The organism is Mycobacterium arosiense ATCC BAA-1401 = DSM 45069, from assembly GCF_002086125.1.
Taxonomy (GTDB): domain Bacteria; phylum Actinomycetota; class Actinomycetes; order Mycobacteriales; family Mycobacteriaceae; genus Mycobacterium; species Mycobacterium arosiense.
In genome coordinates, this window is record NZ_MVHG01000003.1 from 115,344 (window position 1) to 173,014 (window position 57,671).

The 57,671-nt window shown below is 67.7% G+C and carries 45 protein-coding genes, 1 tRNA gene and 1 pseudogene (2 of these 47 cut by a window edge); 29 read left to right on the plus strand and 18 right to left on the minus strand.

The annotated features are described in order from the left end of the window. From mbtD to BST14_RS02305, 7 genes are all read left to right on the plus strand, one after another. Positions 1 to 2,571, plus strand: the 3' portion of a protein-coding gene (gene mbtD / locus BST14_RS02275) for a mycobactin polyketide synthase MbtD (protein ID WP_083063029.1). 465 nt of this gene lie to the left of the window's left edge; 2,571 of the gene's 3,036 nt are visible here — the last part of the coding sequence; its start codon lies beyond the left edge, outside the window; its stop codon occupies positions 2,569 to 2,571. A 9-nt stretch (positions 2,572 to 2,580) separates the two neighbouring features. Further along, on the plus strand, positions 2,581 to 9,165 hold the full coding sequence (locus BST14_RS02280) for a non-ribosomal peptide synthetase (protein WP_083062965.1): 6,585 nt from the start codon (positions 2,581 to 2,583) through the stop codon (positions 9,163 to 9,165). Beyond that, positions 9,162 to 13,592 carry a non-ribosomal peptide synthetase gene (locus BST14_RS02285; protein ID WP_083062966.1) on the plus strand — a complete coding sequence of 1,477 codons (4,431 nt, stop codon included), beginning with the start codon at positions 9,162 to 9,164 and terminating at the stop codon, positions 13,590 to 13,592. Before BST14_RS02280 ends, BST14_RS02285 begins: the two co-directional genes overlap by 4 nt. Continuing rightward, positions 13,589 to 14,875 (plus strand): NADPH-dependent L-lysine N(6)-monooxygenase MbtG, encoded by a 1,287-nt coding sequence (gene mbtG / locus BST14_RS02290; RefSeq protein WP_083062967.1) that lies wholly within the window; start codon positions 13,589 to 13,591, stop codon positions 14,873 to 14,875. Before BST14_RS02285 ends, mbtG begins: the two co-directional genes overlap by 4 nt. Further along, entirely contained in the window at positions 14,856 to 15,071 is a 216-nt protein-coding gene (locus tag BST14_RS02295; protein WP_083062968.1) for an MbtH family protein, read from the plus strand. The genes mbtG and BST14_RS02295 overlap by 20 nt, the downstream gene beginning before the upstream one ends. 216 nt (positions 15,072 to 15,287) lie before the next feature. Then, complete coding sequence (locus BST14_RS02300; protein WP_083062969.1) at positions 15,288 to 15,824, plus strand: MTB12 family secreted protein; 537 nt, start codon at positions 15,288 to 15,290, stop codon at positions 15,822 to 15,824. Positions 15,825 to 16,140: 316 nt separating this feature from the next. Beyond that, on the plus strand, positions 16,141 to 16,665 hold the full coding sequence (locus tag BST14_RS02305; RefSeq protein WP_083063030.1) for an MTB12 family secreted protein: 525 nt from the start codon (positions 16,141 to 16,143) through the stop codon (positions 16,663 to 16,665). On the opposite strand, the gene BST14_RS02310 is transcribed toward BST14_RS02305, so the two are convergent. The 3 genes from BST14_RS02310 to BST14_RS02320 all read right to left on the minus strand — a co-directional run bounded on the left by BST14_RS02310 (position 16,659) and on the right by BST14_RS02320 (position 18,558). Continuing rightward, positions 16,659 to 17,555: a sigma-70 family RNA polymerase sigma factor gene (locus BST14_RS02310; protein WP_083062970.1), complete on the minus strand. Its 897-nt coding sequence runs from the start codon at positions 17,553 to 17,555 to the stop codon at positions 16,659 to 16,661. The genes BST14_RS02305 and BST14_RS02310 overlap by 7 nt on opposite strands. Continuing rightward, positions 17,552 to 18,160 (minus strand): carboxymuconolactone decarboxylase family protein, encoded by a 609-nt coding sequence (locus BST14_RS02315; RefSeq protein WP_083062971.1) that lies wholly within the window; start codon positions 18,158 to 18,160, stop codon positions 17,552 to 17,554. Before BST14_RS02315 ends, BST14_RS02310 begins: the two co-directional genes overlap by 4 nt. An 83-nt stretch (positions 18,161 to 18,243) precedes the next feature. Then, complete coding sequence (locus BST14_RS02320; RefSeq protein WP_083062972.1) at positions 18,244 to 18,558, minus strand: type II toxin-antitoxin system VapB family antitoxin; 315 nt, start codon at positions 18,556 to 18,558, stop codon at positions 18,244 to 18,246. 212 nt (positions 18,559 to 18,770) lie between these two features. Here BST14_RS02320 and hrcA point away from each other — a divergent pair, with 212 nt between their 5' ends. The 9 genes from hrcA (at position 18,771) to BST14_RS02365 (ending at position 27,903) form a co-directional block, all read left to right on the plus strand. Continuing rightward, a complete protein-coding gene (gene hrcA / locus BST14_RS02325; RefSeq protein WP_083062973.1) occupies positions 18,771 to 19,802 on the plus strand; it encodes a heat-inducible transcriptional repressor HrcA in 1,032 nt (343 codons plus the stop codon). Positions 19,803 to 19,859: 57 nt separating this feature from the next. Further along, positions 19,860 to 21,008, plus strand: a complete 1,149-nt coding sequence (gene dnaJ, locus BST14_RS02330; protein ID WP_083062974.1) for a molecular chaperone DnaJ — start codon at positions 19,860 to 19,862, stop codon at positions 21,006 to 21,008. Between the two features lie 24 nt (positions 21,009 to 21,032). Then, a complete protein-coding gene (locus tag BST14_RS02335; protein WP_083062975.1) occupies positions 21,033 to 21,881 on the plus strand; it encodes a 16S rRNA (uracil(1498)-N(3))-methyltransferase in 849 nt (282 codons plus the stop codon). Between the two features lie 56 nt (positions 21,882 to 21,937). Beyond that, complete coding sequence (locus BST14_RS02340) at positions 21,938 to 22,996, plus strand: PhoH family protein (RefSeq protein ID WP_083062976.1); 1,059 nt, start codon at positions 21,938 to 21,940, stop codon at positions 22,994 to 22,996. 15 nt (positions 22,997 to 23,011) lie between these two features. Continuing rightward, a complete protein-coding gene (ybeY, locus tag BST14_RS02345) occupies positions 23,012 to 23,545 on the plus strand; it encodes an rRNA maturation RNase YbeY (protein ID WP_066869564.1) in 534 nt (177 codons plus the stop codon). Further along, positions 23,542 to 24,810 (plus strand): hypothetical protein, encoded by a 1,269-nt coding sequence (locus BST14_RS02350; RefSeq protein WP_083062977.1) that lies wholly within the window; start codon positions 23,542 to 23,544, stop codon positions 24,808 to 24,810. Before ybeY ends, BST14_RS02350 begins: the two co-directional genes overlap by 4 nt. Next, on the plus strand, positions 24,807 to 26,117 hold the full coding sequence (locus BST14_RS02355; RefSeq protein ID WP_083062978.1) for a hemolysin family protein: 1,311 nt from the start codon (positions 24,807 to 24,809) through the stop codon (positions 26,115 to 26,117). Before BST14_RS02350 ends, BST14_RS02355 begins: the two co-directional genes overlap by 4 nt. Then, the gene (gene era / locus BST14_RS02360) at positions 26,110 to 27,009 is read left to right on the plus strand and encodes a GTPase Era (RefSeq protein WP_083062979.1); all 900 of its coding nucleotides are present in this window, start codon (positions 26,110 to 26,112) and stop codon (positions 27,007 to 27,009) included. Before BST14_RS02355 ends, era begins: the two co-directional genes overlap by 8 nt. A 108-nt stretch (positions 27,010 to 27,117) precedes the next feature. Beyond that, positions 27,118 to 27,903 carry an SDR family NAD(P)-dependent oxidoreductase gene (locus BST14_RS02365; protein ID WP_083062980.1) on the plus strand — a complete coding sequence of 262 codons (786 nt, stop codon included), beginning with the start codon at positions 27,118 to 27,120 and terminating at the stop codon, positions 27,901 to 27,903. Positions 27,904 to 27,919: 16 nt separating this feature from the next. Here the strand turns inward: BST14_RS02365 and BST14_RS02370 are convergent, their stop codons facing one another. Beyond that, complete coding sequence (locus BST14_RS02370) at positions 27,920 to 29,377, minus strand: aminotransferase class I/II-fold pyridoxal phosphate-dependent enzyme (RefSeq protein ID WP_083062981.1); 1,458 nt, start codon at positions 29,375 to 29,377, stop codon at positions 27,920 to 27,922. Between the two features lie 77 nt (positions 29,378 to 29,454). Beyond that, on the minus strand, positions 29,455 to 30,945 hold the full coding sequence (locus tag BST14_RS02375) for an amidase (RefSeq protein WP_083062982.1): 1,491 nt from the start codon (positions 30,943 to 30,945) through the stop codon (positions 29,455 to 29,457). Between the two features lie 61 nt (positions 30,946 to 31,006). Here BST14_RS02375 and recO point away from each other — a divergent pair, with 61 nt between their 5' ends. The 3 genes from recO to BST14_RS02390 are packed head-to-tail and all read left to right on the plus strand — an operon-like array spanning position 31,007 to position 33,142. Further along, positions 31,007 to 31,804, plus strand: coding sequence for a DNA repair protein RecO (recO, locus tag BST14_RS02380; RefSeq protein ID WP_083062983.1), 798 nt, complete (start codon positions 31,007 to 31,009; stop codon positions 31,802 to 31,804). Further along, a complete protein-coding gene (locus tag BST14_RS02385) occupies positions 31,797 to 32,714 on the plus strand; it encodes a decaprenyl diphosphate synthase (RefSeq protein WP_083062984.1) in 918 nt (305 codons plus the stop codon). Before recO ends, BST14_RS02385 begins: the two co-directional genes overlap by 8 nt. After that, the gene (locus BST14_RS02390) at positions 32,714 to 33,142 is read left to right on the plus strand and encodes a hypothetical protein (RefSeq protein WP_083062985.1); all 429 of its coding nucleotides are present in this window, start codon (positions 32,714 to 32,716) and stop codon (positions 33,140 to 33,142) included. Before BST14_RS02385 ends, BST14_RS02390 begins: the two co-directional genes overlap by 1 nt. Positions 33,143 to 33,146: 4 nt before the next feature. Here the strand turns inward: BST14_RS02390 and BST14_RS02395 are convergent, their stop codons facing one another. Both BST14_RS02395 and BST14_RS02400 read right to left on the minus strand, forming a co-directional pair. Further along, the gene (locus tag BST14_RS02395; protein ID WP_083062986.1) at positions 33,147 to 33,542 is read right to left on the minus strand and encodes a Fur family transcriptional regulator; all 396 of its coding nucleotides are present in this window, start codon (positions 33,540 to 33,542) and stop codon (positions 33,147 to 33,149) included. Then, positions 33,539 to 33,967 carry an ArsR/SmtB family transcription factor gene (locus BST14_RS02400; RefSeq protein WP_211280638.1) on the minus strand — a complete coding sequence of 143 codons (429 nt, stop codon included), beginning with the start codon at positions 33,965 to 33,967 and terminating at the stop codon, positions 33,539 to 33,541. The genes BST14_RS02395 and BST14_RS02400 overlap by 4 nt, the downstream gene beginning before the upstream one ends. 190 nt (positions 33,968 to 34,157) lie before the next feature. Between BST14_RS02400 and BST14_RS02405 the strand changes: the two genes are divergently transcribed. From BST14_RS02405 to BST14_RS32580, 3 genes and pseudogenes are all read left to right on the plus strand, one after another. After that, complete coding sequence (locus tag BST14_RS02405) at positions 34,158 to 35,549, plus strand: glycine--tRNA ligase (protein ID WP_083063031.1); 1,392 nt, start codon at positions 34,158 to 34,160, stop codon at positions 35,547 to 35,549. A gap of 260 nt (positions 35,550 to 35,809) precedes the next feature. Further along, entirely contained in the window at positions 35,810 to 37,042 is a 1,233-nt protein-coding gene (locus tag BST14_RS02410; RefSeq protein ID WP_083062988.1) for a PPE family protein, read from the plus strand. Positions 37,043 to 37,560: 518 nt separating this feature from the next. Continuing rightward, positions 37,561 to 37,711: pseudogene (locus BST14_RS32580) on the plus strand (hypothetical protein); the annotation flags it as partial. Between the two features lie 185 nt (positions 37,712 to 37,896). On the opposite strand, the gene BST14_RS02420 reads toward BST14_RS32580, so the two are convergent. Next, on the minus strand, positions 37,897 to 39,888 hold the full coding sequence (locus tag BST14_RS02420) for a TPM domain-containing protein (protein WP_083062990.1): 1,992 nt from the start codon (positions 39,886 to 39,888) through the stop codon (positions 37,897 to 37,899). Positions 39,889 to 40,031: 143 nt separating this feature from the next. Here BST14_RS02420 and BST14_RS02425 point away from each other — a divergent pair, with 143 nt between their 5' ends. From BST14_RS02425 to dnaG, 3 genes are all read left to right on the plus strand, one after another. Next, positions 40,032 to 41,309: a deoxyguanosinetriphosphate triphosphohydrolase gene (locus BST14_RS02425; protein WP_083062991.1), complete on the plus strand. Its 1,278-nt coding sequence runs from the start codon at positions 40,032 to 40,034 to the stop codon at positions 41,307 to 41,309. A gap of 67 nt (positions 41,310 to 41,376) precedes the next feature. After that, positions 41,377 to 41,994: a superoxide dismutase[Cu-Zn] gene (gene sodC / locus BST14_RS02430; RefSeq protein ID WP_083062992.1), complete on the plus strand. Its 618-nt coding sequence runs from the start codon at positions 41,377 to 41,379 to the stop codon at positions 41,992 to 41,994. A 29-nt stretch (positions 41,995 to 42,023) separates the two neighbouring features. Beyond that, positions 42,024 to 43,976 carry a DNA primase gene (gene dnaG / locus BST14_RS02435; RefSeq protein ID WP_083062993.1) on the plus strand — a complete coding sequence of 651 codons (1,953 nt, stop codon included), beginning with the start codon at positions 42,024 to 42,026 and terminating at the stop codon, positions 43,974 to 43,976. Here the strand turns inward: dnaG and BST14_RS02440 are convergent. Beyond that, positions 43,960 to 44,238 (minus strand): hypothetical protein, encoded by a 279-nt coding sequence (locus BST14_RS02440; protein ID WP_083062994.1) that lies wholly within the window; start codon positions 44,236 to 44,238, stop codon positions 43,960 to 43,962. The genes dnaG and BST14_RS02440 overlap by 17 nt on opposite strands. Before the next feature lie 263 nt (positions 44,239 to 44,501). On the opposite strand from BST14_RS02440, the gene BST14_RS02445 reads away from it, so the two are divergent. Beyond that, positions 44,502 to 44,574 (plus strand) — tRNA-Asn (locus BST14_RS02445). 14 nt (positions 44,575 to 44,588) lie between these two features. On the opposite strand, the gene BST14_RS02450 is transcribed toward BST14_RS02445, so the two are convergent. The 6 genes from BST14_RS02450 to BST14_RS02475 all read right to left on the minus strand — a co-directional run bounded on the left by BST14_RS02450 (position 44,589) and on the right by BST14_RS02475 (position 51,358). Further along, complete coding sequence (locus BST14_RS02450) at positions 44,589 to 45,992, minus strand: NtaA/DmoA family FMN-dependent monooxygenase (RefSeq protein ID WP_083062995.1); 1,404 nt, start codon at positions 45,990 to 45,992, stop codon at positions 44,589 to 44,591. Next, positions 45,989 to 47,113: an LLM class flavin-dependent oxidoreductase gene (locus BST14_RS02455; RefSeq protein WP_083062996.1), complete on the minus strand. Its 1,125-nt coding sequence runs from the start codon at positions 47,111 to 47,113 to the stop codon at positions 45,989 to 45,991. The genes BST14_RS02450 and BST14_RS02455 overlap by 4 nt, the downstream gene beginning before the upstream one ends. Continuing rightward, entirely contained in the window at positions 47,110 to 48,228 is a 1,119-nt protein-coding gene (locus BST14_RS02460) for an LLM class flavin-dependent oxidoreductase (RefSeq protein WP_083062997.1), read from the minus strand. The genes BST14_RS02455 and BST14_RS02460 overlap by 4 nt, the downstream gene beginning before the upstream one ends. 218 nt (positions 48,229 to 48,446) lie before the next feature. Then, positions 48,447 to 49,130, minus strand: a complete 684-nt coding sequence (cysE, locus tag BST14_RS02465; protein ID WP_083062998.1) for a serine O-acetyltransferase — start codon at positions 49,128 to 49,130, stop codon at positions 48,447 to 48,449. A 2-nt stretch (positions 49,131 to 49,132) separates the two neighbouring features. Then, positions 49,133 to 50,065: a cysteine synthase A gene (gene cysK, locus BST14_RS02470; RefSeq protein WP_083062999.1), complete on the minus strand. Its 933-nt coding sequence runs from the start codon at positions 50,063 to 50,065 to the stop codon at positions 49,133 to 49,135. Then, entirely contained in the window at positions 50,066 to 51,358 is a 1,293-nt protein-coding gene (locus tag BST14_RS02475; protein WP_083063000.1) for a thioester domain-containing protein, read from the minus strand. A gap of 361 nt (positions 51,359 to 51,719) precedes the next feature. On the opposite strand from BST14_RS02475, the gene BST14_RS02480 reads away from it, so the two are divergent. Together BST14_RS02480 and BST14_RS02485 are read left to right on the plus strand one after the other, a co-directional pair. Beyond that, entirely contained in the window at positions 51,720 to 52,643 is a 924-nt protein-coding gene (locus tag BST14_RS02480) for a family 2A encapsulin nanocompartment shell protein (protein WP_083063001.1), read from the plus strand. After that, complete coding sequence (locus BST14_RS02485) at positions 52,630 to 54,651, plus strand: family 2A encapsulin nanocompartment cargo protein cysteine desulfurase (RefSeq protein ID WP_083063002.1); 2,022 nt, start codon at positions 52,630 to 52,632, stop codon at positions 54,649 to 54,651. The genes BST14_RS02480 and BST14_RS02485 overlap by 14 nt, the downstream gene beginning before the upstream one ends. 59 nt (positions 54,652 to 54,710) lie before the next feature. Here the strand turns inward: BST14_RS02485 and BST14_RS02490 are convergent, their stop codons facing one another. From BST14_RS02490 to stf0, 3 genes are all read right to left on the minus strand, one after another. Beyond that, a complete protein-coding gene (locus BST14_RS02490; protein ID WP_083063003.1) occupies positions 54,711 to 55,838 on the minus strand; it encodes a YeiH family protein in 1,128 nt (375 codons plus the stop codon). Continuing rightward, positions 55,832 to 55,996, minus strand: a complete 165-nt coding sequence (locus BST14_RS30010; protein WP_158085844.1) for a hypothetical protein — start codon at positions 55,994 to 55,996, stop codon at positions 55,832 to 55,834. Before BST14_RS30010 ends, BST14_RS02490 begins: the two co-directional genes overlap by 7 nt. A gap of 117 nt (positions 55,997 to 56,113) precedes the next feature. Then, positions 56,114 to 56,917 carry a trehalose 2-sulfotransferase gene (gene stf0 / locus BST14_RS02495; protein WP_083063004.1) on the minus strand — a complete coding sequence of 268 codons (804 nt, stop codon included), beginning with the start codon at positions 56,915 to 56,917 and terminating at the stop codon, positions 56,114 to 56,116. 620 nt (positions 56,918 to 57,537) lie between these two features. On the opposite strand from stf0, the gene BST14_RS02500 reads away from it, so the two are divergent. Then, positions 57,538 to 57,671, plus strand: the start of a protein-coding gene (locus BST14_RS02500; RefSeq protein WP_083063005.1) for an MlaE family ABC transporter permease. Its footprint extends 634 nt past the window's final position; the window shows 134 of its 768 coding nt (coding positions 1-134); the start codon lies at positions 57,538 to 57,540; its stop codon lies off the right edge, out of view.

The window sequence follows — 57,671 nt, forward strand, 5'->3', positions numbered from 1 at the left end:
TCGCGCCCCGAGATCCAGGGCGCGCAGTTCACCCACGCGGTGAGCCTGGCCGAGGCATGGCGGTCCTACGGGGTGCTGCCCGACATCACCATCGGCCACAGCCTCGGCGAGGTGGCGGCGGCCTATGTGGCGGAAGCGATATCGCTGCCCGATGCGGTCGCCTTGGTGGTTGCCCGCGCCACCGTGGTCGACCAGCTGACCGGCCACTACGCGATGGCGGTGCTGGGCACCGGTCTCGACGTCGCCGAGTCGGTGCTCGCGGAAACGCCGGGCTGGCTGGAAGTGTCGGCGGTCAACGGGCCGTCGTCGACCGTGGTCGCCGGTGACCGCGACGCGGTGGCCGCCGCGGTGGCGCTGGCCCAAAGTCGCGGCATCTTCAGCCAGCAGCTGTCCGTCGACTATCCCGGGCACACCAGTGCACTGCGACCGTTGCGGGCGAGCCTGGCCGAGCTGACACCGAAGTCGACATTCCGGGATGCCCCGGTGCGGTTCATCGGATCCACACTCGGCACCGAATTGGGGGAGGCAACCGACTTCTCCGGTTATTGGTACGAAAACCTCTGCGGCACCGTGCGATTCGATCTCGCCGTGCAGTATGCCCGCAGCTGCGGGGCCGACGCGTTCGTCGAGCTCTCGGCGCACCCCTCCTTGCTCTACCCGCTCGGCGGCATCGTCGACGACGAGTCGGCCGTCATCGTCGGCTCGGGTCACCGGGACCTACCCATCACCGATTCGCTGTCGACGAGCATCGCCGCCCTCGCGACCGCCGACCCCGGCTGCCGGTGGGCCGACGCGGTCCCGGCGGTCGACCGGCCGGCGCTGCGCGGCTTCCCCAACGCACCGATGCGTGCGGTGCACCTGTGGGCGGCGCCGCGACCGGTGACCGAAGCGCCCCGGCCGCTCACCGTGGCCGTCGAAGACTGGCAGCCGGCCACGGCGCCGGTCGCACCCAGCGCACGCACGCTTGAGGTCGCCGTCGTCGGTGCGGGCGCCCTGACGCAACGGCTCCTCGACGCCGTTGCCGCACATGGCAACTGCCGGGCCGCGCCGGTGGGCGAGGCGGAAGTCGTCGTAGTCGCCGCCCCGGAACTCGATTCACTCGACCCCAGCTCGGCGATCGAGCGGATCGCCACCCTCCCCGACGCGGGCCTGCCCGATTACCCCGCGCTCATCGGGCCCCGATGCCGGGCGGTCTGGTTGCTCACCGCCGCTGCCGAACACGTCGACCGCGATGACTCCGCCGTGTCTCCCGCGCAGGCCGCGCTGGCGGCCATGCATCGCAGCGTCGGCTTCGAATTCCCGGACCAGGCGTTCGGGCATCTGGACCTCGAACACCGCGATGTCGACGCCGCAACGGCACGAGTCGTCATCGACGTGCTGTTGGGCGAGGCGGCCGAGGTCGCGGTGCGGGGTGCCGAACCGCCGCGGCGCCACGTCCGGACGTTCCGTGCCTGCCGCCAACCGGCGACCCGCCGCCCACTCGACGCCGCGACGCTGGACAACGTGGTGATCACCGGCGGCAGCGGTGCCATCGGCCTGCGGTACGCGCGGTATTGCCTGCAACGCGGCGCCCGGACTATTACCCTGCTGAGCCGCAGCGGTGTTGATCCGGCGGTGCTGCGCGAGCTGATCGGCCAGCATGACGCCAAAGTTATTGCTCCCCAATGCGATATCACCGATCGCGACGCACTGGCCACCGTCGCCGCCGAATGTGGGGGGCCGGGCGCGTCACTGCTGGTCCACACCGCGGGCATCGCACGGGCCCGTTCGCGTTCGGATCTCAGCGGTGCGGACGTGGCGGCGGTGTGCGCGGCCAAAGTCCGCGGACTGGCATTGCTGGCCGACGTGTGGCCGCTGCGGCCGGACTGCCGGATCCTGGCCTGCTCGTCGGTATTCGGGGTGTGGGGCGGACACCACCACGCGGCCTACGCGGCATCCAACCGCATGCTCGACGTGTTGGCCGCGCAGTTGCGCGCCGCCGGCCGCGATTGCTCGGCGATCCGCTGGGGCCTGTGGCGGGACGCCGGGGTCGTGGTGGGCAACGAGATCACCCGCACCGAGCGCTCCGGTCTGGTCGCAATGGAGCCGCAGCGGGCGATCGATGCCGGCCTGTACCGCTACGACGGTGATCCGCTGATTTTCGACGCCGACTTCGGGCGGCTTCGGGTGTTCTTCGAAAGCCAGGGAATGCCGATGCCGTTCACCGCTTCACCCACCGACGATGGCGCTGCAGCGCAAGGTGTGTGCATTGCGACGCCACTCGCGGACGTGGTCCACGCCGAATTGGCCGCGACGCTGCACCTGGGTGACTCGCTGTCGATTGACCCCAGCGCCTCGCTCGTCGACCTCGGCGTGGACTCGTTGCTGGCACTCGACCTACGTAAACGGCTGCGCCGGACGGTGGGCAACTCGGTTCCGGTGGCTCGCATGCTCGGCGGCATCACCGTGAACGAGCTGGTCGAGGCGTTGCGGGCCGAGTCATCCGGCGGGCCTGCGACGCCGCCGGCTTTGGAGCGCACCGGCGCTATCAAAGGCGCGCAACACCCATCGCTCACGATGCTAGAAAGGTAAACTCCCAGCGTGACAGACCCCACCGGCGCCGGCGCCCGTCTCGAGGACGAGCGCTTGGAATTGTTGCGCCGTAAGCTCATTGAACGCGGCCTGGCCCGATCGACCGGCGGAGCGGCGGTGGCGACCCACGATGAGCCGCGCATGTCTGTCGGTCAGCACCGGATGTGGTTCGTGCAGTCGGTTGATCCCGACAGCGCGCTGCTCAACATCTGCGTTTCCTACCGGGTCACCGGCACCGTCGATGCCGCACGGCTACATCGCGCGGTCGACGCCGTAGCCGCACGGCATCCCGTACTGCATACGACGTATGACACCACCGCCGACGGCGACCCGCGTCCGGTGCTCCGCGAGGATCTGCGGCCCGACTGGGCTGAGCACGACTTGACCGGGCTCACCGAACAGGCCCGCCGCTTACGCCTAGATGTGCTGGCGCAGCGTGACTTTCGCCGGCCATTCGACCTGAGTAAGGATTCGCCGCTGCGAATCACGGTGGCCCACTTGGCCGCAGATGAACTGATGCTGCTGATCACCGCACACCACATCGCCTGGGATGACGGCTCGTGGGCGCCGTTCTTCGCCGATCTGACTGGTGCCTACATCGACCCGGACAACTTCGACGCCGGGCCGATGCTGTCAGATGGCTCCGCTGACCCGACCGCGATTCGGCAAGCGGATCTGGACTACTGGCGGTCCCTGATGACCGACCTCCCGGAGCCACTCGAGCTTCCCGGGCCCAACGGTTCAGTGGTACCCGGCAGCTGGCGCGCGCGGCGAGCGTTCGCGCATTTATCGCCGGACACCGTCGACCGGGTGACCGCGCTGGCTCGCGAGACCGGCGCCACTGCGTACATGGTGCTGATGGCCGCATTCGCCGCACTGCTGCACCGCTACACCCAGTCGACCGACTTCCTGGTTGCCGCGCCGGTGCTCAACCGCGGTGTGGGAACCGAGGATGTCATAGGTTATTACGGCAACACCGTGGTGATCCGGCTGCAGCCCCAGCCGCACCAGACGTTCCGCGACCTGCTGGCCCGAACCCGTGACGCCGCGGTAGGCGCCTTCGCCCATTCGCGCGCCGACCTGGACTGGCTGGTGCGCGAGTCAAATCCCGACCGCAGGCATGGCGCGGATCGGATGACCCGGGTGAGCTTCGGACAACGCGAGCCCGATGGTGCCGGCTTCTGCCCGCCGGGCGTTAGTTGCGAACGCGGCGACTTGCGCGGTCATTTCAACCAGCTCCCGCTGAGCCTCATGGTTGAGCTGGACCGGATGCTGGATGGCTCGGCCGCCGGCTTGGTCGAGGCCGAGTACCTGGTTGAGGTGCTGGAGCATCCGTTGGTGGAGCAACTGCTGCGCCACTACGCCACTCTGCTGGACAGCGTGCTCTTGGACCCCGACGCGAAATTGTCGGCATACACATTGATGAGCGATGCGGAAGCCGAGTGGCTGCGCACCGTGTCGACAGGCGAAGAATTCGTCACCCCGGCCAGCACGTTGCCCGAGCTGGTCGGCCGGCGAGCGGCCCTGACGCCCGATGCCGTCGCCGTCGTCTATGAGGGCCGCGCCTACACCTACCGCGAAATCGATGAAGAATCGAACCGGTTGGCGCACTGGCTCATTGAGCAAGGGATCGGCACCGAGGATCGCGTCGCGGTGCTGCTGGACAAGTCCCCCGAATTGGTCACCACGGCGCTCGGGGTGCTCAAAGCGGGCGGCGTCTACCTGCCGGTGGATCCCACCTACCCCGAGGACCGGCTGAGCTTCATCCTGGACGACGCCGACGCCAAACTCGTGCTGCGCGAACCGGTTACCGACATCGCACACTATCCCGGCAGCGCGCCCGCCGAGTTGATCCGGCCGCTTAGCCCGCAGAACACCGCGTACCTGATCTATACCTCGGGTTCGACCGGGTTGCCCAAAGGCGTTCCGGTGCCCCACGCACCGATTGCCGAGTACTTCGTCTGGTTCGGCGACGAGTACCGGATCGATGAAACCGACCGGCTGCTGCAGGTAGCGTCGCCCAGCTTCGACGTGTCGATGGGAGAAATCTTCGGCACGTTGATCATGGGTGCCCGGTTGGTGATTCCGCGGCCCGACGGGCTTCGCGACATCGGCTACCTCACCGATCTGCTGGCCCGCGAAGGCATTACGTCGATGCACTTCGTGCCGTCGCTGCTGGGGCTGTTCCTGTCGTTACCCGGCGTCAGCCAGTGGCGCACCTTGCGACGCGTTCCGATCGGCGGGGAGGCCCTGCCCGGCGAGATTGCCGACAAGTTCCACGCCACCTTCGACGCGTCGCTGTACAACTTCTACGGGCCGACCGAGACCGTGGTGAACTGCACCAGCTACCCGGTGGAAGGCGCCCAGGGCACCCGGGTGGTACCCATCGGCCGGCCCAAGATCAATACGCAGGTATATCTGCTCGATAGCGCGCTGCAGCCGGTTCCCGCCGGGGTGATCGGTGAAATCTACATCGCCGGAACGCATGTCGCACATGGATACCACCGCAGGCCGCAGTTGACCGCGGAGCGCTTCGTCGCCGACCCGTTCACCGCGGGCGGGCGCATGTACCGCTCCGGCGATCTGGCCAGGCGCAATGCCGATGGGGACATCGAGTTCGTCGGCCGCGCCGACGAGCAGGTGAAGATCCGCGGTTTCCGCATCGAGTTGGGCGAGATCGCCGCCGCCATCTCGGTGGACCCCAGCGTCGGACAAGCGGTGGTGTTGGCCATGGACCTGCCGCAGCTGGGCAAGAGCCTGGTGGGATATGTGACGCCGGCCCAGGGCGCCGGCACGGAATCGGTCGACGTCGAGCGCATCCGCGCCCGGGTCGCCGCAGCTCTGCCGGACTACATGACCCCGGCCGCCTATGTGGTGCTCGACCAGATTCCGATCACCGCGCATCAGAAGATCGACCGCGCCGCGCTGCCGCAACCACACATCGCGGCGGGTACCGAATACCGCGATCCGAGTACTCCCACCGAACGGCGCATCGCGCAACTGTTTTCGGGGCTGCTCGGTCACGAGCAGGTGGGCGTCGACGACTCGTTTTTCGACCTGGGCGGCCACTCGCTGGTCGCCACCAAACTGGTCACCGCCATCCGCGCCGAGTGCGGCGTCGAGATCGGCATCCGCGACGTGTTCGAACTCGCCACGGTCGGGGGATTGGCCGAGCGGGTCGACCGATTGAGTGCCGGCGAGCTGACGCAGTCGCGGCCCAGGCTGATCACCACCGCACACGACGAGCCGATGCCGCTCTCGGCGTCCCAGCTGCGTAGCTGGTTCGCGTACCGGGTGGATGGGCCCAGTCCGGTCAACAACATTCCCTTTGCGGCGAAGCTGACCGGGCCCTGGAACATCGACGCACTGATCGCTGCGGTGGGCGATGTCGTCGCCCGTCACGAGATTCTGCGCACCAGCTACGTCGAATTGGACGGCGTGCCCTATCAGGTAGTGCGCCCCGCCGGCGTCGAGGTTCCGACGCGCCGCGAGGTGGGCCCCGACGAAGGCTGGCTGCAGCAGCAGCTCGACGTCGAGCGGCACCATTGTTTCGAGCTGGACGGCGAATTGCCCATCAGGGTCGCGGTGCTGCGCAGCGAGAACGCCGCGGAGCACGTGCTGTCGCTGGTCGTGCACCACATCGCCGCTGACCATTGGTCGGCGGGCGTGCTGTTCTCCGACGTGATGACGGCCTACCGGGCCCGGCGCGGCGGCGAAGCCCCGTCCTGGGCTCCGCTTCGGGTGCAGTACGCCGACTACGCGGCATGGCAGCGCACGTTTTTGGGCCTGGATTTCGATGCCAGCGACCAGGAATCCGCCATCGCCGGCGAGCAGCGGGAGTACTGGACCCGCCAGCTGGCCGGATTGCCGGAAGACACCGGGCTGCGGCCGGACTTTCCCCGCCAGCCGGTGCCCAGCGGGGCAGGCGAATCGATTGACTTCAAAATCGACGCGGCCACCCGCGCCAAGCTCGGCGAGCTGTGCCGTGAGTTGGCCATCACCGAATTCATGCTGCTGCAAACGGCCGTGGCCGTCGTCTTACACAAAGCCGGTGGCGGCGTGGACATTCCGTTGGGCACCCCGGTGGCCGGGCGCACCGAAGCCGAGTTGGACCAACTCATCGGCTTTTTCGTCAACATCCTGGTGTTGCGCAACGACATGGACGGTAACCCGACGTTGCGTGAACTGCTCAAGCGGGCCCGGGAGACGGCCCTGGCGGCCTACGCCCACCAGGACCTGCCCTTCGATCGCGTCGTCGACAGCGTCAGCCCGGTGCGCTCGCTGTCCCGTAATCCGCTGTTCCAGGTGGTCGTACACGTCCGGGATCATCTGTCCGCCACGCGGGTCATCGAAACCGCCGCCGCGGGAAGCGGCGAGCAGGACACCGTGTGCACCTCGCTGGATCCCATCTTCGACATGGCGCACGCCGACCTCAGCGTCAACTTCTTCGGCACCGACGGCTCCGACGGCATCGGCTACCACTGCAACGTCATCTTCCGTACCGAGCTCTACAGCAGAACTACCATCGAGCGGCTGGCCCGATGGCTGAAACGGGCGGTCAACGCGTTTGCCGATGACGTCGACCAGGCTTTGCGAGACGTCCAGCTCATCGATGCCGCAGAACAGCGCCGCATCCTGCAGGACTGGAGTTGCGGTGAGCGGCGGCCGCGCGACCGGCCGCGGACCATCCCCGAACTGCTGGGACCTAGTCGCGCACTTGGGGCTGACCGGATCGCCGTGCGCTGCGGCGACGAGTGTATCGATTACCCTGCGCTGCATCGCCGTTCGGACAACTTGGCTGCGTTGCTCGTCAAAAACGGGGTGGGTCCGGGCGCGTTGGTCGGGCTGTCGACGCGGCGGAGTATCGACCTGGTAGTGGCGCTGGTGGCCATCATGAAGACGGGCGCCGGTTACTTCCCGATCGATCCCGGTTATCCGCCGGCGCGCAAGCGATTCATGCTCGACGACGTGCAGCCGCCCGTCGTGGTGGCGACGGTCGAAGCCCTGGACACCATGCCGCGGGTGGCGGGGGTCGAGCTGATCTCGCTGGACGATCCACAGGTACGTGCCGTGGTGAACAACGATGACGTGGATCCGCAATCGACGAATGTGCGACTGCCGCACCCCGATGACCCGATGTACCTGGTGTTCACCTCCGGGTCCACCGGAAAGCCGAAAGGTGCAGTGGGAACGCATCGTTCGATGGCCGCCCGGCTGGACTGGCAGCTGCGGCACTACCCGCCGCGAACCGTCGACGTGCGACTGGCGCAGGCCTCGATCACCTTCCTCGAAGGCGGCATGGAGATGCTGGCCGGCCTGGCGGCCGGCGCCACCATGATCCTGGCCGACGATGCCGAACACCGTGACCCGGAAGCCCTCGGGGACTTGATGAACCGGTATTCGGTCGCCCAGGTCACCGCGGTGCCCAGCCTGGTCTCGGCCTTGGTGGACAGCCGGCCCGACGCCGTGCGCTCGCTGTCCCGGTTGGTGTGCGGTGGCGAGCCGGTGAGCGTCTCGCTGTTGCAGCGGCTGGTATCGGTGTGCGCCGACGACGGCGGCACCGAGCTGTTGAACAACATCGGTTCGACTGAGACCTCTGGTGCGGTATCCCGGGGACGATTGAGTCTGCCGAATCCGCTTGTCGGGAAGCCGGTCCCGGGTGCGCAGGCCTACTTGCTCGACGATGGGCTGCGTCCCGTCCCGGTCGGGGTGGTGGGTGAGCTGTATTATGCCGGTGACCAGCTGGCCCGAGGATATTGGAAGCGTCCCGGCCTGACCGCAACACGGTTCGTCGCCAATCCTTATGGCGCCGAGCCCGGTTCACGCCTATACCGCAGCGGCGACCGGGCCCGGTGGACCGACGACGGCCAACTCGAATTCGTCGGACGTTCCGACCATCAGGTGCAGGTCCGTGGTTTCCGCGTCGAGCTGGCCGAGGTCGAGGCGGCCCTGGCGGCAGCCGATGGTGTCGCCGCCGCGGCGGCTCTCATCTGGGAAGTGCACGGCGGCACCTCTTTGGCCGGATATGTCGTGCCGCAACGGCCGATCGCCGATGACACCGAGAAGGCGGTGTTCGTCGGGGAGGTACGCGCCGCGATCGCCACGACGCTGCCGGGCTACATGATGCCGTCGTCGCTGACCGTGCTCGATGTGCTGCCCAAGACCGAATCGGGCAAGCTGAACCGGCCCGGCCTGCCACGGCCGGCGGTCAGCACCGGCGGCCAGACCGAACCGGCACGCACGGACACCGAACGGGCGCTGGCCAAGGTGTTCGCCGAACTGCTGTCCACCCCCGAGGTCGGGCGCTTCGACGATTTCTTCGCCCTCGGCGGGGACAGCATCCTGTCCGTGCAGCTCGCGTCGCGGGCCCGGGCCGCCGGCCTGGCCGTGAGTCCGCGGATGATCTTCGAGAATCCGACGGTGCAGCAGCTGGCGGCCGCACTGGACGCCCTGGGTGAGGCGGAGCCCGGCATCGAGCCCGAAGAGCCGGTGGGCGATACCCGTTTCGAGCCGATGAGCACCTCCGGGCTGTCGTCCTCGGATCTGGCTGCCGTGACGCAGCTTTGGTCGTCGTCACGCCAAGGCACGCCGTGACGGCCGCCAAAACCGATGTCGTGCCCGACATCGAGGACGTGATGGCGCTGAGCCCGCTGCAGGAGGGCTTGTATTCGCTGACCACGCTCGCCGAATTCACCGACGGCGAAGAGGCGGACGACCCGTACGTGATCGGGATTGCCGCGGACGTCTTCGGCGCACTCGATGTCGCACTGCTGCACGACTGCGCGGAGCGGATGTTGGTGCGCCACCCGAACTTGCGGGCCAGCTTCTTCAGCCGGGGGATCCCGCGACCGGTGCAGATCGTGCCGTCCCATGTCGAGCTGCCCTGGCGACTCGTCTCCGCCGTCCCCGAAGAGGTACCCGCGCTGGAAACCGGCGAACGGCGGCGACCGTTCGATCTTGAGCATGGGCCGGCCATCCGCTTCCTGCTCATCGAATTACCCGGCGCCCGATGGCGTTTGGTGCTCACCGCCCATCACATCGTGATCGACGGCTGGTCGCTGCCGGTGTTCATCAACGAGATGACGATGCTGTACCAGGCCGGCGGTGACCTCTCGGCGCTGCCCGCCGCCCCGCGGCCCTACCGCGACTACATCGGCTGGCTGGCCAGCCGCGATCCCGAAGCCAGCCGACGGGTCTGGCGCGAGCACCTGGCGGGCCTGCCGGGCCCGACCATGCTGGCCGCCGCGTTGGGATCCGTGGAGGCTTCCGAGGGCCAGCGGCCGGGGCTGCCGCGCACGACCCGACTGCGACTGCCGGCTGAGGTCACCGGGCGCATCGTCGACGACAGCCGATCCCGGGGCATCACCGTCAACACCCTGATGCAAATGGCGTGGGCGCTGGTGTTGTCGCGACTGACCGATAGCCACGATGTGGTTTTCGGGGTCACGGTTTCCGGCCGGCCGGCCGAGCTGACCGGCGTCGAGAGCATGGTCGGTTTGTTCATCAACACAGTCCCGCTGCGGGTGCGGCTCGACCCGTCCGCCTCCGCCGGCGATCAGTGCCGCGCCGTGCAGCGCAATGCAGCGCTGCTGCGCGAACACAGCTACCTCGGGCACGCCCAGCTTCGGGCACTCGGCGGGGTCGGGGAGATGTTCGACACCCTGCTGGTCTACGAGAACTTCCCGATGGACGGCCTGACGGCCGGCGGCGAATTGACCGCCGGCGGTGCGACATTCCGGCCATCCGCCCTGCAGACCCTGTCGCATTTCCCGATCGCCATCGCCGCCCACATGGAAGGCGGCGAGCTGGTGGTGCTGATCGAAGCGATCGACGGAGCGCTGGGGGCGGTTTCCGCCGCCACATTCGGACGGCGGGTGCTGAGCACCGCCGAGAGACTGCTGCGAGGCTGGGAGCGCCCGCTGCGCGAGGTCAGTGTCCTACTCGACGATGAGGCCGGCCCGCTGGGCGCGATCGGAACGCCGGACACGTCGTCGCCGTTGAGCATCCACGCTCGCTTCGCCGACGTCGTGGCCAGGACGCCGGACAACCCGGCGATCAGCTGGGCGGGTGGGACGCTGAGCTATCGCGAGCTGGACCGCCACGCCACCCGGCTGGCGGCGCGACTGGCCCACCACGGTGTGAAGTCCGAAACACCGGTGGGCGTCAAACTTTCGCGAGGGCCGCACTACGTCATCGCGATACTGGCGGTGCTCAAAGCCGGTGGCATGTGCGTGCCGATGGAGCCGGGCATGCCCCCCGAACGGGTCAACTCGATCCTGCGCCAATCGGGCGCGTCGATCGTGTTGGAGGAACAGCTCACCGAAAGGCTGCTCGAGGCCGCCGAACCGCACGACGATGACTTCGACCCCGTCGATGTTCCGCCCGCGCAGGCCGCTTACGTCGTGTTCACCTCCGGCACGACGGGAGAACCCAAGGGCGTCATCGGAACCCACGGCGCGGTGGGCGCCTACGCCGACGATCATTTGGATCGCGTATTGCGGCCCGCGGCAGGCACACTGGGTCGACCGCTGCGTATCGCCCATGCGTGGTCGTTCGCCTTCGACGCCGCCTGGCAGCCGCTGGTCGGCTTGCTCGACGGGCACAGCGTGCATGTCGTCGACGAGCAGACCCAGACCGATGCCGAGGCGCTCGTCGCGCTGATATCCGCGCGCGGCATCGACATGCTCGACACCACCCCTTCGATGTTCGCCCAGCTGCAGGCTGTCGGCTTATTGGCTGAGGTCCCCCTGACCGTGCTGGCGCTCGGCGGCGAGGCGGTGGGCAGCGCGGCCTGGGCGCGGATCCGCAACACCTGCAACACCACGTCGATGACGGCATACAACTGCTATGGGCCCACCGAGACCACGGTCGAGGCGGTGGTCGCCCACATCGCCGAACACGACGAGCCGACGATCGGGCGGCCGACCCGGCACGGCCGCGGATACGTGCTGGACTCCGCGCTGCGCCCGGTGCCGTGCGGGGCGACGGGGGAACTGTATCTGGGCGGTGCCCAGCTGGCCCGTGGCTATGTGGGCCGCGCCGGCGAGACCGCGGCGCGGTTTGTCGCCGACCCGTTTGCGACGGGGGAGAGGATGTATCGCACCGGCGACCTGGTTCGCCGGATGCCCGATGGCTCAATGCAATACGTAGGACGCGCCGACGCCCAGGTGAAGATCCGCGGCCACCGGGTCGAACCCGCGGAGATCGCCGCCGCCCTCGAATCGCATCCCGCCGTGCGGCACGCCGGCGTGCTGGTGCGTCAGCGCAACGGCATTCCGCGGCTCACGGCGTACGTGGCCGGCGACGCCGCGGCTCAACCGCCGACGGCCGCCGACCTGCGCGGCATGCTGAGCACCCGGCTACCGCGCTACATGGTTCCACAGCGCATCGTCATGGTCGACGAAATCCCGTTGACTCCCAACGGCAAACTCGACGAAGCCGCGTTAGCCGCCCTGGACGCCGCGGAGTCCGTGGTCGGCGCCGCCACGCCGGAGACCGCCACGGAATTCGCGCTGGCCGAACTTCTGGCCGAGCTGCTCGGGCAACCACGAGTCGACGTCACCGCGGACTTTTTGGCGCTCGGACTCGACAGCATCATGGCCTTGTCGGTGGTGCAGGCGGCCCGGGCACGCGGAATTGCGTTGCGCGCCAGGCTCATCCTCGAGTGCAGCAACCTGCGCGAACTGGCCGAAGCGATCGACTCGGAAACCACCGCCGCCGCCCAGCCGGCGGACACCGGTACCGGACCGATGCCGTTGCTGCCCAACGGCCGATGGCTCTACGAACACGGCGACCCGCGCAGGCTCGCCCAGACCGAAGCCATCCGGTTGCCGCAGACGCTGCGCCGCGACCAGCTGGATGCGGCCTTGTCCAGCATCATCGACGGTCACGAGGTGCTGCGCACCCGGGTGGACCGCTCCGCGATGACCTTGGTTCCGGCGCCGGCCGTCGACATCCTCAACGAGGTTGAGGTGGCCGGCGATCTGGCCGCGGCGGTGCCGGCCCATGTCGCCAAGGCCGTCGACCGGCTGGACCCCGAACGCGGAACGCTGCTGTCCGCGGTGTGGCTTCGGCCGCCCGCGGGGGAAAGCGTTCTGCTGCTGGCCGCGCACGTCGTCGCGCTGGACCCGGCGTCGTGGCGGGTGGTCCTCGGTGAACTCGGCGCCGCGCTGAGGGCCGCGGCCAACGGTCATTCACCGGCACCCGTTCGCGAACACACCAGCTATCGTCGTTGGGCCGACGCGCTCACCGCGCGTGCACACCGACTGGACACCGTGCAATTCTGGGCGTCCGAGCTGGACGGCGACGATCCCAGCCTGGGTGCCCGGCGGCTCGATCCAAGCCGCGATCGGGCCCGCGATCTGCTGGTCCGTAACATCGCCACCGACGCCGGAGTCACACGGCGGCTGCTGGGTTCGGATCTGCCGTTGCCCACGCTGTTGGTGGCCGCCACCGCGGCCACGGTGACGCGCTGGCGCCGGCTGCGCGGCCAGCCCACGCCGCCCCCACTGCTCGCGCTCGAAACACACGGCCGCGCGGACGGTTTGGTGGACGGTCCGGGTGCGCACACCATCGACACCAGCGACACGGTGGGATTGCTCAGCTCCATCTACCCGGTCCGCCTGGACTCGGCAGATCCGCGGCGGGTGGCCGAGAAGTTGGCCGCCATCCCGGGCGATGGACTCGACTACGGGTTGCTGCGCTACTTGCGGGCCGACACCGCCGAGCGGCTCGCCGGATTCGCGGCCCCGCAGCTGCTGCTGAACTATTTGGGCGCCGCCCACACCGCGGGCGGGTCGGGGCTGACGCTCGAACGCGAGCTACTCGCCGGGGTGTCGCCGGTGCCGGAGCCGGACCTGGCCGTGCGCCACGAAATCACCATCGCGGCGATGGTGATGGCATGGGGCGGAGAGCGGGTTCTGGTCGCCCAGTGGCGTGTGCTGCCGGACATTCTCGACGACGCGGACCTTGCTGCGCTACAAGAACTTTGGATCGGTTCACTGCGAGAGGTGGTGAAATGAGCACACTTGCGATCCTGGGCGCGGGAGCCAAGGCGGTGGCGGTGGCCGCCAAGGCGTTCGTGCTGCGCGAAATGGGTGTCGAGGTTCCCGATGTGGTCGCCGTGGAGAGAATCGGCGTCGCGGCTAACTGGCAGGCCGGCGGCGGCTGGACCGACGGCGCACATCGGCTGGGCACCAGCCCGGAAAAGGATGTCGGATTTCCGTACCGTTCGGCTCTGGTGCCGCGGCGCAATGCCGAGCTGGACGAGCGGATGACCCGCTACAGCTGGCAGGCTTACCTGATCGCCACGGCGTCGTTCGCCGAGTGGATCGATCGTGGCAGACCGGCGCCGACGCATCGCAGGTGGGGCAAATATCTGAGTTGGGTCGCCGACCACGTCGGCATGGATGTGGTGCATGGTGAGGTCGAACGATTGGCCGTAACCGGAGAGCGTTGGGCGCTGCACACGCACGAAACCACCGTGCACGCCGACGCGTTGATGATCACCGGACCCGGTCAGGCCGAAAAGTCTTTGCTTCCCGGCAATCCGCGGATGCTCTCGATTGCCCAATTCTGGGACCGCGCAGCGAATCACGACCGAATCAGCGCCGAGCGGGTGGCGGTGATCGGGGGCGGTGAGACGGCCGCGGCGATGCTCTATGAGCTGTTCCGCCATCGGGTTTCGAGCATCACCGTGATCTCCCCGCAGGCGACGCTGTTCACCCGCGGCGAAGGGTTTTTCGAGAATTCGTTGTTCTCCGACCCCACCAACTGGCCCGCCCTCACCCTGGCCGAGCGTCGTGATGCGTTGGCCCGGACCGACCGTGGCGTCTTTTCGTCCAACGTGCAGGAAGCATTGCTGGCCGATGACCGCATCCACCACTTGCGTGGGCGGGTCGCCCACGCGGTAGGCAGACAGGGGCAGATCCGGTTGACCCTGTCCACCAACCGTGGCAGCGAAAACCTGGAGACGGTCCATGGCTTTGATCTCGTCATCGACGGCTCCGGCGCCGATTCGCTCTGGTTTGCACCGTTGTTCAGTCAGGACGCGCTCGATCTGCTGGAACTCGGCCTGGGTGGACCCCTGACCGCCGAGCGGCTGCAGGAGGCGATAGATTATGACCTGGCCGTCACAGACGTCACGCCCAAGCTGTTCCTGCCGAGCCTGTCGGGACTCACCCAGGGGCCCGGGTTCCCCAACTTGAGCTGCCTCGGGCTGCTGTCCGATCGGGTGTTGGGGTCCACGGTCAGCCCGTCCAGGTATCCCGTGCGAAGGAGACATGATGAGCGCCAATCCTTTTGATGATGAGAACGCGACCTTCGTGGTGCTGGTCAACGACGAGGGCCAGCACAGCCTGTGGCCCACCTTCGCCGACGCGCCGGCCGGCTGGCGGGTGGCGTTCGGTGAGGCGAGCCGCGCGGACTGCCTACAGTACGTGGAAGCGAACTGGCCGGACATCCGGCCCAAGAGCTTGATCGAGGCGCTTGCCGCGCAGTAACTGGCCACGCAGGGCCACTATGCTGCTACCCGGTTGCGGCACAGGCCTTTTAGCGTGTTTCACCTGTCACCGTAGCGACGTCGTAACGTGACCGACCTGAGACACAAATTCCGGAGTCACAGGGCACACTTACACCATCTCAACCATGGAGACGTGTGACCGCGTGCGGCCATCCGCAGGATTCCGCCACGGTCCATGTGCATCGAAGGGGGACCTGTGAAATCCGTGAAGTCCATTGCCACGGGCGTGGCGGCGCTGACCGCCATTGGCGGCGCCGCCGCCGGTGTGGCTTCCATTGCAGCACCGCTGGGTCTGGATCAGGTGCAGTTGGCGGCGGCCGGCGTGCCACTGCCACAGGATCCGCCGCCGCCTCCGCCCCCGCCGCCGGGAGCGCCGGGGCAGTTGCCGACGGCTGACCAACTGGCCAACCTCTGCAACCAAGTAACCGACCCCGGCGTCAACTACCGGGACAAGAACAACTTGGTGGAAAACGGCGTCAGTCAAAACGAGGGCATGGTTGCCGATCACGACTTGCGGAAGGCATATCGCAACGGGAACTTTCCCGAGCAGTTCAACGTGACGAACATCGCGCCAGCGGGGCCGAACATGGCCCAGGCCGATGTCGGCATCTCGGGGCCCAAGTTCGCCGGTCCGGTCAGCAAGCACCTGGTGTTCGTCAACCAGGGCGGCAACTGGGTCTTGCAGCACGACGCGGCGATCGCGCTGATCCAGGCTGCGACCGCGATGAACTGAGGCAGTCCGGCGAATGCGTTGAGCAACGCCGACGGCATAGGCGGACCCCATGCGCCCCGTAAGCGGTGTGTGGGGTTCGCCGTTTCGACCCACGGCCGCGCGCTGAAGGTCACCTCCGCGGACACGAGCGGGCGTCCCCCGCAGAGCCAGCGCTCGGTTTTCTCATGTTGTCTGCACATCGGACGGCCGTAACGTATCGGTGCCGAGACGCGAAGTAACAGACGCAGCGGGCACGCTGACACCGTCCACATCGCCAGAACGGGCGTTGCGGATCGCCAACCGTGCGTCGACGTTCGTGTCCACCGAAGGGGGAACCATGAAGATCGTCAAAACCATCGCCACCGGGGTGGCAGCCCTGGCCATCGTCGGGGGTGTCGCCGCGGGCGTCGCCTCCGCCGTAACCCCGAGTGCATTGTGCGCCGGTGTGCGGCTCGCCACCGTCGGCGCGCCGCTTCCGCAGGACCCGCCGCCGGCGCAGCCCGTCGCGGGCGAAAACGTGCCGACGTCCGATCAGCTGACGGGCGTGTTGACCAGCCTCGCCGACCCGAGCGTCTCCTTCGCCAACAAGGGCAACCTGGTGCAGGGCGGCATCAGCGGGGTCGAAGCGCACGTCGCCGACAAGAAGCTGAAGAAGGCGGCGAAGGACGGCGACCTGCCGCTGTCGTTCGACGTCACGAACATCCAGCCGGCCGCGGCCGGTTCGGCGACGGCCGACGTTGCGGTCTCGGGCCCGAAGCTGACGTCGCCCGTCACGCAGAACGTCACGTTCGTCAACAATCAGGGCAGCTGGGTGCTGTCGCGGTCATCGGCGATGGAGTTGTTGCAGGCTGCCGGTCAGTGACCAACGCGTAACGCGCGCAAGTCCAACCTGGCGATGCGTGCCGGATCCGCAAGCACATCGATCGCGCGGATCCGGCCGCCGCGCACCACGAAGGCCATGACGGATGCCGCGCGGCCCGCGACGAAAATCACCGCGCCGGCGGCGCCGTTCACGGTTGCGGCGAGAACTTCGCGCTCCGGCCCGGCGTAACCACGGGCCAGTTCGGCCACTCGTCGCGCGCCCTCAGCCCGGAAGCCGGTGGCCCGGGCACCGAAGTCACCACGCAGCACGACGTCAGGATCGAGCACCGAAACCAGGCGGTCGAAGTCGCCGCTGCGCCCCGCCGCGAAGAACGCGTCGACCACCTCGCGTTGCGCCGCCAACGTGCCGTCGGGCGCCGGCTCGGCCTGCTCGATCCGCCGTCGGGCCCGGCTGGCGAGCTTGCGGGCGGCCTCCGGCGTCCGCTCGACGATCGCCGCTATCTGATCGAACGGCACGGCGAACACGTCGTGCAGCACGAACGCCAGCCGCTCGGCCGGTGGCAAAGTATCCAGCACCACGAACAGCGCCAGCCCCACCGCGTCGGCCAGCATCGCGCGGTGCTCGGGGTCGAATTCACCCTCTGCCTCCACGATCGGATCCGGCAGGTGACCGGCCGAATCGGCGCCGTCCCGGGCCCGGCGGTCGCGCAGCATGTTCAGGCAGATGCGCGCCACCACCGTGGTCAGCCAGGCGTCCAGGTTGGCGATGCCGTCCATGCCGTCGGATTCGGCGCTGCGGCTCAGGCGCAACCAGGCCTCCTGCACCGCATCCTGGGCGTCGTCGAGCGAGCCCAGCATGCGGTAGGCGAGGGCGCCCAGCTGGGGCCGGGCCGCCTCGAAGCGTGCCACCAGGGACGCCTGCACCGTCATGGGCGATCGGTCTCGGGCAGGGCGCACACCCGATTACCGGAAAATCCCGACGAGCCGATATCGAGTGCGATGTTGAATCGGGCGCGCAGGTTGCCCAGCGTGATGACGTGGGTCAGGCCGACCAGCTGGGCGGTATCGAAGTGCGCGCGCAGCGCATCGAAGAGCTCATCGGTCACCTCGACGGGGGTGCGGCTGATCGCGGTGGCGTACCGCAGGATCAGCTTGTCGACGTCGGAAAAACACGGCGCGCGCAGATATTCGGCCTCGGGCTTGGACAGCGCCAGCAGCTCCTCGTCGGTGACGCCCCAGCGCCGGGCGATCTGGGAGCCGAGGTCGATGCAGTATTCGCAGCGCACCGTCGTCGCCGACTTCAGCTCCGCCAACGCCCGCTGGCGGGGGGTGAGGATGTCGAGTTTCGACTCGGCCTGCTCCAACTTGCCGTAGGCGTTGAGCAGTCGCGGGACGTGCGCATACATCCGCAGCGGTTCCAGCATGCCCGCGGTTTCCAGCCCGGTCATCTGGGCGAGCTTGCGCTTGGTGAAAAAGAAAGCGATCTTGGCGCCGAGTCCGGCGTCGCGGTCGGATACCCCTTGCAGTCGTGGCATGGCGGTCCTCCTGGCAAGTTGTGGCGGAAACCAACGTCCTTACTAGGTCGACACGCGGCGAGGCCCGAACGTGACCACTCGAATCACACCGGTGGGTGCGGCGACATATCCATGTCATACACCCGCGCGTGCAGCACCGTCCGATTCCGCAGCGCGGCGCGCACCGCACGATGCAGGCCGTCCTCGAGATAGGTGGTGCCCTTCCACCGGACCGCGTGCGGGAACAGATCGCCGTAGAAGGTGGAATCCTCGGACAGCAGGCGATCCAGGGCGAGCACCGTTGTGGTGGTGACCAATTCGTCGAGCCGGATCTGCTGCGGCGGAATCTGGGACCAATCCCGATACGACAGGTTGTGCTCGGGATACGGCTTGCCGTCGCGCACGCCCTTGAAGATCATCGGCCGACCTTTCCTGACTCATTGCTGTGGCCCGACCGGTTCATTCTGGAAAGGCTAGCCGGAACGATGTGCCTCAGCACCGATGCGTTGCAGAAAGTCTTGCTACGGCGCCCGTCGGCGACGCCTTGGCCGAACGGCCGCTGACAGCGGTCGACGCCGCCTGGGCCCGTAAAATGAATCCGGTCATGGCGGTATCGAGGAGGTGGCGGCCGGTGGGAAGCGCCGATGACCGTCGGTTCGAGGTGCTGCGCGCCATCGTGGCCGACTTCGTCGCCACCAAGGAACCGATCGGTTCCAAAGCGTTGGTGGAGCGCCACAATCTGGGCGTCTCGTCCGCCACCGTGCGCAATGACATGGCGGTACTCGAGGCCGAGGGTTACATCACCCAGCCGCACACCAGTTCCGGACGGGTGCCCACCGAGAAGGGCTACCGCGAATTCGTCGACCGGCTCGATGACGTCAAGCCGCTCTCGTCGGCCGAACGGCGCGCGATCCAAGGCTTTCTCGAGTCCGGGGTGGACCTCGACGACGTCCTGCGCCGGGCGGTGCGGCTGCTGTCGCAACTGACCCGGCAGGTGGCCGTCGTGCAGTACCCCACGGCGTCGTCGTCCACCGTGCGCCACCTTGAGGTGATCGCCCTGACCCCGGCCCGGCTCCTGATGGTCGTCATCACCGACTCCGGCCGGGTCGACCAGCGGGTCGTCGAACTCGGCGATGTCATCGACGAGCACGAACTGGCCCAGCTGCGCGAGATGCTCGGCCAGGCGCTGGTGGGCAAGAAGTTGTCGGCCGCCTCGGTCGCGGTGGCCGACCTCGCCGGACAGCTGCGCAGCCCGGACGGCCTGGGTGACGCCGTCGGCCGGTCGGCGACGGTGTTGCTGGAATCCCTGGTCGAACACACCGAAGAGCGCTTGTTGTTGGGCGGCACCGCCAACCTGACCCGTAACGCGGCCGATTTCGGTGGCTCCTTGCGCTCGATTCTGGAAGCGCTGGAGGAGCAGGTGGTGGTGTTGCGGTTGCTGGCCGCCCAGCAGGAAGCCGGTAAGGTGACGGTGCGCATCGGCCACGAGACGGCCGCCGAGCAGATTTTGGGCACCTCCGTGGTCACCACCGCCTACGGCACCTCCGACACCGTTTACGGGGGAATGGGTGTGCTGGGGCCCACCCGGATGGACTATCCGGGAACTATCGCCAGCGTTGCTGCGGTTGCCCTATATATCGGCGAAGTCCTGGGTGCTCGATGAACGCGCACCAGCAGGGCCGGTAGGCGCGGGGAAAGACCAGGTATAGGAGAGGCAAGCGTGGCACGCGATTACTACGGGCTGCTCGGCGTGAGCAGAAACGCCAGCGACGCGGAGATCAAGCGCGCGTATCGCAAGCTGGCCCGCGAACTGCATCCGGACGTCAACCCCGACGAGGCCGCGCAGGCGAAATTCAAGGAGATCAGCGTCGCCTACGAGGTGCTGAGCGACCCCGAGAAGCGGCGGGTCGTCGACCTCGGTGGGGATCCGATGGAGAACGCGGCCTCGGCGGGCGGCGGTTTCGGCGCCGGTTTCGGTGGCCTGGGTGACGTGTTCGAGGCCTTCTTCGGCGGCGGCTTCAGCGGGGGAGCGACCTCACGCGGCCCGATCGGGCGGGTACGGCCGGGCTCGGACTCGTTGCTGCGCATGCGGCTCGACCTCGAAGAGTGCGCGACCGGTGTGACCAAGCAGGTCACCGTCGACACCGCGGTGCTGTGTGATCGATGCCAAGGCAAGGGCACCAACGGCGATTCGGCTCCGGTGCCGTGCGACACCTGCGGCGGGCGCGGCGAGGTGCAGACCGTGCAACGCTCGCTGCTGGGCCAGGTGATGACGTCACGGCCGTGCCCGACCTGCCGGGGCGTCGGCGTGGTCATTCCCGACCCGTGCCATCAATGCATGGGCGACGGCAGGGTGCGGGCCCGCCGCGAGATCAGCGTCAAGATCCCCGCCGGTGTCGGCGACGGCATGCGGGTGCGGCTCGCCGCCCAGGGTGAGGTCGGGCCCGGCGGCGGCCCGGCGGGCGACCTCTACGTCGAGGTCCACGAACAGCCGCACGACGTCTTCGTCCGAGAAGGCGACGATCTGCACTGCACGGTTTCGGTGCCTATGGTCGACGCGGCGCTGGGCGCCACCGTCACCATCGACGCCATCCTGGACGGCGTCAGCGAGATCACCATCCCGCCCGGTACCCAACCGGGGTCGGTCATCACCCTGCGCGGCCACGGTATGCCGCACCTGCGATCCGGCACCCGCGGCGATCTGCATGTGCACGTCGAGGTCGTCGTTCCGGCCCGGCTGGATCACCGCGACACCGAATTGTTGCGCGAGTTCAAGACTCGCCGCAACCGCGACGTGCCCGAGGTCCGCTCGACCCACGCCGGCGGCGGTTTGTTCAGCCGGCTGCGCGAAACCTTCACCGGACGCTAGGCGGGGGGCCGCTAAGGCGCGCACATGGTCGCGACCCTGTTCTACCTCGACGATTTGCCCGAGCCGGGCTCGCTCGCCGTGTTGGGCGGTGACGAGGGTTTTCACGCCGCCACCGTGCGGCGCATCCGCCCCGGCGAGCGGCTGGTGCTCGGCGATGGCGCCGGGGCCCTGGCCCACTGCGAGGTCGAGCACGCCGGGCGCGACGGGCTGCGTGCCCGGGTGCTCGAACGCTGGCGCGTCGCCCCGGGATCCCCGCGGGTGACGGTGGTGCAGGCGCTGCCGAAGTCGGATCGCTCGGAACTGGCCATCGAATTGGCCACCGAAGCCGGCGCCGACGCGTTCGTGGCCTGGCACGCCGCCCGGTGTGTCGCCAACTGGCAGGGCAACCGGGTGGACAAGGGTTTGCGGCGATGGCGTGCCGTCGCCCGGTCGGCGGCCCGGCAATCGCGTCGGGCGCACATCCCGCCCGTAGACGGCGTGCTGGGCACCGCCGAGTTGACTCAGCGGATCCGCGACGAGGTGGCCGGCGGCGCGAGGGCGTTCGCCCTGCACGAATCGGCCACCGACCGGCTCGCGGATGTCGGGCTGGCCGACGCGAAATCGCTGCTCCTGGTGGTCGGTCCGGAAGGCGGCATCGCCGACGACGAGATGGCGGAGCTGTCCGCGGCGGGCGCTGCGGCGGTGCGGCTCGGGCCTCAGGTGCTGCGGACGTCGAGCGCCGCGGCGGTCGCACTGGGCGCCCTCGGCGTGTTGACCCCGAGGTGGGACCAGCTCGGCGATGTCCCGGCAAACGGGCACACGCTGCGGGTTCGCGACACCGGCCCGACGTCGAGTAGGTTGCGCAACACTGACCAAACCGGGCCCTCGGCGTAGACTGAGACGGCCCAGCAACCCACCGACAAGCCGAGAAAGCAGGCATCGAGAGCCACGTGACGCCCCGCGAGACCAGCGCTGCTGACGCAGCCGGAGCCGTCCCCGTCTCTGCTCAGGTTCGCAGCAGCATCGACGTTCCGCCCGATGTCGTCATGGATTTGTTGGGTTCGGCGGACCAGAACCTGCGGGCCCTCGAGCGCAGCCTTAAGGCCGACCTGCACGTGCGCGGCAACGCGGTCACCGTCGCGGGTGAACCCGCCGACGTCGCGCTCGCCGACCGGGTGATCTCCGAGCTGATCGCCATCGTCGCCAGTGGTCAGCAGTTGACCCCGGAGGTGGTTCGCCACAGCGTCGCCATGCTGGCCGGCACCGACAACGAGTCACCGGCCGAGGTACTCACGCTGGACATCCTGTCACGGCGCGGCAAGACCATTCGGCCCAAGACGCTCAACCAGAAGCGCTACGTCGACGCCATCGACGCCAACACCATCGTCTTCGGGGTCGGCCCGGCCGGAACCGGGAAGACCTATCTGGCGATGGCCAAGGCGGTCAACGCGCTGCAGACCAAACAGGTCAACCGCATCATTCTGACCCGCCCGGCCGTGGAAGCCGGTGAGCGCCTTGGCTTTTTGCCCGGCACGCTGAGCGAGAAGATCGACCCTTATCTGCGGCCGCTGTACGACGCCCTCTACGACATGATGGATCCGGAGCTGATCCCCAAACTGATGACCGCCGGGGTCATCGAGGTGGCGCCGCTGGCGTACATGCGGGGACGCACGCTGAACTCCGCGTTCATCGTCCTCGACGAGGCGCAGAACACCACCGCCGAGCAGATGAAGATGTTCCTCACCCGGCTCGGCTTCGGATCGAAGATCGTCGTCACCGGCGACATCACCCAGGTCGACCTTCCGGGCGGCGCCAAGTCGGGCCTGCGTTCGGCGATGGAAATCCTGGACAGCGTCGATGACATCCACGTCGCGGAGCTGACCAGTGTGGACGTGGTTCGTCACCGGCTGGTTTCGGAGATCGTCGACGCCTATGCGAAGTTTGACGAGCCCGGCCTGACGATGAACCGGGCGGCGCGGCGGGCGACGGGCTCGCGCGGTCGTCGATGATGGTGCGGTGAACGGATGAGCATCGAGGTATCCAACGAATCGGGTATCGACGTCTCCGAGGCCGAACTAATCAGCGTCGCGCGGTTCGTCATCGCCAAGATGGACGTCAACCCCGCGGCCGAGCTGTCGATGGTGCTGCTGGACACCGCCGCGATGGCGGACCTGCACATGCGCTGGATGGACCTGCCCGGCCCGACCGACGTGATGAGCTTTCCGATGGACGAGCTCGAACCGGGTGGGCGTCCGGACGCCCCCGAACCGGGGCCCTCGATGCTGGGCGACATCGTGCTGTGCCCCGAATTCGCGGCCGGCCAGGCCGCCTCGGCGGGCCACAGCCTGGGGCACGAGCTGGCGCTGCTGACCATCCATGGGGTGCTGCATCTGATCGGCTACGACCACGGCGAGCCGGACGAGGAAAAGGAGATGTTTGCCCTGCAGGACCGGTTGCTCGAAGAGTGGGTCGCCGAGCAGGTCGAGGCCTACCACCAGGACCGCCAATCCGAACGCGACCGCCGATTGCTCGACAAGTCAAGGTATTTCGACCATTGAGACCACTGCGCATTCTGACGGCCGCCGCCATCGCTTTCGCACCGCTGTCGATTTTGGTCACCACCACCGCTTCGGTGGCGCAGGCGGCCCCGTGCGCGGGGGCCGGATCGAACCCGGTTTCCTGCCAGCACTGCATGTTCTACGTGAACGCCTATCACACCGCGAACGTGTGCAGCGAGGACCGCCGCGGGGTTCAGGGACCCCCGAGCAACGCGCCCAGGCCGGTGCCGGAAGTGCCCATCCCGGTGTACGAGCCGCCCCCTATGCCGCCGCCGGCGCAGAACCCGCTGGTCCTTCCGCCGCCCAACGCGGGTCAGAACATCCCGGTGCTGGCGATCCCGCCGCCCGGTCCCGACGCGCCGCGGAATGCGCCGGTCGTGGCGCCGCCGCGTGGACTTGACGCGCCGTCGCTGGCGATCGCGGCGGCCAAGGCCGCGCCGGCGGCGCGGGTCGATCCCGCCAACCCACCGAGACCGCCGACCCAGGTCGACTTCAACCAGCGGGTGCAAAACGTCGTCAGTTCCCACCGGGAGAACGTCGACATCCTCAAGGTCGACGATCAGAAGTTCGTCCGGCCGCGCCATTGGGACTACCTCGACTACGACGACGCCTATCGCCGCCCGACCATCTACAACCCGCTCAATCAGCCGATGACGTTCCGCTATTTCTACAACGGCGCCTATCAGGAGGCGTACCTGCCGCGCGGGGGCCGGATGGTGCTGGACGCCGCGACCGTCGGCGTCGTCCCGTTCACCGCGGTAGGCGACAGTTACGTGGCGGCGGGCAGCTTCTATGGCGGGGGTTCAATTCCGTTGAACGGCTACAACGGTCCGCCGCCGCCCGACTACAAGCCGCCGGCGCCCCCGAAGCTGTACGAGAACGTCACGGTGTTCGTTCCCGCCAAGGACGAGACCGTGGAGGTGGGCCACGTATCGGTGGTGGGTCACGACGGGAGCCAACCCGCGGGCGGCCAGGACACCTTCCTGCTCGACGACTCCACCTTGGCCTGGGGGCAGATCGACAACTCCAGCAGCGCGCCGGCCCAGATCAGGGTGATCAAGACGCAGCCGACGCCGGGCGTTGGGCCGACCGACGATGGCAGCTTCCTGGTGCTGCTGGCCGTGCACCACCAAGAGCCCGCCCAGCCCAGGCAATCCGCATGGGCCCTGGCGCTGCGCTTCGGCGGGTTTGCGGCGGTGGTGGGCCTAATCGCCTGGCTGCTCGCTCGCCGGAGCCGGTCCGAGGAGCAGAACGCTGATTCATGACCGGCTGGTCTGAGCTGTTCGGTGCAGTCGCGCTGATCGCGCTCGGCGGACTGTTCGCGGCGATCGACGCCGCCATCAGCACGGTGTCGCTGGCCCGGGTTCAGGAGTTGGTGCGCGACGAGCGGCCCGGCGCGGTGGCGTTGTCCAAGGTCATGTCGGAACGACCCCGCTACATCAACCTGGTGGTGCTGCTGCGCATCACCTGCGAGATCACCGCGACCGTGCTCCTGGTGGTGTTCCTGTACGACAATTTCGGGCTGCGGTGGGGACTGTTCGGCGCCGCGGCCACCATGGTGGTCACCAGCTTCGTCGTGATGGGGGTGGGGCCGCGTACCCTCGGCCGCCAGAACGCCTACTCCATTGCATTGACGACAGTCCTTCCGCTGCAAGCGATTTCGTGGCTTTTGATGCCGATCAGCCGGCTGCTGGTGGTGCTGGGTAATGCGCTGACCCCCGGCCGTGGCCTGCGCAACGGGCCGTTCGCCTCCGAGATCGAGTTGCGCGAAGTCGTCGACCTGGCTCAGCAGCGTGGCGTGGTGGCCGCCGAGGAGCGCCGGATGATCCAGTCGGTCTTCGAACTCGGCGACACCCCGGCCCGCGAGGTGATGGTGCCGCGCACCGAGATGATCTGGATCGAAAGCGACAAGTTCGCCAGCCAGGCCATCAACCTGGCGGTGCGCAGTGGGCATTCCCGCATCCCGGTGATCGGTGAAAACGTCGACGACATCGTCGGTGTCGTTTATCTGAAAGACCTTGTCGCGCAGACGGTTCTGTCGGGTGACGGCGGCCGCACGCCGCCGGTGTCGAAAGTGATGCGGCCGGCGATCTTCGTGCCGGACTCCAAGCCGCTGGACGCGCTGCTGCGGGAAATGCAGCGCGACCGCAATCACATGGCTCTTCTCGTCGACGAGTACGGCGCGATCGCCGGCCTGGTCAGCATCGAAGACGTGCTGGAAGAGATCGTCGGCGAGATCGCCGACGAATACGACCAGGCGGAGACGGCGCCGATAGAAGACCTGGGCGACAAGCGTTTCCGGGTGTCGGCGCGGCTGCCGATCGAGGACCTGGGCGAGCTGTACGGGGTGGAGTTCGACGACGACCTCGACGTCGACACCGTGGGCGGCCTGCTGGCCCTGGAACTAGGCCGGGTACCGCTGCCGGGCGCCGAGGTGGTCTCGCACGGTCTGCGGCTGCAAGCCGAGGGCGGCACCGATCACCGGGGCCGGGTGCGGATCAATACCGTGCTGCTTAGCCCGGCCCAATCCGATGATGCTTCCCAGGGCGAGGAATCCGAGCAGCATGAGTGAATTCCGTTCCGGGTTCGTGTGTTTGGTCGGCCGTCCCAACACCGGGAAATCGACGCTGACGAACGCGCTCGTCGGGACCAAGGTCGCGATCACCTCGATGCGGCCTCAGACCACCCGGCACACCATCCGCGGCATCGTGCACCGCGACGACTTCCAGATCATTCTGGTCGACACGCCCGGCCTGCACCGGCCGCGCACCCTGCTGGGCAAACGGCTGAACGATCTTGTGCGCGACACCTATTCCGAAGTCGACGTGATCGGGCTGTGCATCCCGGCCGACGAAGCGATCGGTCCGGGCGATCGGTGGATCGTGGAGCAGATCCGCGCGACCGCTCCGAAGACGACGCTCGTCGCGATCGTCACCAAGATCGACAAGACGCCCAAAGACCGGGTGGCCGCGCAGCTGGTGGCGGTCAGCGAGCTGGTGGGCGACTCGGCGGAGATCGTCCCGGTCTCGGCGGTCACCGGGGCGCAGGTCGACATCTTGATCGACGTGCTGGCCGCGGCGCTGCCACCCGGCCCGGCGTATTACCCCGACGGTGAGCTGAGCGACGAGCCCGAAGAGGTCCTGATGGCCGAGCTCATCCGGGAGGCCGCCCTCGAGGGCGTGCGCGACGAGCTGCCGCATTCGCTGGCGGTGGTCATCGACGAAGTCAATCCGCGAGAGGATCGCGACGACCTGATCGACGTGCACGCCCTGCTCTACGTCGAACGCGACAGCCAGAAGGGGATCGTGATCGGCAAGGGCGGCGCCCGACTGCGGGAGGTGGGCACCGCCGCGCGTGCCCAGATCGAAAAGTTGCTTGGCACAAAGGTTTACCTCGATCTGCGGGTCAAGGTCGCCAAAAACTGGCAAAGCGATCCCAAACAGCTTGGCCGGTTGGGCTTTTAACCCGAACCGATAAGTGACTTTCATCGTGGGCTACCCGAGGGCCCAGGCGAATCGTGATGCGCGGATCCCCGCGCGTTTGGTCACCTTCGTGCTGGGTAGCCGCGGCCTATGACGCAACCTCAACTCGCGCTCGTCACCGGCGCGTCCAGCGGCATCGGATTCGAACTGGCCAGGCAGTTCGCCCGACACGGCTATGACCTGGTCGTGGCCGCCGAAGACGACGCGATCAACGACGTGCCCGGCAAACTCTCGCAGTTCGGTGCCGCCGTGCAGCCGGTCCAGGTGGATCTGCGCGGCCCCGAAGGCGTTGAGCACTTGTACGAGAGCGCAATCGGAGGCGACCGGGTGCTCGCTGCGGCCGCGCTCAACGCGGGAATCGGCCGCGGCGAGATGTTTCTCAAAAGCGAGCTCTCCGAGGATCTCAGCATCATCGATCTCAACGTGCGCTCCACCGTGCATCTGGCCAAGCTGGTGCTGCGCGACATGGCGATTCGCAATGCGGGCAAGGTGTTGTTCACCTCGTCCATCGCGTCGCAGATGCCGGGTCCCTATCAGCCGGTTTACAACGCATCGAAGTCGTTCATCCAATCCTTCGCCCAGGCGCTTCACGACGAATTGCGGGACACCGCAATTACCGTCACCGCCCTGATGCCGGGGCCGACTGACACCAACTTCTTCGGCCGCGCCAAGATGGTCTATTCCCTGATTGGCAGGATGCGCAAGGACGACCCCGCCCAGGTCGCGCGCCAGGGATTCGAGGCCCTGATGCGCGGCGACCAGAAAGTGGTGGCCGGCTCGCCACTGTCGAAGGTCATGGGCGCGGTCAATCGCGTGCTGCCGGACACGGTCAAAGCCGTTGGGAATCGGGTGATGTCGAAGCCGCGAGGCAACTGAACCGGCCGCCGGCGGATCAGCCGAGCACCCGAATCGTTTTCATCGACGGATCGGCAGCATCCGGGGTGTTCATGCCGGCGCGCACCCCGGAGCACAAGTAGTTCAGCACCGCCTCATTGAGACGCTCGCCGGGCACCACCGCCGGGATGCCGGGGGGATAGGGCGTCACCTGTTCGGCGGCGACCCGCCCGGCGGCGTGATCGGTGGGCACCGCCTCGACGTGCCCGAAAAACGCGTCGCGGGGCAGACACACCGTCTCCAATTGCAGCTCACCGGGGGAGGGCAGGTCGATCCGCGGGGGGCGGTCGAAGTCGTCGGCCGCCTTGCGCCACGCCGTCAGCGCATCGATGAGACGGCCCGCGGTGGTCCTGTCGTCCGCGAAGGACAGGGTGGCCAGGATGCGGCGGTGATCGCTCATCCCGGTGTCGATGTGAGCGTTCGCGCGCAGCCAATCGGCGGCCTGGTAGCCGGACGTGCCCGTCCCCGATACGTCCATCAGCACCTGCAAGCGGTCCAGGTCGTGGGACGCCTGCACCCCGAGCAACTCGTCGTCGAGCACCTCGACGCCGGGCAAATCTTCGATGTCGGCGCGCAACTGAATCGCGAGACCCAGTGCGGCGTCGAGCAATTCGTGCCCGTGCTCGACCATTTGTCGCCGCCATCCGTCCATGGCCGAATACACCAGAACGTTGGGGCTGGTGGTCATCAGCAGGTCCGCGCAGGCCGACAGGCGATCCTGGTCGATGCGGTCGCCCTGCACGTGAAACACGGAGCCCTGCTCGAAACCGGCGCCCATTTTGTGCACGCTCACCACACAGATGTCGGCGCCGGCATCCATCGCCCAGGTCGGCAGGTCGTCGTGAAACGGCAGGTGCGCCCCCCAGGCTTCATCGATGATCAAGGGCTTGCCGCGCGCGTGGCAGACGTCGGCGATTCCGGCGATGTCGGCGCAGGTGCCATATGGGCTGGGGCTCACGATGAGCGCCCCGGAGGCGTCGGGATGCTTGTCCCACACCTCTTCGACCTGCTGCGGTGACGGCGGATGGGAGAAGTGATGCTCGGCGTCCCATCGCGGCGTGATCCACCGCGGCTGCACACCGGAGAAGATCAGGCCGGCGACGATCGATTTGTGACTGTCCCGGCTCACCAGCAGACTGCCGTCGCCGCCGGCCACGGCCATCATCGCCGCCTTCACCGACAGGGAACTGCCGCAGGTGGAAAACCATGCGATGTCGGCGCCCACGGCTTCGGCCATCAGGTCCTCGGCACGTTTCAAATACCGGTTGCTGGTTCTGCGGTCGTCCAGCCCGCCGCTGGCGAGCACGTCGTCGAGGAAAGGTTCGCGGCCCAGCACCTGCAGCACGCGGTCGTCGGTGCCGCGACCCTGGCGATGGCCCGGTGGCGTAAAGCCGTAACGGTTCTTCGCCCGATAATCGGCCAGCGCGTCGAGCAGGGGAGCGGTCGATTGGTCCATCGCCGACGAGTACCCGAGTTGTCAGCGCCTAATTCGCCCTGAAACCTGCGCGATCGCGGGGCCGACGTGCTGCGGCGTCAGGTCTGGGGCCCGGCGGCGCCGGGAGCGTCCGTCGTCTGATCCCACCATGACTGGGGCTGTTCGCTCGCCCACCCGCTGACCGCTTCCAGCTCCGCGGCCAGCGAGATCAGCATGCCCTCGCTGTTCGCCGGCCCCATCAGCTGCACACCGATCGGCAAGCCCTCGGAGGTGAAGCCCGCGGGAACGTTGATCGACGGCCAGCCCAGGACATTCCACGGGAACGTCAGCGGGCATGCCGCGATCATGGCGCGGTCGGTGCCGAGACCACTCAGCCGGTCGAAGGCGCGCGCCAGGGGTGGGGGCTGGGCCGTGGTCGGCGCCAATACCACGTCGACGATGTCGAAGATCGAGCCGACCCGGCGCTGGTCTTCCGCTTCGTGGCGACGCGCGCTGCGCAGAATCGCCTGGCCCAGCACGACACCCAGGCGCAGGTTGGACAGGGTGCGAGGGTCCAGCACCACGCCGTCGCCCAGCCGCTCCTCCCAATCCCGCAGTCCCGCGGTGGAGCGGACGAGAAAGTCCCACGACAGTCGCATGCCGTAATCGGGGTTGCCGGACACCACTGTGTGGCCGAGCAGTTCGAGTTGCTTGCCGACCGCTCGCGTCGCGGCCAGGATCTCCGGGTGCAGCTTCGGCCGGAAGCCGGTGTACGGAAACCGGGTGGACAGCGCGATGTTCAGCGGGCCGGGCGCCTTGCCCACGTAGTCGGAGGCGGTGATCGGCGGCGGCTTGTGCCGATCCCCCTCGACGTTCCCGGACGCGGCGTCGAGCACCAGCGCCGCATCGGCCACCGTCCGGGCCAGCACGCCATTGACCGTGATGCCGTTGAACGCCTCCGGCAAGGGCCAGGTCGAGATGCGCCCGCGCTGCGGCTTGATGCCGACCAGGTGCGTCCACGCCGCCGGGATGCGGATGCTGCCGGCGCCGTCGGAGCCGATGGCCGCGGTGACCAGCCCGGCCGCCACCGCCGCGGCGCTGCCCCCCGACGATCCGCCCGGGGTGTGCCGGCGCGACCAGGGGTTGCGGGTATGCCCGAAACCGGGCCCGCTGGTGAACGGCCACTGGCCGAGTTCGCAGGTGTTGGTCTTGCCGACGATCACCGCGCCGGCCGCCTTGAGCCGGCGCACCACCTCGGCGTCGTGCGTCGCCGGCGCGACCGACCCCTCGGTCCCGAAGGCGGTGGGCACGCCAGCAACGTCGACGTCGTCCTTGACCGCGATCGGAATCCCCAGCAGCGGGGCGGTGTCACCGGCCTCGCGGCGCCGGTCGGCGTCGGCGGCGTCGGCTAGCGCCGACTCGGTGAGCACCACCCGAAAGGCGTTCAGCGTGGACTGGCTGGCGTGGATGGCGTGCAGCGAGCGCCCCACCAGTGTCGTGGACGTTACCGAACGGCTCGCCAGCTGATAAAGCAGGTCAGTGAGCGTGGGCAGGCGCCGGTGGCCGGATCCGGAGATGGACCCGGGACCCGACCCAGAAGCGCCAATCACGGGGTACGAGACTAACGGCGCGGATACCCGTAATGTCGCGGCGGGGTGCAAAACTAGTGTGATGCGGCTATATCGAGACCGAGCTGTTGTGTTGCGCCAGCACAAGCTCGGCGAAGCCGACCGGATCGTCACCCTGCTGACTCGTGATCACGGGTTGGTCCGCGCGGTTGCCAAGGGCGTGCGCCGCACCCGCAGCAAATTCGGTGCTCGGCTGGAGCCGTTCGCGCATATCGACGCGCAGCTACACCCCGGCCGCAACCTCGACATCGTCACCCAGGTCGTCTCCATTGATGCGTTCGCCACCGACATCGTCAACGACTACGGTCGCTACACCTGCGGGTGCGCCATGCTGGAAACCGCCGAACGCCTCGCCGGCGAGGAGCGGGCACCCGCCCCGGCGCTGCACGGGCTCACGGTGAGCGCGTTGCGGGCGGTGGCCGACGGCCGCCGGTCCCGGGACCTACTGCTGGACGCCTATCTGCTGCGTGCGATGGGCATCGCCGGATGGGCGCCCGCGCTGAACGAATGCGCCCGGTGCGCCACGCCCGGTCCCCATCGGGCGTTCCATGTCGGCGCCGGCGGCAGCGTCTGCACACACTGTCGCCCGGCCGGTTCGACGACGCCGCCCCCCGGGGTGCTGGGCCTGATGTCCGCGCTCCACGACGGCGATTGGGACTTCGCCGAGAAGACCCCGCAAGCGCACCGCAACTACGTCAGCGGTCTGGTGGCCGCGCACCTGCAGTGGCATCTGGAGCGGCAGCTCAAGACCCTGCCGCTGGTGGAACGGACGTATCACGCCGACCGCACCGTCGCCGACCAGCGCGCGGCGCTGATCGGGCAGGATATGGACTGTGGCTAAACTCTGGGCCGGCGACTCGGGCCGAAAGGCTCAGCGCGCCACCGCGTCAGCCGGTTTCCCGCAGCTGCCGCCCGCGCCCGACGACTATCCGGTGTTCCCCGACAAGTCGACCTGGCCGGTCGTCTTTCCCGAGCTGCCGCCGTCCGTCGACGGCGGGCCGTGCCGGCCCCCACAGCACATCTCCAAGGCCGCCGCGCCCAAGATCGAGGCCGACCGATTGCCCAACCACGTGGCCATCGTGATGGACGGCAACGGCCGCTGGGCCACCCAACAGGGACTGAACCGGACCGACGGGCACAAGGCGGGCGAGGCGGTGGTGATCGACATCGTCTGTGGCGCAATCGAACTCGGTATCAAATGGCTCAGCCTCTACGCCTTCTCCACCGAGAACTGGAAGCGGTCCCCTGAGGAGGTCCGGTTTTTGATGGGATTCAATCGCGACGTGGTCCGCATGCGCCGGGCGAACCTGAACTCTGTCGGGGTCAAGATCCGGTGGGTGGGTTCGCGGCCACGCCTGTGGCGCAGCGTGATCAACGAACTGGCGATTGCCGAAGACCTGACCAAGGACAACGACGTCATCACCGTCAACTATTGCGTCAACTACGGTGGTCGCGCCGAGATCGCCGAGGCCACAAGGGAAATCGCTCGCCTGGCCGCCGCCGGCCGGCTGAAACCCGAACGCGTCACCGAGTCGACGGTGTCGCATCACCTGCAGCGGCCCGACATCCCCGACGTGGACCTGTTCTTGCGGACGTCGGGGGAGCAGCGGTCCAGCAACTTCATGCTGTGGCAGGCGGCCTACGCCGAATACATCTTCCAGGACAAGTTGTGGCCCGACTACGACCGGCGCGACTTGTGGGCGGCGTGCGAGGAATACGCCTCCCGCAACCGCAGATTCGGGAGCGCATAGTGTCACCGCTGCCGGAGCGCCTGGCATCGATACTCGGCGACGTTCTTCCGCTGGAGGCGGAGGCCGACGGCGCCGTGACGGTGCGCCACGACGGCACCATCGCCTCGTTGCGGGTGGTCAACATCGCCGAGGGCCTCGATCTGGTCTCGCTCACCCAGATACTGGCGTGGGATCTGCCGTTGACCAAAAGACTCAGCGAGCAGGTGGCCGGGCAGGCCCGCGACAGCAACTTCGGCAGCGTAACTTTGATCGAGAAGATCAATGAAAAAGCGGTGCAACGCAATTCGGGCAGAAGCACGTCGAAAACCGCCGACGTGATGCTGCGCTACAACTTTCCGGGCGCCGGCCTGAGCGACGACGCCCTGCGGACCTTGATCCTGCTGGTGCTCGACACCGGCGCCGAGATTCGTCGGGCGCTGACGGCGTAACCGGTTACCGGCCTTCGCAATCCGAGCAGGTGCCGAAGATCTCGATGGTGTGGCTGACGTCGGAGAAGCCATGCTTGGCGGCCACTTGGCTCGCCCACTCTTCGACCTCGTGGTCGCCCACCTCGATGGTGGCGCCGCAACTGCGACAGACCAGATGGTGGTGATGGTGCTCCGAACACCGACGGTAGACCGATTCGCCGGTGTCGGTGCGCAGCGTGTCGATCATCCCGGCCGCGGCCATCGACTGCAGGGTGCGGTAGACCGTCGTCAGCCCGATGTTCTCGCCGCGGCGGCGCAGCTCGTCGTGCAGCTCTTGGGCCGAGCGGAATTCGTCGAGCGTCTCCAGCAGCGTGGAGATCGCCGCCCGTTGCCGGGTGGAGCGGACGCTCGTTCCGGTCATTGGCGCGGCTCCTCACTGGCGTGCGCGACGGCGTCCACCACGATGTGCGCGAGGTGATGATCCGCCAGCCGGTAGAGCACTTCGCGCCCGGATCGCTCCCCGGTGACCACGCCGGCCGCCTTGAGGATTTTCAGGTGCTGGCTGACCAGCGGCTGGGGCACGCCGAGCGCGTCCACCAACTCGTGCACGCAGCGGTGGGATTCGCGCAACTGCAGCACGATGGCGATGCGCACCGGCGCCGCCAGTGCGCGCAACAACTCGCCGGCGGCATCGAGGATTTCCCGCGGCGGCGGCACGGGATAGGCGGCGCCGCCGGGGTGCCCGGCGGCGCCCAGCGCGTCATGGTCGTGGGCGACTACACCCGGGTCCGGGTCGGCATCGGCGGCGGCCGGCATCGAGGCAGAAGGTGACGGGGACGTCATCATGGAGCGGCATCACCTCGAGAAGTGCCAGGTAGTGGGAAAGTATCCGCCAGTGAAAGTCGTTATCGGTTGCCATCCACTGTCACATGCGTGATGACGCATGTCAAAGGCCGCGGCGCCGATCGCTACCATGACTGATGCTCTGCGCACAGCGGCCGACCGTCGCGCGTACCCGCTCAAACCCGGAAAGGGAGTGCACCACCCCGTGGCGTCCGTCATCGACACCGTAGTGAACCTGGCCAAACGGCGCGGCTTCGTCTTTCCCTCGGGCGAGATCTACGGCGGCACCCGGTCGGCGTGGGATTACGGCCCATTGGGTGTGGAGTTCAAAGAGAACATCAAACGGCAGTGGTGGCGCTCGGTGGTCACCGGCCGCGACGACGTCGTGGGCCTGGATTCGTCGATCATCTTGCCGCGGCAAGTCTGGGTGGCCTCCGGCCATGTCGAGGTCTTCCACGACCCGTTGGTCGAATCGCTGATCACCCACAAGCGTTACCGCGCCGACCATCTCATCGAAGCCTACGAAGCCAAACACGGACACCCGCCGCCCAACGGGCTGGCCGACATCCGCGACCCGGAGACCGGCGAGCCGGGCCGGTGGACCGAGCCGCGCGAATTCAACATGATGCTCAAGACCTATCTCGGTCCGATCGAAACCGAGGAGGGTTTGCACTATCTGCGTCCGGAGACCGCGCAGGGCATCTTCGTCAACTTCGCCAACGTGGTGACGACCGCCCGCAAGAAGCCGCCTTTCGGAATCGGTCAAATCGGCAAGAGTTTTCGCAACGAGATCACCCCGGGCAACTTCATTTTCCGGACCCGCGAGTTCGAACAAATGGAGATGGAGTTCTTCGTCGAACCGTCGACCGCGAAGGAATGGCATCAGTACTGGATCGACACCCGCCTGCAATGGTATGTCGAGCTGGGCATCGAGCCGGAGAACTTGCGGTTATTTGAACATCCGGACGACAAGCTGTCGCATTACTCGGATCGCACCGTCGACATCGAGTACAAGTTCGGTTTCGCCGGTAATCCGTGGGGCGAGTTGGAAGGTGTCGCCAATCGCACCGATTTCGACTTATCGACGCACGCCAAGCATTCCGGCGTCGACCTGTCGTTCTACGACCAGGCGACCGACACCCGGTATACCCCGTATGTGATCGAGCCGGCCGCCGGTCTGACGCGGTCGTTCATGGCGTTCTTGATCGACTCCTACACCGAGGACGAAGCCCCGAACGCCAAGGGCAAGATGGAAAAACGCACGGTTCTGCGGCTGGACCCGCGCCTGTCTCCGGTCAAGGCCGCGGTGCTCCCGCTGTCCCGTCACGCCGACCTCAGCCCCAAGGCGCGAGACCTCGCCGCCGAATTGCGTCAGTTTTGGAATATCGATTTCGATGACGCCGGCGCCATTGGGCGACGTTACCGCCGCCAGGACGAGATCGGCACGCCTTTCTGCGTGACGGTGGATTTCGACTCGCTCGAGGACAACGCCGTGACGGTGCGCCAGCGCGACGACATGTCCCAGGAGCGGGTCGCGATGAATGCCGTGTCGGATTATCTGGCGGCGCGCCTCAAGGGCTGTTAATGGCACGCTCCCGCGCCGTCTTGTAGATTGTTGTGTCCCGTTGCATCGGCACGCGTCTGGCCGCCGGCGCGGCCGGTGATGCGTCATCGCCGACACCCCATTTCGCGAAATAAGGTTTGCTTAAGAGTTCGGCTTTTCCCGGTGCAGGTGCTCTAGGATCCCACTGGGGCATAAGTAGATAGCTAATGGCCATCGGGCGGAGGACGGCCGTCCGGGGGTCCGGGGGCAGGAGCCGTTGACTCGGTCGGTTGGGGTTGCACATGATTCCCGCGTTTGTGTTCTTCCCTCCTGAAATCAACTCGGCCTTGATAGTTGGCGGCCCGGGGGCTGGACCTCTGTTCGAGGCGGCCTCGGCGTGGGATGGGCTGGCGGTTGAACTGTCGTCCTCGGCCTCGTCATTTCACACCGTGGTTTCGGATTTGGCCGCCGGCTCCTGGATGGGGCCGTCGTCGATGTCGATGACCGCGGCCGCGGCTCCCTACGTGGAATGGCTGATCATCGCGGCGGCGCAAGCGGAGGTGGCGGCCTTGCAAGCGCGGATCGCGGCGCTGGCTTTCGAAGGCGCACTGGTGGCCACGGTGCCGCTGGCGGATGTGCTGGCCAACAGGGCCCGGCTGCTCGTCTTGATTGCGACAAACTTTTTCGGCATCAACGCGGCGGCGATCGCGCAGACCGAGCTCGAGTACGTCGAGATGTGGGCGCAGGATGTGGCGGCGATGTTGGGTTATTACGCCGGGGCCCAATCGATGGCGCAGGCGCTGCCGGATTTCAGCGTGCCGCCGGCGGTGCTGGCCGGTAGCGCGCCCGCCGCGGATCTGTCGGGCCTGGCCGGACTGGTGACGGCGCCCCTGAGTTTGGCGTCGCAGTTCTTCCAGGGCCTGTCCTCCCTGGGTACCGCTTTCGCCTCGGACCTGCAGTCGGTGTTCGGGGCCCTTTCGCCGGCCGTCTCGTTGCTTTCGTCGACGCCGGTGGCGACTTTGACGACGGTGGCACAGGCCGGAATGTATCCGGCGACCGCGCTGATGACGCCCATGGCGACACTCGCCCACAGCGCCGCGCCTGCGCCGCCGGCGGCGGCCCCCGCGCCGGCGCCCTCCCTCGCGCCGGCCTTGGTCGGTGCGGCCAGTGCGCCCCTGGCCGCGCCGCACAGCGCGGGTAGCGTCATGTCGGACCTGCAGCCCTTGACCGGTGGGGGGTTGGGCGCCTTGGGCGTTGCTACGGCGGGCCTGGGTGGCGCGCGGTTCGTCGGGTCGCTGACGGTGCCCGCGGCGTGGCAAGGGTCGGTGCCGGCGTACATCGCCACGCCGGCGATGTCGGGGGTGGGCTCCGGGGCGCCGGCCACGGCGGAGGTGGGAGCCGGCGGTCCGGGCAGCAATGTGCCGGTGACGGCGATGCCGGTGAGTGACAAGACCCCCGAGGGCGAGGACCGCGGGACCAGGGCGCAGGTGGTCAGGTCGCGTCCCAAGGTGGTGCCGCGCAACCGCCCGGGATAATGCGGCGGTGCTGCTGTTGCAGACGTGAATAGTGGGCAAAGGGCGACAAATTCGCTTTTTGGGTTATGCGGGCATATGCGGCGCCAACGTGGTATCGCGACACGCCATTCCTCCGATGGGTCTTGGAAAAACCCGCCACCGGTCAACATGTTCACCATCCGAGCCGTCTGCAACCGAGCACCTCGCCACCTTTGAGACGCGGTCCAGCCCGGCGAATTCGGCTCAGCATAGCCGTCAAAGTCGTTGTGCCGCACGAACTTCACTGGCAGTCGAACCGCCGCATCGGATCGCCGGCGGCAACACGAACCACTCGGGCTCGTCGCTTCCGAGGGCAATTTCGGCGGCTGCCACCGCGGGCTTCGGGGGGACGGTCGCCCGTTGCCTGGCACGTGCCCGGAAAACGAAATCTGGCAATTCCCGCATATTTTCTTCACTCTGTCTTAAGATATGAACCGGTTGGTGTAAATAAGTTCGCCACAGCGCCCAAACGTTCTAAAGGGCTGTGGAAGGGGGCAGGGGTGCTTTTGCCTCTCGGTTCGCCGTTGCCGGATGACACGGTGTCGGCAGTTCGAGGAGAGTCCGGTGTGCTCGGTGGCCTGTCGGTTCCGCTGAAGTGGGGCGTGGTAGTCCCGCCGGATGACTATGACCACTGGGCGCCGAAGCCGGATGCTTGCGCCGAGACGTTTGAAGAGGCGGGCGACGTTCCCCGCCCGACCGCGGTTGCGGACGGCGTGTGGAGCGGGTGGGACGGCGACACCGTGTCGCGGGGCTCGGGCGTGATCCCGCATTCCCCGGCAGCCGGCTGAGACCGGCGAAGACCCGAAGCCGCTGCGGTCGGCGGCGCTGGGCGCCGCTCAGAATCGGCCGCCGCCGCCCATGTAACCGCCGCCGGACGAACCGGCGCTGCCACCGAACGAGGTCGGGCTCCAGCCGCCGAAGCCGCCCCGCATGCCTCCGCTGAGCACGTTGCCGATGATGATCCCGCCGAGCATCGCCCCCATGTCACTGCCGCCGCGGCCCAGGTAGCCCCGCTGGGCCAGTTGCACGTCGTCGTTGGCCAGCGACTGCGCGGTGGCGGCCAGCGTCGACGCCGCATTGGCGTGTGCGATCGCCTCGGCCGGCAGCGTCGAGCGTTTGTCCTCCGCGGCCTGGAGGTGCCGCCTGGCTTCGGCAAGCCGGGTGCGCGCTTCGGGACCGATGCTGCCCCGGCGCGTGTCGATGTAGTCCGACACCGCACGCACCCGCGACTGCGCGGTGAACAACGCCTGCTTTAGCGACCGGTTCAGCCGCTCGGCGGCGGCCTGCTCCTGGGCGAGGGTGGCCAGCAGCCCGTTGAGGGCGGCGTCGGCCTTGGTCAGCTGACCGAAAGCGCCGAGCGGATCGTCGGAAGCGCCGGCTCGGGCGCTCTCGACGGCCCTGATGGCGGCATCGCGCGCCGCAACCAGATCGCCGGTGCGCGCGGTTTTGACCTTCGGTGTCTTTCGCAGCAGTTCGTCCGCGCGCTCGATGTCGTTCTGGATGTCGGTCATGGCCGACGGCAGCCCGTCGATGGCGTGCTGGATGTCGCCGGCCGCGTTGTCCACCGCGTCGAGCAATGCGCGCGCCTGGCCCAGTGCCGACTCGGCGGCGCGGACGGCGTCGACCAAACCGGCTTGCCGCCCACTGACGGCATGCGCGGCAAGCTCGCGAGCGCTGGTGATGTTGCGATCGGCGAACGCCAGCCGCTCTTTGGCGGCGGTCACGTTGCCGGACACCGAAGTCAGTGCGGCTGCGCTGAAGTCGTTGTGCAGCGCGGCAAGTCGTTGTTCGGCCGGCACGATTCGACTGGTGAGTTCCACGTATTGCTGTGTCAGTGAGTCCAACCGAGTGGGGGCGTTGATCACCAGATCGCGCAGCTTCTCGAACGCCTCGGTCTGTGACTCCAGTTCGCGGTCGGCGCGCGCCGCCGCGACGATCACCTGGGTGAGCAGCTCACGGCGCTGCGCCGGCGTCTCGGGCGTGTCGTCGTCGAGTTGCTGTCGGATCGTGAAGGCTTGGGATAGAGCAGCTTTGGCGTTGGTCACGGCCTGGGTGAATGGCTGGGTCCGGTCGGTGCCGAACTCCGTGACCGCCAGGTCCAATTCGTTGGCGCTGGTGCGTAGCGCGTTGTCGACGTCAACCACCAGTTCGCGGGACAGGTCGTCGAGTGCCTGGGGTGGCACCGCGGCCAGCGCATCGGCGTCGGTGGGGTCGACCCGGCGCGCCGCCGCCAACGCCGCGGCGCGCCGGCGCCGGCGGCGATAACGCATGACCAGCAACAGGACTGCCAGTGCGACGAGAATGCCCGCCAGCACGGCCAGCAGCGCCACCCGGCCGGACGAATCGGGCGAGGTGTCGAGTCCGTTCGCCGCCGCGACGGCGGCGCCGCTCCAATCGCCATTGTGCAGGGCGGGCTCGATCTTGTTGCGCCGCAACTTGTCGACCTGATTTGCGGTGACGCTCCTGACCGTGGAGGGCACCAGGAAGGCGTATTCCCGACTGTTGGTGCCGACGGCCAGTAGCGCGTCATAGGCACCCAGGTCGCTGCTGTGCACGGTGCGCTGTGCCCACCCGGCCGCGCTTTGCCCGGAGAAGTTGTCGACGTAGACCACCCACAGCCGGATGTGGCGGTCGGTGTACAGCTTTCCCAGAGCGGAGGTGACCGCCGCGCGCCCCGAATCCGACAGGGCCCCCGCGTTGTCGGTGATGTAGTCGGCCAACCGGAATGGTGGTTGCGCGCCGGCGGTCGGCGCCGTCACCAGGCACCCGCCGAAGCCGACCGTGAGGATCGTCGTGATCACGGCGATCAGGCGAGCGGTGCAACGCATAGGGCCAATCTAGCCCCGCGGCGAAGCAGGCCAGTAGGCCTGATGAGGAGTGGGGCGGTCAGGCACAGCCCCGCGACGAAGCAGGCCAGTAGGCCTGCGTCGAGCCATACTTCGGCGAGCATTCCCTGGCAGACTGTGCGTCGGTGAGCGGGAAACAGCACGACCCCTACGACGACTTCGACCGTCAACGACGGGTGGCCGAAGCGCCCAAGACTGCGGGCCTGCCGGGCGCCGAGGGTCAGCACCGCACCGACTTCGCCCGGGATCGGGCGCGCGTCCTGCACAGCGCCGCGCTGCGCCGATTGGCCGACAAGACCCAGGTGGTCGGGCCCCGCGAAGGGGACACACCGCGCACCCGGCTGACGCACTCGCTCGAGGTCGCCCAGATCGGGCGGGGGATGGCGATCGGCCTGGGCTGCGACCCCGACCTGGTCGAGCTGGGGGGACTGGCCCACGACATCGGCCACCCGCCCTACGGTCACAACGGCGAACGGGCTCTCGACGAGGTCGCGACGCACTACGGCGGCTTCGAGGGCAATGCCCAGAACTTCCGGATCTTGACCAGCCTGGAGCCCAAAGTCCTTGACGAACAAGGCAATAGCGCGGGGCTGAACCTGACACGCGCGTCGCTGGATGCGGTGACCAAGTACCCGTGGCCCCGCGGCGAAGGGCTTGGAAACCGGACCAGCAAGTTCGGGTTTTACGACGACGACCGCGAGCCGGCCGCCTGGGTTCGGGCGGGCGCACCGGAGGGCCGGATGTGCTTGGAAGCGCAGGTCATGGACTGGGCCGACGATGTGGCGTACTCGGTGCACGACGTCGAGGACGGCGTGGTGTCCCAACGCATCGACCTGCGGGTGCTCGCCGACGAAGACGAGGCCGCGGCCCTGGCCAAACTGGGTGAGTCGGAATTTTCCCGGGTGCGCGCCGACGACTTCTTGGCGGCGGCGCGACGGCTCTCCGCCCTGCCGGTGGTCGCCGCCGTCGGCAAGTATGACGCCACGCTCGCGGCTTCGGTCGCCCTCAAGCGGTTGACCAGCGAACTGGTTGGCCGGTTTGCCTCGGCCGCCATCGCCACCACCCGTGCGGCGGCCGGTCCGGGCCCGCTGGTGCGTTACCGGGCCCAGTTGCAGGTTCCCGATCTGGTGCGCGCCGAGGTCGCCTTGCTGAAAATCCTGGCGCTGCAGTTCATCATGTCCGATCCGCGCCATCAGGAGACCCAGGCCGGGCAGCGTGAACGCATTCACCGGGTGGCGCACTGGCTGTATGCGGGGGCGCCCCGCACGCTGGACCCGTTCTTTGCTGCGGCCTTCAACACCGCCGCCGACGACGGCGCCCGGTGGCGCGTGATCGTCGACCAGATCGCCTCGTATACCGAGGGTCGGCTCGAACGGATCGACACCCGCCAGGCCGGCCGATAAGCACCGATTGGCGCCAACTCGTCCGGTCCGGGAATCGAAGCGGCCGCCGCGAGTTAGGCTGCCCGGCATGAAGAAATTCAGCGGCTCGCCCATTGTGGCCTCCTTGTTGATGGGGCTTCCCGTCGTCGCCATGACTGCCTGCAGTTCACCGCAGCATGCGAGCACCCAGCCGGGCACCACCCCTCCGGTGAAGAGTGCCGCTCCGACGTCGTCCGGTGAGACGACCACCCCGGCGCCCGCCGGCGGCTCGCTCAGCGCGGAGCTGAAGACGCCCGATGGCCGCTCGGCGGCCACCGCGACGTTCGACTTCACCGGCGGATACGTGACCGTCACGGTGAAGACGGTGGCGCCCGGCATCCTGACGCCCGGCATCCACGGCATGCACGTGCACGAGATCGGCAAGTGCGAGCCGAACTCGGTGGCTCCCACCGGCGGTGCGCCCGGCAACTTCTTGTCCGCCGGCGGCCACTACCAGGCGCCCGGACACACCGGCAAGCCCGAAAGTGGCGATTTGGCGTCGCTCGAGGTCCGGCAGGACGGCTCGGCGTACCTGGTCACCACCACCGATTCGTTCACCCGGGACGACCTGCTGGCGGGTAACAAGACCGCGCTGATGCTGCACGGCGCCCAGGACACCGAGAACGCCATGGATCGGGTCGCCTGCGGTGTCATCGGGACCGGCTAGCGTCCGCCGTAGCGACTTAGACTGAGCCGATGTCACGCCCGGCAGGTTCACGCGCGCAGGGCGATGGCCGTGCCCGGGGTCGTGGCCGGATTCCCGATCGCGACATCGCTGCCATCCGCGAACGGGTGCGCATCGACGACGTCATCGGCGACTACGTCCAATTGCGGCGTGCCGGCGCCGATTCGCTCAAGGGCCTGTGTCCGTTCCACGACGAGAAGTCGCCGTCGTTTCACGTCCGCCCCAACCACGGCCACTTTCATTGCTTCGGCTGTGGTGAGGGCGGCGACGTCTACGCGTTCACACAGAAGATCGAACACGTCAGCTTCGTCGAGGCCGTCGAACTGCTCGCCGACCGGATCGGCTACACCATCAATTACTCCGGCCCGGCGACCAGCGCGCAGCGCGACCGCGGCAGTCGCAGCCGGCTCGTCGCGGCCAACGCCGCGGCGGCGGAGTTCTATGCGGCGGCGCTGGAATCCGCCGAGGCCGCCCCGGCCCGGCAGTACCTGACCGAGCGGAACTTCGATGCCGAGGCGGCCCGTCACTTCGGTTGTGGCTTTGCGCCCTCGGGCTGGGACTCGCTGACAAAGCATCTGGTGCGCAAGGGATTTGAGTTCAAGGAGCTGGAGGCGGCCGGCCTGTCACGCCAGGGCCGCCACGGACCGATGGACCGCTTCCATCGCCGACTGCTGTGGCCCATCCGAAGTTCGGCCGGCGAGGTGATCGGCTTCGGCGCCCGGCGGCTCTTCGACGACGATCCGATGGAAGCCAAGTACATCAACACGCCCGAAACGCTGCTGTACAAGAAGTCGAACGTGATGTTCGGCATCAACTTGGCCAAGCGCGACATCGCCAAGGGGCATCAGGCCGTCGTCGTCGAGGGCTACACCGACGTGATGGCGATGCATCTGGCCGGGGTCACCACCGCGGTTGCGTCGTGCGGCACCGCGTTCGGCGACGAGCACCTGTCGATGCTGCGCCGGCTGATGATGGACGACAGTTTCTTTCGCGGCGAACTGATCTACGTTTTCGACGGTGACGCGGCGGGGCGGGCCGCCGCGCTCAAGGCCTTCGGCGGCGAGCAGAACCTGGCGGGGCAGTCGTTCGTGGCCGTCGCGCCGGACGGCATGGATCCCTGTGATCTGCGGCTGAAATCCGGTGACGGCGCGCTGCGCGATCTGGTGGCCCGGCGAACCCCGCTCTTCGAGTTCGCGATCCGTTCGGCGCTGGCCGAGACGGACCTGGACAGCGCCGAGGGCCGGGTCGCAGCGCTGCGCCGCTGCGTGCCGATGGTGAGCCAGATCAAGGATCCCACGCTGCGCGACGAGTACGCCCGCCAGCTCGCCGGATGGGTCGGCTGGGACGACGTCGCGCAGGTCATCGACCGCGTGCGCCGCCAGGCCAAGACGTCCAACACCCAGGCTCGCGGCGGGCCGGGCCCCAAGGGTCCCCGCCCCGGGGCGCAGCCGCCCGCCGCGGCCCAGCCGGCCGCCAGCCGTCCGGACCCACGCGACCCCACGCTGTGGCCGCAGCGTGAGGCGCTTAAGGCCGCCCTGCAGTACCCGGCGTTCGCCGGGCCGGTGTTCGACACGCTGACGGTCGAGAGCTTCACCCATCCCGGATACGCGGCCATCCGCGCGGCCATCGAGAGCGCCGGCGGCACCTCGAGTGGGATCACCGGCGCGCAGTGGATCGAGGCGGTGCGTGAGCAGGCCTCGTCGCCCCTGACCGCCGGCCTGGCCAGCGAGTTGGGGGTGGAGGCCATCCAGGTCGACGAGGAGAAGCTGCCGCGCTACATCGGCGGCGTGCTGGCCCGGCTGCAAGAGGTATGGATGGGCCGGCAGATCGCAGAGGTGAAGTCCAAGCTGCAACGTATGTCACCGATCGAGCAGGGCGACGAGTATCACGCCCTGTTCGGCGACCTGGTGGCGATGGAGTCTTACCGGCGCAGCCTGTTGGAGCAGGCTAACGGCGACGATTAGACGGCGCCAACACGTCGTCGGCCAAGTGTTCGACGTCGCGTTCCATGATGGCCGTTTGGTCGTCGATCTCCGCCAGGGTGACAAAACCGGCGTCGGGCGAGATCCGATTCGCGATCTTGCGCCGCCCCCCATCGATCATCGACTTGGCCACCGGGCTGCTGGTCAGCGCGCGATAGGTGCCGACGAGCTGCTCGTATCGGCGACGCCCGGCCTTCGAACCCAGCACATATCCCAGCCCAAGCACCACGACATACCGGATCAAAACTTTCCTCCCGACTATCGATGGCTCCATCCTGCCTCACCGGCCGGAGCGCCCGCGCGGTCGATCCCGGTCTAATTGGGGGCGACCCGCCGCGCCCGGCTCCGCCGCGCTTGCGATCGCCCCGGTCTAATTGGGGGCGACCCGCCGCGCCCGGCTCCGCCGCGCTTGCGATCGCCCCGGTCTAAAGGGTGGCCGCTGGGTGGTCCAACGCCAGTTGGGTGCGGTCGTGCCAGTACGCTAGAGTCGTCCCGCGATCGGGTTAGTCCCCTGTAGCTCAATTGGCAGAGCATTCGGCTGTTAACCGAAGGGTTCCTGGTTCGAGTCCAGGCGGGGGAGCACTTCTTTTAGTCTCAGCCTGTAGCGCGCCGGCCTTCGAGGCGCTCGACGCCGGCCGGGCGCCCGGCCAGCCCCGGCGCCGGCGACAAGCCCAGATGGTCGCGCAGCGTGCGGCCGCGGTATTCGGTGCGGAAGCTACCGCGCTCCTGCAGCAGCGGCACCACCTTGTCGACGAACTCGTCGAGCCCGTGCGGCGTCAGGTGCGGCACCAGGATGAAGCCGTCGCAGGCATCCGACTGCACGTACCGATCGATCTCCGCGGCAACCTGCCCCGGCGTCCCGACGAACTGCTGGCGGCTGGTCACCTCGATGATCAGCTCGCGGATCGACAGGTTCTCGGCTTCCGCTCGGGCACGCCAGGTTTCGGCGACCGTCTTGGGGTCGCCGTGCCGGACCCGTCCTCGGGTGATGTTCGGGTTCTCGACGGGATCGACGTCGGGCAGCGGACCGTCGGGGTCGTAGGCCGACAGGTCCACGCCCCACACCTGTTCGAGGAACGCGATCGCAGTCGGGCCGCTGACCTGCTGCTCGCGGATGTGACGTGCATTGTCGTGCGCCTCGGCGGGGGTGTCTCCGAGCGCGAACGTTGCGCCGGGCAGAACCTTGAGTTGGTCGGGGTCTCGCCCATAGGCCGCGGCGCGGCTCTTCACGTCGCTGTAGTAGCGCTGACCGGCCTCGAGCGACCCGTGCAAGGTGAACAGGGCATCGGCGTGCCTGGCGCCGAAGTCACGGCCGTCGTCGGAGTCCCCGGCCTGCAGCAGCACGGGGTGGCCCTGCGGCCCCGCGGGCAGGGAGGCGACGCCACGGACGTCGAATTGCGGACCGTGGTGCTCGACGACGCCGATGCGGGCCGGGTCGGCATAGGTTCCGGCGTCGACGTCGGCGACGACGGCATCGGGCGCCCAGCTGTCCCAGAACCGCCGCGCCACGGTGATGAATTCCTCGGCCCGGTGGTAGCGGTCGGCGTGGGCGAGAAATCCGCCGCGGCGGAAGTTCTCCCCGGTGAACGCGTCGGAGGAGGTGACCATATTCCAGGCCGAACGCCCATCGGACAGGTGGTCCAGCGTCGCGAATTGCCTTGCCACCTCGTAGGGTTCGTTGAACGTGGTGTTGATGGTGCCGGCCAGACCCAGCCTGTCGGTGACCGCGGCGAGCGCGGCCAGCACGGTGAAGGTGTCGGGCCTCCCGACGACATCGAGGTCGTGGATCTTGCCGCGGTGCTCGCGCAGCCGCAGACCCTCGGCGAGAAAGAAGAAGTCGAACAATCCCCGCTCGGCGGTCTTGGCAAGGTGCACAAACGATTCGAACGCTATTTGACTGCCCGCGCTCGGATCCGACCACACCGTAGTGTTGTTCACCCCGGGAAAGTGGGCGCCCAGGTGAATTTGCTTGCGACGGACTGCTTCTCGAACGGTCATCCGGTCAATCCCCATCGTTTGGCGATCAGTTCGTGTGAGCGCAGCCGGTCGACGTGCCGGTGCGTCACGGAGGTGATCACCAGTTCGTCGGCGCCGGTGGCCCGGCTTAGCCGCTCGAGCCGGTCGGCGACCTCGTCGGGGTTGCCGACGAATTGCGTCGCGGTGCGGTCGGCCACCAGCGCCTGCTGGTCCTCGGTCAAGGGCTCGCAGAAATCGGGATCGGGGTAGGGGATGGCACCGTGGCCGCTGCGGATGGAATACACCCACCGGCCGTAACCGGACGCGAGGTACCGCGCGGTGGCGCTGTCCTCGGCGACCACGACGTCGGCCGACACCACCACGTACGGCTCGGCCAGCCGGGCGGACGGGCGAAAGGCATTGCGGTAGGCGGTGATCGCATCCAGCGCCGTGCCGGGGGTGATGTGGTAGCTCGCGACGAACGGAAGCCCACGGGCGCCGGCGACCTCGGCGCTTTGTCCGTTGGTGCTGCCGAAGATCCACGGCGTCAGCTGGGCGTGCCCACCGGGAACGGCATGTAGCTCATGGCCGTTGACGCTGAAGGTGCCGGCCAGCATCGCTTCGATATCGGCCAGCTGATCGGCGAAGTCTGGAGGTTGTGCGCACGGTTGCGCCAGCACCGAAGCCTGCGCGCGGATCCGCTCGCTTTTCATCAGCGGTGTCTGGTCGAAGGGTGCGGGGATGACGACGCCCTCGACGTCGCGCCACGGCGCGGGCGCGCGTGCGGCCCTGGCCGGGGCAGACGACGCGGCCGCCTCCTTGCGCCGCTGCCCGGACCGGCCCAGGCCCATGTCGATGCGGCCGGGATAGAGCGCGTCGAGGATGCCGAAGCTTTCCACCACGGCGAGCGCCGTCGTGTGGCCGATCTGCACGGCGGCCGACCCGACGTGAATTCGTTCGGTGGCCGCGGCGATCTGGCCGATCAACGTCACCGGTGACGAGCTGGCGACCGCGACGAAGTGGTGTTCGGCCAGCCAGAAGCGCCGGTAGCCCCAGCGCTCGGCGTGCTGGGCCAGATCGATGGTGTTGCGCAGGGCCGTCGCGGCGTCGCTCCCGGCGCTGATGGGCGCGAGGTCGAGGATCGACAGGGCAGTGGTGCTCATGACGCCGTCGCATAGCGGTTGGGGGCGGCCGGCAATCCGAGGCGTTCGCGCAGTGTCTCGCCGTCGCGGTAGCCGGTGCGGAATCGGCCGGCGCGCTGCAGGCGCGGCACCAGGTCGTCGACGATGCCGGGCAGATCGAGGGCGTTGACCGCGGGGCGTAGCCGCACCCCGTCGACCCCGGCGTCCTGCCAGGCGAGCAGCAGGTCCGCGAGATCGCCTGTGCTGCCGACGAATACGTGCGCATCGGAAGAGATCTCCGCCGCCGGGGTTACCGGATCGTCGACCAGCGACACCACCAGGTCGGCATAGATTTTGAGCTTCCGGCGCGCGGCGCGTTCCGCGTGGTCGACGTCGGCCAGGATCGCGCGCAGCGAACCCTCATCGCGCGGGGTGATGAACACCAGGTCGGCGTTGGCGGCGGCGAACTCGTAGACGCGTGGCGCGTGCGCCAGGGCGGCCACCACCGGTTGGCCCTGGGGCGGCCGCGGGGTAATCGAGGGTCCTTTGACCGAGAAGTGTTCGCCGACGAAGTCGATGTAGTGCAGTTTGTCGCGGTCGATATAGCGGCCGGTTGCGACGTCGCGGATGACGGCGTCGTCCTCCCAGCTGTGCCAGAGCCGGCGCACCACCTCCACCGCGTCGGCGGCCTCCTCGAACAGCTCGTCGCCTTCCGGCGCGGCCCGCCGGCCGAACAGCGCCGCCTCGTGCGCCGTCGGACTCACCCGCACCTGCCAGCCCGCCCGGCCATGTGAAATATGGTCAACGGTCGCAATGGCTTTCGAGACGTGGAACGGTTCGGTATGGGTGACTGTCGCCACCGGAATCAGGCCGATGTGCCGGGTGGCCGGCGCGACGCGGGCGGCCACCAGCGTGGCGTCGGCGCGTCCCGCCAACCGCCGCGGCGAGATGTCGGCCCGACGTCCGGGCTGCGCGTCCAGGCTGTCGTCGATGGTCACAAAATCCAGGAGCCCACGCTCGGCGGTGCCCGCCAGCGCCGCCCAATAGCTACCGCTGAGTTGCCCGCCCCCGGTCGCGTTGTGCGCGAACGCGTATCGCCATGCCTGGGGGTGCCAACCGTAGCCGTCCAGCCCCAGGGCCAGATGCAGGTCGGTCATGGGCTGACCCCGATGATCACCATCGGTTCAGCGTCGCGCAATCGTGGTCATAACCCACTGTGCAACGCTGCGGGCGGCGCTGCATTCCAAAATCGGGTTATGTTCAGGCTGAGTAATACTTCGCCGAGCTCACCTGGGTCAGAAAGCGGCGATGCGAGTTCGGTGCAGCGTGGCGAATTCGGGTCGCCGAACCGTCTTCGGCTGAACGCCACCGTCTTTCAGATGGAGAAGTCCTCGCCGTGCCACACACCGGCTTCGGGCGGCCGGATGACGTGATTGGCCTGGGCGCCGTCCGCCCGGGCTTCGAGCTTGGTCACGCGGGTCAGCAGCGACTGAAGGCTGACGCCGACGAGGTCGGGCATCATCGAGTCGTCCGGGCTGCCGGGGCGGCTGCGGCTGATGACCTGGCCGGGCACGCCGATGACCACTGAGCTCGACGGAACCTCTTTGACCACCACGGCGTTGGCGCCGATGCGGCTGTCGTCGCCCACCTTGATGGCGCCCAGGATCTTCGCTCCGGCGCCGATAATCACCCGATCACCGATCGTCGGGTGTCGCTTTCCGACGTCCCTGCCGCTGCCTCCGAGGGTGACGCCGTGGTAAAGGGTCACGTCCTCTCCCACCTCGGCGGTCTCACCGATCACCACTCCGGTCGCGTGGTCGATGAAAAGACCGGGGCCCAAGACGGCGCCGGGATGGATCTCGACGCCGGTCAGAATCCGGGTGATCTCGGCGGTGATACGCGCGATTAGCCTTGCGCCGCGGTTCCACAGCCAGTGGTTGATGCGGTGGCACCAGATGGCGTGCACGCCGGGGTAGGCAAAGATCACCTGCAACGTGGTCGGGAGGGCTGGATCCCGCTCCCGGGCCGCTCGTATGTCACGACGGATGGCTTCGAGCATGGCTAATCGGCCAGGTCGGCGAATAATGGCGTGCTGAGGTACCGCTCGCCGAAGTCGGGTAACACCACGACGACGAGCTTTCCGGCGTTCTCGGGCCGGCGCGCCACCTGCAGCGCGGCGACGACCGCCGCCCCCGACGAGATACCGACCAACAGTCCCTCCTCGGCGGCCAGCCGCCGGGCCAGGGTGATGGACTCCTCGTTGCCGACGGCGATCACCTCGTCGACCAGATCCATCGCGAGCACCGGCGGGACAAACCCGGCGCCCAGGCCCTGGATGGGGTGCGGTCCCTTCTGCCCGCCGGACAACACCGGCGACCCGGCCGGTTCCACGGCGATGAACTGCGCCGAGGGCTTGCGCTCCTTGATTACCTGGGCCACGCCGGTGATGGTGCCGCCGGTGCCGACTCCGGCAACGAAGATGTCGATCTTGCCGTCGGTGTCGCGCCACACCTCCTCCGCGGTGGTTTTGCGGTGGATCGCGGGGTTCGCCTTGTTCTCGAACTGCTGTGGCACGAAGTAGCGTTGGTCGCTCTTGGCCAGCTCCTCGGCCTTGGCGATAGCGCCCGGCATCCCCTCGGCGCCCGGGGTCAAGACGATCTCGGCTCCTAAGGCGCGCAACAACATTCGCCGCTCGACGCTCATGGTCTCCGGCATGGTCAGCACGCAGCGGTAACCGCGGGCCGCGGCCACCAGCGCCAGGGCGATGCCGGTGTTCCCGCTTGTCGGCTCGAGGATGATGGTGTCCGGTTTGATCAGGCCGGCCTGTTCGGCCGCGTCGATCATCGCGACTCCGATGCGGTCCTTGACACTGTTTCCCGGGTTGAAGAATTCCAGCTTGGCGACGACGTCGGCGACCGCACCTTCGGTGACCCGGTTCAGCCGGACCAGCGGGGTGTTACCGATCAATTCCGTGACGTTCTCCGCGATGCTCATCTATCTTTTGTCTCCAACGACGTAGGACCAGGCCTCATCCGCCTGCCAGCTAATATCGAACTCTATGTTCATCTCGGTGGGGATGGCTAGCGCTACTGGGGTAAAGCGTTGCGACGCTTCATCCAGCGCCACCCCGGTGAGCACCCGTCCATGCAGATCGCCAACCGTTTTCGCGGTGAGCGTTATTCCCGAGGTGCCCGGCGCCTGACGAATATAGAAATCTGTGCCGGGTTTGATCGCCTCGCCGAACGCGAAGCCGTCCGCGTCCACCAGCTGGTGACCGTCGGTGGCGCAGAGGTTCAGCGGAATTCGCACCTGGAACGGCCCGACGAGCCCCGAATCCGCTACGGCGTGCTGGTCGACCAGCACGGCTTCGTCGGCCTGGTGAGCGAACTTTTGTGCCTGCGTGAGCAGGTAGTTGTACAGATGCACGACCCTGTCGGCGTTGCGGTAGTGGCGGGCACCGGTGAGCCGGAAGCTGACGTGCTCGATTCGGGAGATATCCCCGTCGCAGGGTGCGGCGACCAGCCGGTAGTAGCGGTACCCGCGTCCGCCACGGCCATGGCTGCTCGACGACAGTGTGCTGCCCTCGCCCAAGCTGCGTTGGAAGCGGCCCCGGCCGGGGCCCACGGACAGCTCCGATCCCGAAACATCGTGCCAGGCAACGCCGTTGACTGATTTTTGCAGCTTCACCGTGACGCACCCGGTCGAGGCGGTCGACACGGAGTAGCCGCCGAGCTGAGGTGCGCCGTCGAACTCGAAGGTAATCACCTGCCCGGGCTTTCGCTGAACGGCGACGGGCACGTTGAGCGGCCGGGTGTCCAGCGCCAGGCCATTGGTGAAGAACCAGATTGCGGCCTGAGTCGCGGCGATCGCCTCGTGCTCGTTGATGTTGCCCGGTCCGAGCGGATAACGCGCTTCGCGCACTTGGCGGCTCAGTTCGGCGGTGGAGCACATTGGAAAGGAGTTCCGCAGGATCCAGTCGACCGTGGCTTCGTGGTCGGACGCGCGCAGATGTGGCAGTGCAGCCCAGGTGTCGACGCGGTAGCGCGAGGGGTGCTGCGGTGCGATGCCGGTGAAATCCAGGGAGTAGGCGTGCACGTTCGGGTTGAGTCTGATCAGGTCGGTGCGCGCCCAGCTGCCGTCGGTGAACACGACCCGGTCGACGGTGTGGGAATAGGTTCCGCCCCGGTAGCGGGTCATCCGGTTGAGCGCGGTGGCCGGTCGAACCACCGAACGCCGGCGGGTCGCCACTGGGGCCAGGGCACGGTTGGGCTCAAACAAGATGGTCATGGGTTGCTGGTCTTCCTGAAACTTTTTGGCCTGCGCTTCACACCGCCGGGCAGACTCGGCCGTACCGCCCCGGGATGGGCTAGCGCGGGGATTTCTACAGCGTCAAAGGGCTCAGGAAATCAACAACAACAGCAACAACAGTCCACGCCGACGCAGCGCGACGGGACAAGGCACTCCTGTGCGGGGTGTTGCATGTCCCCACTATAGGGCATCGGCAGCTCGACTCGTTTTCGCTCATCCGCGCTCTAAATCTTCTGACCTGGCCCAAAGCTTGCCTAGGCTCGGCGCGCGAATCCGTTTCTATTGGGGGACGATAGATTCGCCGGATCCCGGCCGCAGTTCACGCAAGAAAGGACCCTCAATGACGTCGGCTCAAAACGAGTCTCAGACACTTGGCGACCTCGCTGCCCGGCAACTAGCTAACGCGACCAAGACTGTCCCCCAGCTTTCGACGATCACGCCGCGCTGGCTCCTGCACCTGCTCGGCTGGGTCGCGGTCGAGGCCGGTATCTACCGCGTGAATCGCGTAGTCAACCCCGAGCAGGTCGCGATCAAGACCGAAACGGGCGCCGGCACCGACGAGCCGCTGCCCGAGACCTATGTCGACTACGAGACCAGTCCGCGCGAATACACGCTGCGCAGCATCTCGACCTTGGTCGACATCCACACCCGCGTGTCTGACCTCTACTCGAGCCCGCACGACCAGATCGCCCAGCAGCTGCGGCTGACCATCGAGACGATCAAGGAACGTCAAGAGTTCGAGCTGATCAACAGCCCCGAGTACGGGCTGTTGGCACAGGCCACGCCCGAGCAGACCATCCAGACGCTCGCCGGCGCCCCCGCGCCCGATGACCTTGACGCGCTCATCACCAAGGTATGGAAAACGCCCAGCTTCTTCCTCACCCATCCGCTGGGTATCGCCGCTTTCGGCCGGGAAGCCACCTACCGGGGGGTGCCGCCGCCGGTGGTGAGCCTGTTGGGTGCGCAGTTCATCACCTGGCGCGGGATTCCGCTGATCCCGTCGGACAAGGTTCCGGTGCAGGACGGCAAGACCAAGTTCATCCTGGTGCGCACCGGCGAGGAGCGTCAGGGTGTGGTCGGCCTCTTCCAGCCCGGCCTGGTCGGGGAGCAGGCGCCGGGGTTGTCGGTGCGGTTCACCGGCATCAACCAGTCAGCAATCGCGACTTACCTTGTCACGCTGTATACGTCCCTGGCCGTCCTGACCGACGACGCGCTCGCCGTGCTCGACGACGTCGCTGTGGACCAGTTCCATGAGTACAGGTGAGTACCGAGCGGTAGACGCCGAAAGCGACCTGCCGATTAGCGCCGCGGAACTTGCCGCACTGGCCAGTCAGCTGTATGCGGCCAGCATTCGGCCGGGTCTGGACAGTCCAGCGCAGTCGGCGCCGGCCGCGCCGCGCGGCGGCGTGCCGGATGCAACGGTGGCGACCTCGGCCGGGCAGTCGGCGTCCGGCACGGCCGACGTCTATCCCGAACCGACCCCGCTGGTCGGCGGCCCCAATGTCTATGTTCCGGTTTCCACGTCAAGCGCGCCGGAAGCCCTGCCGCAGACCGTGCCGGTCGCCCCGCGCGGTAGCATCCCGGACGCCACCGCGGTGACCTCGCCCGGTCCGGCGGCCGCAGGGGCGGCGGACCTGTACCCGTCGCCGGTTCCGCAGCTGAATTTCTCCGATATTTATCTTCCGACTCCGACATCGGGCCGACCCGAAACCCCGCCACAGACGGTGCCGGTGGCCCCGCGCGGGGGAGCGCCCGAAACGGCGACGGCGGCCGCGGCCCCATGGTTTGGCGGCGCGCCGGGCGCGTTCGCGGTGCCCGGCGGTATCGTGCCCACGGTGCCCGGCGCGCTGGCCGGGACGACAACGGCCGTGCCCACCGGCTCGCGCGGTTCGGCACCGTCGTGGCTGCCCGATGTGCCGGCCGTCACCGATCTGGGCTGGTCTGACGCGCCCGTGTCGGCGCCGAACGCACCGGTTGGTGACGACGGGGACTACCACTTCCTGACCGTCTCCGCTCCCGTGCCGAAGCTTTCCGACGAGCACGAAATATTCGATGTCAACGCGATCCGGGCGGACTTCCCGATCCTGAAGGAGATCGTCAACGGCAAGCCGCTCATCTGGTTCGACAACGCGGCGACCACCCAAAAGCCGCAGGTTGTGATCGATCGGTTGTCCCACTTCTACGCTCACGAGAACTCGAATATCCACCGCGCCGCGCACGAATTGGCCGCCCGGGCCACCGACGCCTACGAGGAGGCTCGCGACACCGTCGCCGATTTCATCGGCGCGCCGAGCTCCGAAAACATCGTGTTCGTGCGCGGCACCACCGAGGCGATCAACCTGGTGGCACACGCATGGGGTGGCAAGCATCTGCAGCCCGGTGACGAGATCGTCATCACGCACCTGGAGCACCACGCCAATATCGTTCCTTGGCAGCTTATTTCGCAGAAAACGGGCGCGATCCTGAAGGTGGCCCCGATCGATGATGCGGGCAACCTGTTGCTGAACGAGTTCGAGGATCTACTCGGTCCGCGGACCAAGCTGGTCGCGGCAAGTCAGGTGTCCAACGCGTTGGGCACGGTGGTCCCGGTGGACAAGATCGTCGAGCTGGGCCACCGCTACGGCGCCAGGGTGCTGATCGATGGCGCTCAGTCGATTCAGCACATACCGATCAGCGTCGCCGAACTGGGCGCGGACTTTTTCGTGTTCTCCGGACACAAGATTTACGGCCCGACCGGGATCGGTGCGCTCTACGGCACCGAGGAGGCGCTGATCGAAACACCACCGTGGCAGGGCGGCGGCCACATGATCGCCGACGTCACGCTGGACCGGTCGCTGTACCAGGGACCGCCGACCAAGTTCGAGGCCGGCACCGGCAACATCGCCGACGCGGTCGGGCTGACCGAGGCACTGCGCTATGTGCAACGGTTGGGCGTCGAGCGGATCGCCGCCTACGAACACGCATTGCTCGAGTACGCGACACCGCGGCTGGCCGACATTCCGGGTGTGCGCCTGGTGGGTACCGCCGAGGAGAAGGCCAGCGTGCTGTCCTTCGTGCTTGCCGGTCACGAGCCGCTCGAGGTGGGCAAGGCGCTCAACGCCGAGGGCATCGCGGTGCGCGCCGGTCATCACTGCGCGCAGCCTGCCCTGCGGCGGTTGGGCCTAGAGGCCACCGTTCGTCCGTCGTTCGCCTTCTACAACACGTTCGAAGAGATCGACGTTTTCCTCAAGGCGGTGCGCCGGATCGCCGAGGGCGGCACCGACGTCGGCTGAAGCGGCTCGCTTGCCGGCTGCCCGGGCGAATGGCGTGATGCGGATGGGGCGCTGAACCCCTAAGGGCCTGCGCCCCAACCGAATACGCGCGACGTCAGCAGCACGATGCCCAGGGAGACGGTGGCGACGACGGTTAACCCGATGACCGCGACGACCAACGGCCGCCACCCGGTGCGCGCGATCTGACGAATGTCGGTGTTCAGTCCCACACCGGCGAAGGTCAGCAGGAATGCCCACTTCGAGACGTTGGCGAGGTTGGCGGCTTGGCCCTTGCTCAGCCAGCCCGCGGTGGCGATCGCCGAGACCACCAGGAAGCCGAGCACAAACTTCGGGAACTTGCTCCAGATGAACGCGGCCTTGGCCTTGGCGCCCCGGGCGATCTCGTCGGCTTCCCCTCGCGCGGCCCAAAACAGCGCGAAACCGAGCACGACGAAGCCGATCAGCGCGTTACGGGTCGACTTCACCAGCACCGCGATCTTGCCGGCATGGTCGTAGTACAAATATCCCGTGGCGGTGGTTTCGGCGGTGTTGTCCACGGAAAGCCCCGCCCACAAACCGAATTCGTGGTCGGTCAGGCCGATCGCGTGCCCCAAGGGCGGCAAGACGAACAGCGACACCGCGCCCAGGGCCAGGATCGCCGCGATCGCGTAGCCGACATCGGAGTTGCGAGCGCGGATCGCCCCCTTGGCCGCCACGATGGCCGACACCCCGCAGATGGACGTGCCGATGGCCAACAGCGAGCCGAGCTTGCCCGACAACCCGAACGCGCGGGCCACAACGATGATGATCGTCCCGGCAATGGTCATGTCCACCAGGATTTGCACCAGGCTGATCCCACCGAGTTTCGCGATGTCGCCCAGCACGAATCGCGAACCGAGCGCCACGATCCCGGCCTTGAGCCAGAATTCATAGGTCAGCACGCCGGGGCGGAATATCGGGTGCAACCCGATGGTGTTGGTGATCAGCAGCCCGATCACGATCGCCCACAACACATATTCGATGTCGGGCACGGTCCAGTGCTGATGCTTGGCCAGCGTGTTCCACCAGATCTGGGCATATTTGCCCAGCACCCCCACGCCGATCAGAAGCAGAATGCCGGGCACATAATCCAGGGGACGGGCGCTGGTGAAGGTGGCCTCCGTCGACGTTTCGTCGGGTTCTACCCGGACGCTCACGCCGGTCACCACGGGATCCTCGGGAGCACGTCGGCCACGGCCAACGCGACGATCACACCGGCCACCGCCGTCGCCCACCAGTCCACCGACACCGAACCGAGCCGGGCCGCCCAAGCCGGCCCGTGCGGGGCGTCGGGGTCCTTGCCGTCAGTTGGCACGCCTTCACCCACGATGATCGCTCCTCAAGCGCGTATGGCGGCGTCTTTCAGCCGCATCCGTCGACTGTGGCGTCCGCGGGCGCCACATCCAAGTGATTGGCTCGGGCTGAATCTAGCTCGGCCGGTCGATCAGGTTGGCAGGCCGTACTTCTCGGCATCGGTCCGGTAGCGGTCCACCCATTCGTCGGAGCGATGGTCGGCCTGGCGCTCCAGCACCGGTTCGGGCGCCAATTGTGGATCCAGCCCCAACGCCTCGAGGATGGACGCCACCACCTGAGTCAGGTTGCGCCACAACACCGGATACGAGATGTCCATGGGCTCGATGTGTTCTTCGGCGAACCAGTTTCGCCAGCCCTCTTCTTGCGCGCGCAGCATGGTGACGACGTGGGCGATCGCCCCGGGGTGATAGGTGGCGCGCGCGTCCCGGACCGGGTCGGGCCGGCCGCGCCAGACCCGGGTCTGCACCGCCCGCCAGAACGACACCGCCTGCGAGATCACATCGGGCCGGTAGACGTGAATCAGCAGCGGTTGCTCGCCGACCACATCGGTGATCGCCGCCAGCAGGCCCTCCCCACTACGGTCCGGCAGGTTCTTCGCACGGTCCAGCAGCAGCGGCGTCTGGTTCCACATCAGCTTGCCGCCCCACACCCCGTTCGGGGTCCGCCCGACCGTGCGGATGTAAGCCCGCCAGATCTCGGGCGGCGCCAGGTCGGGCGTCCCGACGTCCAGCGGGTCGAGCAGGCTCAGGATCGACTCGTCCTCGACGCCGGCGAACCATTCCCGTGGCTGCGGGGACTGGCTGGTGGACGGCAGGTACTGGAAGAACTCCTGCGGCTCGCCGGCCACGCCGGTGGCACGCAGCGACTCGACCAGCAGCGTGCTGCCGCTGCGCTGCGACGCCAACACCAGGTACGACGACGGCCTATCGGTCACCGGCAGAGTGTATCCAGAATGCTCGAATCTTATGCGGGCTAGCGCGCTTAGGGTCGGGCTGAAGGAAACCCTTGCGTGTAAGCGGTCTTGCCCGAACTGTGGCTTTCAGCGACGACAGCCGAACGGGACGGTGGCCGTGGGTGCTCATCTGGTTTCGGGGCGAACGGAAAGCCGCGCACGCGGCTCAGGTCGTGTTGCACTGAGAGACGATGCGTCGCAACCACTTTCGCGCGAATCCCCTGTCTTTCCGGCGGGTCGGCCACGTCGCCTGCGTGCCCCACCGGTCGGGCCTCGGTCCGTACCGCCGGCCGCTGCTGCGGGGGCCGCTGCGTCAGGCCGGGGCCAACTAATCACACAGGCCGGTGGCCTGCCGATCGCCGTGGGCGATCGCGACATCGGATGAGGCCAAGCGGCGCTTCCCACATTTCTTCTGATTGATTGCAAACCTGACACCGGGCATCGTTTTGCCCGTACATTCCCTCAACTAATGCGCTCGAACGGACGCGGCGTAGGTAAACAGTGCCGTTTGCTTTGAGGCAGCGAATTACGAACGTATAAACGCTGTTACGAAAATGGGGGTCGGGTTGAGTCAAAGACCGCCGTTGGGTCGGACCAGCAGCGTGAACGCGGCGACCCTCGCGCGGCCCATGAACGCGCTGGGTCAATTCTTTCTGCTCAGCGCCGAGGCGTTGGTGGCGGCGGTGCGCGGCCCGTGGGCGTGGCGCGAAGTTCTCGAGCAGATTTGGTTTGTCGC

Bases quoted from the DNA above. Each gene is read 5' to 3' on its own strand.
- mbtG (WP_083062967.1), top strand. From the start codon at position 13,589: ATGAGCACACTTGCGATCCTGGGCGCGGGAGCCAAGGCGGTGGCGGTG.
- BST14_RS02295 (WP_083062968.1), top strand. From the start codon at position 14,856: ATGAGCGCCAATCCTTTTGATGATGAGAACGCGACCTTCGTGGTGCTG.
- BST14_RS02305 (WP_083063030.1), top strand. From the start codon at position 16,141: ATGAAGATCGTCAAAACCATCGCCACCGGGGTGGCAGCCCTGGCCATC.
- BST14_RS02310 (WP_083062970.1), bottom strand. From the start codon at position 17,555: ATGACGGTGCAGGCGTCCCTGGTGGCACGCTTCGAGGCGGCCCGGCCC.
- BST14_RS02315 (WP_083062971.1), bottom strand. From the start codon at position 18,160: ATGCCACGACTGCAAGGGGTATCCGACCGCGACGCCGGACTCGGCGCC.
- BST14_RS02320 (WP_083062972.1), bottom strand. From the start codon at position 18,558: ATGATCTTCAAGGGCGTGCGCGACGGCAAGCCGTATCCCGAGCACAAC.
- BST14_RS02335 (WP_083062975.1), top strand. From the start codon at position 21,033: ATGGTCGCGACCCTGTTCTACCTCGACGATTTGCCCGAGCCGGGCTCG.
- ybeY (WP_066869564.1), top strand. From the start codon at position 23,012: ATGAGCATCGAGGTATCCAACGAATCGGGTATCGACGTCTCCGAGGCC.
- BST14_RS02355 (WP_083062978.1), top strand. From the start codon at position 24,807: ATGACCGGCTGGTCTGAGCTGTTCGGTGCAGTCGCGCTGATCGCGCTC.
- era (WP_083062979.1), top strand. From the start codon at position 26,110: ATGAGTGAATTCCGTTCCGGGTTCGTGTGTTTGGTCGGCCGTCCCAAC.
- BST14_RS02365 (WP_083062980.1), top strand. From the start codon at position 27,118: ATGACGCAACCTCAACTCGCGCTCGTCACCGGCGCGTCCAGCGGCATC.
- BST14_RS02370 (WP_083062981.1), bottom strand. From the start codon at position 29,377: ATGGACCAATCGACCGCTCCCCTGCTCGACGCGCTGGCCGATTATCGG.
- recO (WP_083062983.1), top strand. From the start codon at position 31,007: ATGCGGCTATATCGAGACCGAGCTGTTGTGTTGCGCCAGCACAAGCTC.
- BST14_RS02395 (WP_083062986.1), bottom strand. From the start codon at position 33,542: ATGACCGGAACGAGCGTCCGCTCCACCCGGCAACGGGCGGCGATCTCC.
- BST14_RS02400 (WP_211280638.1), bottom strand. From the start codon at position 33,967: ATGATGACGTCCCCGTCACCTTCTGCCTCGATGCCGGCCGCCGCCGAT.
- BST14_RS02410 (WP_083062988.1), top strand. From the start codon at position 35,810: ATGATTCCCGCGTTTGTGTTCTTCCCTCCTGAAATCAACTCGGCCTTG.
- BST14_RS02420 (WP_083062990.1), bottom strand. From the start codon at position 39,888: ATGCGTTGCACCGCTCGCCTGATCGCCGTGATCACGACGATCCTCACG.
- sodC (WP_083062992.1), top strand. From the start codon at position 41,377: ATGAAGAAATTCAGCGGCTCGCCCATTGTGGCCTCCTTGTTGATGGGG.
- dnaG (WP_083062993.1), top strand. From the start codon at position 42,024: ATGTCACGCCCGGCAGGTTCACGCGCGCAGGGCGATGGCCGTGCCCGG.
- BST14_RS02450 (WP_083062995.1), bottom strand. From the start codon at position 45,992: ATGACCGTTCGAGAAGCAGTCCGTCGCAAGCAAATTCACCTGGGCGCC.
- BST14_RS02455 (WP_083062996.1), bottom strand. From the start codon at position 47,113: ATGAGCACCACTGCCCTGTCGATCCTCGACCTCGCGCCCATCAGCGCC.
- BST14_RS02460 (WP_083062997.1), bottom strand. From the start codon at position 48,228: ATGACCGACCTGCATCTGGCCCTGGGGCTGGACGGCTACGGTTGGCAC.
- cysE (WP_083062998.1), bottom strand. From the start codon at position 49,130: ATGCTCGAAGCCATCCGTCGTGACATACGAGCGGCCCGGGAGCGGGAT.
- cysK (WP_083062999.1), bottom strand. From the start codon at position 50,065: ATGAGCATCGCGGAGAACGTCACGGAATTGATCGGTAACACCCCGCTG.
- BST14_RS02475 (WP_083063000.1), bottom strand. From the start codon at position 51,358: ATGACCATCTTGTTTGAGCCCAACCGTGCCCTGGCCCCAGTGGCGACC.
- BST14_RS02480 (WP_083063001.1), top strand. From the start codon at position 51,720: ATGACGTCGGCTCAAAACGAGTCTCAGACACTTGGCGACCTCGCTGCC.
- BST14_RS02485 (WP_083063002.1), top strand. From the start codon at position 52,630: ATGAGTACAGGTGAGTACCGAGCGGTAGACGCCGAAAGCGACCTGCCG.